This is a genomic window from Phytobacter sp. SCO41 (assembly GCF_003073275.1).
In the GTDB taxonomy this organism is placed as follows: domain Bacteria; phylum Pseudomonadota; class Gammaproteobacteria; order Enterobacterales; family Enterobacteriaceae; genus Phytobacter; species Phytobacter diazotrophicus.
Genome location: NZ_CP027225.1, coordinates 4,657,918 through 4,715,588, shown reverse-complemented (window position 1 = coordinate 4,715,588; position 57,671 = coordinate 4,657,918). Strand labels below are relative to the sequence as shown.

At 53.3% G+C, this 57,671-nt stretch carries 50 protein-coding genes (2 of these 50 only partly in view); 33 read left to right on the top strand and 17 right to left on the bottom strand.

Translation table 11 applies throughout. The features are described from left to right. The 16 genes from C5523_RS22935 to mutT all read left to right on the top strand — a co-directional run. A protein-coding gene (locus tag C5523_RS22935) for a peptidoglycan glycosyltransferase FtsI (protein ID WP_039078361.1) crosses the window boundary here: on the top strand, positions 1–343 show its 3' end. Its footprint begins 1,427 nt before the window's first position; only the last 343 of its 1,770 coding nucleotides appear in the window; the start codon falls outside the window, past its left edge; it ends in the stop codon at positions 341–343. Continuing rightward, complete coding sequence (gene murE, locus C5523_RS22930; RefSeq protein WP_079497256.1) at positions 330–1,817, top strand: UDP-N-acetylmuramoyl-L-alanyl-D-glutamate--2,6-diaminopimelate ligase; 1,488 nt, start codon at positions 330–332, stop codon at positions 1,815–1,817. The genes C5523_RS22935 and murE overlap by 14 nt, the downstream gene beginning before the upstream one ends. Beyond that, on the top strand, positions 1,814–3,172 hold the full coding sequence (murF, locus tag C5523_RS22925; RefSeq protein WP_108702039.1) for a UDP-N-acetylmuramoyl-tripeptide--D-alanyl-D-alanine ligase: 1,359 nt from the start codon (positions 1,814–1,816) through the stop codon (positions 3,170–3,172). Before murE ends, murF begins: the two co-directional genes overlap by 4 nt. Next, positions 3,166–4,248, top strand: coding sequence for a phospho-N-acetylmuramoyl-pentapeptide-transferase (gene mraY, locus C5523_RS22920; protein WP_108702038.1), 1,083 nt, complete (start codon positions 3,166–3,168; stop codon positions 4,246–4,248). Before murF ends, mraY begins: the two co-directional genes overlap by 7 nt. 2 nt (positions 4,249–4,250) lie before the next feature. Continuing rightward, positions 4,251–5,567, top strand: a complete 1,317-nt coding sequence (gene murD, locus C5523_RS22915) for a UDP-N-acetylmuramoyl-L-alanine--D-glutamate ligase (protein ID WP_071193646.1) — start codon at positions 4,251–4,253, stop codon at positions 5,565–5,567. Then, positions 5,567–6,811 (top strand): cell division protein FtsW, encoded by a 1,245-nt coding sequence (gene ftsW, locus C5523_RS22910; protein WP_047371825.1) that lies wholly within the window; start codon positions 5,567–5,569, stop codon positions 6,809–6,811. Before murD ends, ftsW begins: the two co-directional genes overlap by 1 nt. After that, positions 6,808–7,875 carry an undecaprenyldiphospho-muramoylpentapeptide beta-N-acetylglucosaminyltransferase gene (murG, locus tag C5523_RS22905; RefSeq protein WP_108702037.1) on the top strand — a complete coding sequence of 356 codons (1,068 nt, stop codon included), beginning with the start codon at positions 6,808–6,810 and terminating at the stop codon, positions 7,873–7,875. The genes ftsW and murG overlap by 4 nt, the downstream gene beginning before the upstream one ends. 56 nt (positions 7,876–7,931) lie before the next feature. Beyond that, the gene (gene murC / locus C5523_RS22900) at positions 7,932–9,404 is read left to right on the top strand and encodes a UDP-N-acetylmuramate--L-alanine ligase (protein WP_039078368.1); all 1,473 of its coding nucleotides are present in this window, start codon (positions 7,932–7,934) and stop codon (positions 9,402–9,404) included. Further along, positions 9,397–10,317 (top strand): D-alanine--D-alanine ligase, encoded by a 921-nt coding sequence (locus C5523_RS22895; RefSeq protein ID WP_108702036.1) that lies wholly within the window; start codon positions 9,397–9,399, stop codon positions 10,315–10,317. Before murC ends, C5523_RS22895 begins: the two co-directional genes overlap by 8 nt. 1 nt (position 10,318) lies before the next feature. Further along, on the top strand, positions 10,319–11,149 hold the full coding sequence (gene ftsQ / locus C5523_RS22890) for a cell division protein FtsQ (RefSeq protein WP_039078370.1): 831 nt from the start codon (positions 10,319–10,321) through the stop codon (positions 11,147–11,149). After that, positions 11,149–12,405, top strand: coding sequence for a cell division protein FtsA (gene ftsA / locus C5523_RS22885; protein ID WP_039078371.1), 1,257 nt, complete (start codon positions 11,149–11,151; stop codon positions 12,403–12,405). The genes ftsQ and ftsA overlap by 1 nt, the downstream gene beginning before the upstream one ends. Before the next feature lie 58 nt (positions 12,406–12,463). Beyond that, positions 12,464–13,615, top strand: coding sequence for a cell division protein FtsZ (gene ftsZ / locus C5523_RS22880; protein ID WP_039078372.1), 1,152 nt, complete (start codon positions 12,464–12,466; stop codon positions 13,613–13,615). Positions 13,616–13,715: 100 nt separating this feature from the next. Further along, positions 13,716–14,633, top strand: coding sequence for a UDP-3-O-acyl-N-acetylglucosamine deacetylase (gene lpxC, locus C5523_RS22875; RefSeq protein WP_039078373.1), 918 nt, complete (start codon positions 13,716–13,718; stop codon positions 14,631–14,633). Positions 14,634–14,920: 287 nt separating this feature from the next. Further along, positions 14,921–15,421 (top strand): secA translation cis-regulator SecM, encoded by a 501-nt coding sequence (secM, locus tag C5523_RS22870; RefSeq protein WP_039078374.1) that lies wholly within the window; start codon positions 14,921–14,923, stop codon positions 15,419–15,421. Positions 15,422–15,480: 59 nt separating this feature from the next. Continuing rightward, positions 15,481–18,186 (top strand): preprotein translocase subunit SecA, encoded by a 2,706-nt coding sequence (gene secA / locus C5523_RS22865; protein ID WP_039078375.1) that lies wholly within the window; start codon positions 15,481–15,483, stop codon positions 18,184–18,186. Between the two features lie 58 nt (positions 18,187–18,244). Beyond that, a complete protein-coding gene (mutT, locus tag C5523_RS22860; protein WP_039078376.1) occupies positions 18,245–18,634 on the top strand; it encodes an 8-oxo-dGTP diphosphatase MutT in 390 nt (129 codons plus the stop codon). A 39-nt stretch (positions 18,635–18,673) separates the two neighbouring features. Here mutT and yacG read toward each other — a convergent pair whose 3' ends face one another. The 3 genes from yacG to coaE are packed head-to-tail and all read right to left on the bottom strand — an operon-like array spanning position 18,674 to position 20,241. After that, positions 18,674–18,868, bottom strand: a complete 195-nt coding sequence (yacG, locus tag C5523_RS22855) for a DNA gyrase inhibitor YacG (protein WP_108702035.1) — start codon at positions 18,866–18,868, stop codon at positions 18,674–18,676. Between the two features lie 9 nt (positions 18,869–18,877). Beyond that, complete coding sequence (gene zapD, locus C5523_RS22850) at positions 18,878–19,621, bottom strand: cell division protein ZapD (RefSeq protein WP_071193651.1); 744 nt, start codon at positions 19,619–19,621, stop codon at positions 18,878–18,880. Then, positions 19,621–20,241: a dephospho-CoA kinase gene (gene coaE, locus C5523_RS22845; RefSeq protein WP_108702034.1), complete on the bottom strand. Its 621-nt coding sequence runs from the start codon at positions 20,239–20,241 to the stop codon at positions 19,621–19,623. The genes zapD and coaE overlap by 1 nt, the downstream gene beginning before the upstream one ends. A 329-nt stretch (positions 20,242–20,570) precedes the next feature. Here coaE and C5523_RS22840 point away from each other — a divergent pair, with 329 nt between their 5' ends. Further along, entirely contained in the window at positions 20,571–21,614 is a 1,044-nt protein-coding gene (locus C5523_RS22840) for a GMP reductase (protein ID WP_108702033.1), read from the top strand. 32 nt (positions 21,615–21,646) lie between these two features. Here the strand turns inward: C5523_RS22840 and hofC are convergent, their stop codons facing one another. The 4 genes from hofC to nadC form a co-directional block, all read right to left on the bottom strand. Continuing rightward, positions 21,647–22,849 (bottom strand): protein transport protein HofC, encoded by a 1,203-nt coding sequence (gene hofC, locus C5523_RS22835; RefSeq protein WP_108702032.1) that lies wholly within the window; start codon positions 22,847–22,849, stop codon positions 21,647–21,649. Beyond that, positions 22,839–24,224 carry a type II secretion system protein GspE gene (gene gspE / locus C5523_RS22830; protein ID WP_108702031.1) on the bottom strand — a complete coding sequence of 462 codons (1,386 nt, stop codon included), beginning with the start codon at positions 24,222–24,224 and terminating at the stop codon, positions 22,839–22,841. Before gspE ends, hofC begins: the two co-directional genes overlap by 11 nt. A gap of 10 nt (positions 24,225–24,234) precedes the next feature. Further along, entirely contained in the window at positions 24,235–24,672 is a 438-nt protein-coding gene (gene ppdD / locus C5523_RS22825; protein ID WP_079497247.1) for a prepilin peptidase-dependent pilin, read from the bottom strand. Between the two features lie 235 nt (positions 24,673–24,907). Further along, positions 24,908–25,801, bottom strand: a complete 894-nt coding sequence (gene nadC / locus C5523_RS22820) for a carboxylating nicotinate-nucleotide diphosphorylase (RefSeq protein ID WP_108702030.1) — start codon at positions 25,799–25,801, stop codon at positions 24,908–24,910. Between the two features lie 142 nt (positions 25,802–25,943). Here nadC and ampD point away from each other — a divergent pair, with 142 nt between their 5' ends. Further along, a complete protein-coding gene (ampD, locus tag C5523_RS22815; protein WP_108702029.1) occupies positions 25,944–26,507 on the top strand; it encodes a 1,6-anhydro-N-acetylmuramyl-L-alanine amidase AmpD in 564 nt (187 codons plus the stop codon). Then, a complete protein-coding gene (gene ampE / locus C5523_RS22810; protein WP_108702028.1) occupies positions 26,504–27,358 on the top strand; it encodes a beta-lactamase regulator AmpE in 855 nt (284 codons plus the stop codon). The genes ampD and ampE overlap by 4 nt, the downstream gene beginning before the upstream one ends. 141 nt (positions 27,359–27,499) lie before the next feature. Here ampE and C5523_RS22805 read toward each other — a convergent pair whose 3' ends face one another. The 3 genes from C5523_RS22805 to aroP form a co-directional block, all read right to left on the bottom strand. Next, positions 27,500–28,450: a family 43 glycosylhydrolase gene (locus C5523_RS22805; RefSeq protein ID WP_108702027.1), complete on the bottom strand. Its 951-nt coding sequence runs from the start codon at positions 28,448–28,450 to the stop codon at positions 27,500–27,502. Further along, complete coding sequence (locus C5523_RS22800) at positions 28,447–29,853, bottom strand: glycoside-pentoside-hexuronide (GPH):cation symporter (protein WP_108702026.1); 1,407 nt, start codon at positions 29,851–29,853, stop codon at positions 28,447–28,449. The genes C5523_RS22805 and C5523_RS22800 overlap by 4 nt, the downstream gene beginning before the upstream one ends. A gap of 169 nt (positions 29,854–30,022) precedes the next feature. Continuing rightward, the gene (aroP, locus tag C5523_RS22795) at positions 30,023–31,396 is read right to left on the bottom strand and encodes an aromatic amino acid transporter AroP (RefSeq protein ID WP_107224044.1); all 1,374 of its coding nucleotides are present in this window, start codon (positions 31,394–31,396) and stop codon (positions 30,023–30,025) included. Between the two features lie 534 nt (positions 31,397–31,930). Here aroP and pdhR point away from each other — a divergent pair. The 8 genes from pdhR (at position 31,931) to C5523_RS27510 (ending at position 44,561) form a co-directional block, all read left to right on the top strand. Continuing rightward, positions 31,931–32,695, top strand: a complete 765-nt coding sequence (gene pdhR, locus C5523_RS22790) for a pyruvate dehydrogenase complex transcriptional repressor PdhR (protein WP_039078390.1) — start codon at positions 31,931–31,933, stop codon at positions 32,693–32,695. A 285-nt stretch (positions 32,696–32,980) separates the two neighbouring features. Further along, positions 32,981–35,644, top strand: coding sequence for a pyruvate dehydrogenase (acetyl-transferring), homodimeric type (gene aceE, locus C5523_RS22780; protein ID WP_039078391.1), 2,664 nt, complete (start codon positions 32,981–32,983; stop codon positions 35,642–35,644). Positions 35,645–35,658: 14 nt separating this feature from the next. After that, entirely contained in the window at positions 35,659–37,554 is a 1,896-nt protein-coding gene (gene aceF, locus C5523_RS22775; RefSeq protein WP_108702024.1) for a pyruvate dehydrogenase complex dihydrolipoyllysine-residue acetyltransferase, read from the top strand. Between the two features lie 195 nt (positions 37,555–37,749). Further along, complete coding sequence (lpdA, locus tag C5523_RS22770) at positions 37,750–39,174, top strand: dihydrolipoyl dehydrogenase (RefSeq protein ID WP_039078471.1); 1,425 nt, start codon at positions 37,750–37,752, stop codon at positions 39,172–39,174. 154 nt (positions 39,175–39,328) lie between these two features. Further along, the gene (locus tag C5523_RS22765; protein ID WP_082027069.1) at positions 39,329–40,765 is read left to right on the top strand and encodes a hypothetical protein; all 1,437 of its coding nucleotides are present in this window, start codon (positions 39,329–39,331) and stop codon (positions 40,763–40,765) included. A 271-nt stretch (positions 40,766–41,036) separates the two neighbouring features. Continuing rightward, a complete protein-coding gene (gene acnB / locus C5523_RS22755) occupies positions 41,037–43,634 on the top strand; it encodes a bifunctional aconitate hydratase 2/2-methylisocitrate dehydratase (protein ID WP_107224042.1) in 2,598 nt (865 codons plus the stop codon). A 230-nt stretch (positions 43,635–43,864) separates the two neighbouring features. Continuing rightward, positions 43,865–44,227 (top strand): protein YacL, encoded by a 363-nt coding sequence (yacL, locus tag C5523_RS22750; RefSeq protein ID WP_039078394.1) that lies wholly within the window; start codon positions 43,865–43,867, stop codon positions 44,225–44,227. A 160-nt stretch (positions 44,228–44,387) separates the two neighbouring features. Then, on the top strand, positions 44,388–44,561 hold the full coding sequence (locus C5523_RS27510) for a hypothetical protein (protein WP_165159226.1): 174 nt from the start codon (positions 44,388–44,390) through the stop codon (positions 44,559–44,561). Between the two features lie 81 nt (positions 44,562–44,642). Here the strand turns inward: C5523_RS27510 and speD are convergent, their stop codons facing one another. The 3 genes from speD to C5523_RS22735 all read right to left on the bottom strand — a co-directional run bounded on the left by speD (position 44,643) and on the right by C5523_RS22735 (position 46,762). Continuing rightward, positions 44,643–45,437 carry an adenosylmethionine decarboxylase gene (speD, locus tag C5523_RS22745; RefSeq protein WP_039078395.1) on the bottom strand — a complete coding sequence of 265 codons (795 nt, stop codon included), beginning with the start codon at positions 45,435–45,437 and terminating at the stop codon, positions 44,643–44,645. 14 nt (positions 45,438–45,451) lie between these two features. Continuing rightward, on the bottom strand, positions 45,452–46,318 hold the full coding sequence (gene speE / locus C5523_RS22740) for a polyamine aminopropyltransferase (protein ID WP_071193662.1): 867 nt from the start codon (positions 46,316–46,318) through the stop codon (positions 45,452–45,454). Between the two features lie 96 nt (positions 46,319–46,414). Beyond that, complete coding sequence (locus tag C5523_RS22735) at positions 46,415–46,762, bottom strand: YacC family pilotin-like protein (protein ID WP_039078397.1); 348 nt, start codon at positions 46,760–46,762, stop codon at positions 46,415–46,417. 155 nt (positions 46,763–46,917) lie between these two features. Between C5523_RS22735 and cueO the strand changes: the two genes are divergently transcribed. After that, a complete protein-coding gene (cueO, locus tag C5523_RS22730; RefSeq protein ID WP_108702023.1) occupies positions 46,918–48,516 on the top strand; it encodes a multicopper oxidase CueO in 1,599 nt (532 codons plus the stop codon). A 115-nt stretch (positions 48,517–48,631) separates the two neighbouring features. On the opposite strand, the gene C5523_RS22725 is transcribed toward cueO, so the two are convergent. After that, positions 48,632–51,019, bottom strand: coding sequence for a glucose/quinate/shikimate family membrane-bound PQQ-dependent dehydrogenase (locus tag C5523_RS22725; RefSeq protein ID WP_039078399.1), 2,388 nt, complete (start codon positions 51,017–51,019; stop codon positions 48,632–48,634). Between the two features lie 207 nt (positions 51,020–51,226). Here C5523_RS22725 and hpt point away from each other — a divergent pair, with 207 nt between their 5' ends. Continuing rightward, a complete protein-coding gene (gene hpt, locus C5523_RS22720; protein WP_039078400.1) occupies positions 51,227–51,763 on the top strand; it encodes a hypoxanthine phosphoribosyltransferase in 537 nt (178 codons plus the stop codon). A 74-nt stretch (positions 51,764–51,837) separates the two neighbouring features. Here the strand turns inward: hpt and can are convergent, their stop codons facing one another. Beyond that, complete coding sequence (can, locus tag C5523_RS22715; protein ID WP_039078401.1) at positions 51,838–52,500, bottom strand: carbonate dehydratase; 663 nt, start codon at positions 52,498–52,500, stop codon at positions 51,838–51,840. 106 nt (positions 52,501–52,606) lie between these two features. Here can and C5523_RS22710 point away from each other — a divergent pair, with 106 nt between their 5' ends. The 4 genes from C5523_RS22710 to C5523_RS22695 all read left to right on the top strand — a co-directional run bounded on the left by C5523_RS22710 (position 52,607) and on the right by C5523_RS22695 (position 56,167). Further along, on the top strand, positions 52,607–53,533 hold the full coding sequence (locus C5523_RS22710) for an ABC transporter ATP-binding protein (RefSeq protein WP_039078402.1): 927 nt from the start codon (positions 52,607–52,609) through the stop codon (positions 53,531–53,533). Then, complete coding sequence (locus tag C5523_RS22705) at positions 53,530–54,300, top strand: ABC transporter permease (RefSeq protein ID WP_039078403.1); 771 nt, start codon at positions 53,530–53,532, stop codon at positions 54,298–54,300. The genes C5523_RS22710 and C5523_RS22705 overlap by 4 nt, the downstream gene beginning before the upstream one ends. 118 nt (positions 54,301–54,418) lie before the next feature. Continuing rightward, positions 54,419–54,859, top strand: coding sequence for a PTS sugar transporter subunit IIA (locus C5523_RS22700; RefSeq protein ID WP_039078404.1), 441 nt, complete (start codon positions 54,419–54,421; stop codon positions 54,857–54,859). 63 nt (positions 54,860–54,922) lie between these two features. Further along, entirely contained in the window at positions 54,923–56,167 is a 1,245-nt protein-coding gene (locus C5523_RS22695) for a polysaccharide deacetylase family protein (RefSeq protein WP_108702022.1), read from the top strand. A gap of 160 nt (positions 56,168–56,327) precedes the next feature. Here the strand turns inward: C5523_RS22695 and panD are convergent, their stop codons facing one another. After that, positions 56,328–56,708, bottom strand: coding sequence for an aspartate 1-decarboxylase (panD, locus tag C5523_RS22685; protein ID WP_039078406.1), 381 nt, complete (start codon positions 56,706–56,708; stop codon positions 56,328–56,330). Positions 56,709–56,848: 140 nt separating this feature from the next. Beyond that, positions 56,849–57,671, bottom strand: the 3' portion of a protein-coding gene (gene panC, locus C5523_RS22680; RefSeq protein ID WP_108702020.1) for a pantoate--beta-alanine ligase. Its footprint extends 32 nt past the window's final position; the window shows 823 of its 855 coding nt (coding positions 33–855); the start codon falls outside the window, past its right edge — the gene reads right to left on this strand; its stop codon occupies positions 56,849–56,851.

The window sequence follows — 57,671 nt, the reverse complement described above, 5'->3', positions numbered from 1 at the left end:
CCTGCCGGGCGGCGGCGGTGTGAAAGCGGCGATTAAAGGCTACCGCATCGCAATTAAGACCGGTACGGCGAAGAAGGTGGGGCCGGATGGCCGCTACATCAACAAATACATTGCTTATACCGCGGGTGTTGCGCCCGCCAGTAATCCACGCTTTGCGCTGGTGGTCGTTATTAACGATCCACAAGCAGGTAAATACTACGGTGGCGCCGTTTCTGCGCCGGTGTTTGGTGCCATCATGGGCGGTGTTTTACGCACCATGAACATCGAGCCGGATGCACTGACAACGGGCGATAAGAATGAATTCGTAATTAATCAAGGCGAGGGGACAGGTGGCAGATCGTAATTTGCGCGACCTTCTTGCTCCGTGGGTGCCAGGTGCGCCGGAGCGAGCACTGCGAGAAATGACACTCGACAGCCGGGTAGCGGCGTCGGGTGATCTTTTTGTGGCAGTAGTGGGTCATCAGGCGGACGGGCGTCGATATATCCCGCAGGCGATTGCGCAAGGTGTGGCTGCCATTATTGCCGAGGCGAAAGATGAGGCTACTGACGGCGAAATTCGCGAGATGCACGGCGTTCCGGTTATCTATCTGAGCCAGTTAAATGAGCGTCTTTCTGCGCTGGCGGGGCGTTTTTATAACGAGCCTTCTGAGCAACTGCGTCTGATTGGTGTGACCGGCACTAACGGTAAAACCACGACTACGCAATTGCTGGCGCAATGGAGCCAATTGCTTGGCGAAACCAGCGCGGTAATGGGCACGGTGGGGAATGGTCTGTTGGGCAAAGTTATCCCATCGGAAAATACCACCGGTTCCGCCGTTGACGTACAGCATGTGATTGCAAGCCTTGCTCAGCAAGGCGCAACTTTCGCCGCGATGGAAGTCTCCTCTCATGGGCTGGTTCAACACCGCGTGGCGGCGTTGAAATTCGCCGCGTCTGTCTTCACGAACCTGAGCCGCGATCATCTGGACTATCACGGTGACATGGCCAATTACGAAGCGGCTAAATGGCTGCTGTTTTCTGCTCACCATTTCGGCCAGGCCATCGTCAATGCGGATGATGAAGTCGGACGCCGTTGGTTAGCAAAACTGCCTGATGCAGTCGCCGTGTCGATGGAAGACCATATCAACCCGAATTGCCATGGCCGCTGGCTGAAAGCAACCGAGGTGGTGTACCACGACAGCGGTGCGACTATCCGCTTTGCCTCCTCCTGGGGCGAGGGCGAGATTGAAAGCCGTCTGATGGGCGCCTTTAACGTCAGCAACCTGCTGCTGGCGCTCTCGACACTGCTGGCGCTGGGCTATCCGCTGGCCGATTTAATCAATACTGGCGCACGTCTGCAGCCGGTATGCGGGCGTATGGAAGTGTTCAGCGCGCCGGGCAAACCGACCGTGGTGGTGGATTATGCCCACACGCCGGATGCGCTGGAAAAAGCGCTGCAGGCAGCACGACTGCACTGCACCGGAAATCTGTGGTGCGTATTTGGCTGCGGTGGCGATCGCGATAAAGGCAAACGTCCGTTGATGGGCGCAATTGCTGAACAGTTCGCCGATATTCCGGTCGTGACGGATGACAATCCGCGTACCGAAGAGCCGCGCGCCATCATCGACGATATTCTGGCGGGCATGCTCGATCCGGGTCGTGCACATGTGATGGAAGGCCGCGCAGAAGCGGTTACAAACACCATCATGCAAGCGAAAGAAAATGACGTTGTCCTGCTCGCAGGTAAAGGACACGAAGATTATCAGATTGTCGGTAGCCACCGTCTCGATTATTCAGACCGTGTAACCGCGGCGCGTCTGTTGGGAGTCCTCGCATGATTAGCGTAACGCTTAGCCAGCTCAGCGGCATTTTGCATGGCGAACTGCATGGTGCAGACGCAACCATTGAGGCGGTCACTACGGACACCCGCAAGCTGACCTCTGGTTGCCTGTTTGTGGCGCTGAAAGGCGAACGTTTCGATGCCCACGATTTCGCTGATAAAGCAAAAGAGGGCGGTGCTGGCGCGCTGTTAGTCAGTCGCAAACTGGATATCGACCTGCCGCAACTGGTGGTGAAGGATACCCGTCTCGCCTTTGGCGAACTGGCAGCCTGGGTTCGCCAGCAGGTTCCTGCTCGCGTTGTGGCGCTGACCGGCTCGTCTGGCAAAACCTCGGTGAAAGAGATGACGGCCGCCATCCTCAGCGAATGTGGCAATACGCTCTATACCGCCGGGAACCTGAACAATGACATCGGTGTGCCGATGACCCTGCTGCGCCTGACAAATGAACATCAGTATGCAGTGATTGAACTTGGCGCTAATCACCAGGGTGAAATCGCCTGGACTGTGTCGCTGACCCGCCCGGAAGCGGCGCTGGTTAACAATCTTGCGGCAGCGCATCTTGAAGGGTTTGGCTCTCTGGCCGGGGTGGCAAAAGCTAAAGGCGAGATTTATACCGGCCTGCCTGCCAACGGCATCGCCATTATGAATGGCGATAACAATGACTGGCTGAACTGGCAAAACATCATTGGCGATCGCAAAGTCTGGCGTTTCTCGCCAAATGCCGCCAACAGCGATTTTACCGCGACCAATATTCATGTGACCTCCCACGGTACTGAATTTACGCTGCAAACCCCAACGGGCGGTATTGATGTCACGTTGCCATTACCTGGGCGCCACAATATCGCGAATGCGCTGGCCGCAACCGCGCTGGCGATGGCGGTAGGGGCACCGCATGACGCTGTGAAAAAAGGTCTGGCAAATCTGAAAGCTGTTCCGGGGCGTCTTTTCCCGGTGCAACTTGGAGAAAACCAATTACTGCTGGACGACAGCTACAACGCGAACGTGGGGTCGATGACGGCGGCAGCGCATGTGCTAGCTGAAATGCCAGGCTATCGGGTCATGGTGGTCGGCGACATGGCGGAATTGGGTGATGAAAGCGAGGCGTGTCACATTCAGGTGGGTGAAACGGCAAAAGCTGTTGGTATCGACCGTGTGTTAAGCGTCGGCAAGCTCAGTAAAGCCATCAGTGATGCCAGTGGCGTTGGCGAGCATTTTGATGATAAGGCGGCAATGATTGCGCGTTTAGAGGCGCTGATTGCCGAGAAGCAAATTATTACCATTTTGGTGAAAGGTTCACGTAGTGCCGCCATGGAAGAGGTCGCACGCGCATTACAGGAGAAAAGGGCATGTTAGTTTGGCTGGCCGAACATTTGGTCAAATATTATTCTGGCTTTAACGTCTTCTCCTATTTGACGTTTCGCGCCATCGTCAGCCTGCTGACTGCGCTCTTCATCTCTTTATGGATGGGGCCGCGCATGATTGCCCGTCTGCAAAAACTCTCTTTTGGCCAGGTCGTGCGTAACGATGGTCCGGAGTCGCATTTCAGTAAACGCGGTACGCCGACCATGGGCGGCCTCATGATTCTGACAGCGATCGTGGTTTCTGTGCTGCTGTGGGCTTACCCGTCCAATCCATACGTCTGGTGCGTTCTGGTTGTCCTGGTTGGCTACGGCATTATTGGTTTTGTCGATGACTACCGCAAAGTGGTGCGCAAAGACACGAAAGGCCTGATTGCGCGCTGGAAATATTTCTGGATGTCGGTGATTGCCCTGGGCGTCGCCTTTGCATTGTACCTTGCGGGCAACGATACGCCCGCTACGCAACTGGTAGTGCCGTTCTTTAAAGATGTTATGCCGCAATTGGGCATTTTCTACATCCTGCTGGCTTATTTCGTGATTGTGGGAACAGGTAACGCGGTCAACCTGACTGATGGCCTGGATGGTCTGGCGATTATGCCCACCGTGTTTGTGGCGGCGGGTTTTGCGTTAGTGGCCTGGGCGACAGGTAACATGAACTTTGCCAGTTATCTGCACATTCCGTATCTGCGTCATGCGGGCGAGCTGGTTATCGTCTGTACGGCAATTGTCGGCGCGGGGCTGGGATTTCTGTGGTTTAACACCTATCCGGCTCAGGTCTTTATGGGGGATGTGGGCTCGCTGGCGTTAGGCGGCGCACTGGGCATTATCGCCGTGCTGCTGCGTCAGGAATTCCTGTTGGTCATTATGGGCGGCGTCTTCGTCGTCGAAACCCTGTCTGTCATTTTGCAGGTTGGGTCGTTCAAATTGCGTGGTCAGCGTATTTTCCGTATGGCGCCGATTCACCATCACTATGAACTGAAAGGCTGGCCGGAGCCGCGCGTTATTGTGCGCTTCTGGATTATTTCGCTGATGCTGGTCCTGATTGGCCTGGCAACGCTCAAGGTACGTTAATCATGGCAGATTACCAGGGTAAAAAAGTCGTCATTATTGGTCTTGGTCTGACGGGACTCTCGTGCGTGGAATTTTTCCGCGCGCGCGGCGTAACGCCGAAAGTGATGGATACCCGCGTTTCGCCTCCGGGGTTGGATAAGCTCCCGGAAGAGGTGGAGCGCTATCTTGGTGGTCTGAATGATGACTGGCTGCTGGCGGCCGATCTGATCGTCGCGAGCCCTGGGATCGCTCTGGCGCATCCGTCGCTGAGCGCAGCGGCAGATGCGGGCGTAGAGATCGTTGGTGATATTGAGCTTTTTTGCCGTGAAGCGCAGGCGCCGATCGTGGCGATCACCGGGTCGAATGGCAAAAGCACAGTCACCACGCTGGTTGGCGAAATGGCGAAATCCGCCGGCAAGAACGTCGGCGTTGGCGGCAATATTGGCCTGCCCGCGCTGATGCTGCTGGAATCTGCCTGCGATCTTTACGTGTTGGAACTTTCGAGCTTCCAGCTTGAAACCACATCCAGCCTGCATGCGGCGGCGGCGACCATCCTCAACGTTACCGAAGATCATATGGACAGGTATCCGTTTGGTCTCCAGCAGTACCGTGCGGCGAAACTGCGTGTTTATGAAAATGCGAAGGTTTGCGTGGTGAATGCAGATGACGCGCTGACCATGCCAGTGCGTGGTGCGGATGAGCGCTGCGTCAGCTTTGGCGTGGATGTCGGTGATTACCATCTCAATCGCCAGCAGGGGGAAACCTGGCTGCGCGTGAAAGGTGAGAAGGTGCTGAACGTTAAAGAAATGAAGCTTAGCGGCCAGCACAATTATACGAACGCGCTGGCGGCGCTGGCCCTGGCCGATGCCGTGGGGTTACCGCGCGCCAGCAGCCTGAAAGCGTTGACCACGTTTACTGGTCTGGCGCACCGCTTCCAGTTGGCGCTGGAGCACAACGGCGTGCGCTGGATTAACGATTCCAAAGCGACCAATGTCGGCAGTACTGAGGCGGCACTGAACGGCCTGCATGTAGATGGCACTCTGCACCTGCTGCTCGGTGGCGACGGTAAATCGGCAGATTTCTCTCCGCTGAAACGTTATCTCGAAGGCAGTAATGTTCGCTTGTATTGCTTTGGCCGTGACGGCGCAGAACTGGCTACGTTGCGTCCGGAAATTACCGATCAAACACAGGATATGGAACAGGCGATGCGCCTGATTGCGACGCGTGTGCAACCGGGCGATATGGTGTTGTTATCACCCGCCTGCGCCAGCCTTGATCAATTTAAGAATTTTGAACAGCGTGGCGATGTCTTTACCCGCCTGGCGCAGGAGTTAGGTTGATGCGTTTAAGTCTCCCCCGCCCGAGAATGCCGCACCTGCCAGGATTTGGGATCCTGAGCTGGTTATTTGGGGCATTAAAAGGTTGGGTGATGGGCTCACGCCAGAAGGACAACGACAGCCTGGTCATGTACGACCGCACGCTGTTCTGGCTGACGCTGGGCCTGGCGGCGATCGGATTCATCATGGTGACTTCGGCATCCATGCCGGTAGGGCAGCGACTGACGGCGGACCCGTTTTTCTTTGCCAAACGCCATGCGCTGTATCTGTTTCTGGCGTTTTGTCTGGGGCTGGTAACGCTGCGATTGCCGATGGAGTTCTGGCAGCGCTGGAGCTCGGTAATGCTGGTGGCCGCCATTGTCATGCTGCTGGTAGTTCTGGTGGTGGGTAGCTCAATCAACGGGGCATCGCGCTGGATTGACCTTGGGGTGATGCGTTTCCAGCCTGCGGAATTTACCAAGCTGTCGCTGTTTTGTTATCTGGCGAACTACCTGGTGCGTAAGGTTGATGAGGTGCGCAATAACTTGCGCGGCTTCCTTAAACCGATGGGCGTCATTATGGTGCTCGCCGTGCTGCTGCTGGCACAGCCTGACCTCGGGACCGTGGTTGTGCTCTTTATTACCACGCTGGCGATGTTATTCCTGGCGGGGGCAAAACTGTGGCAGTTCATCGCCATTATCGGCTCTGGTATTGCAGCGGTGATTCTGCTGATTTTGGCTGAGCCATACCGTATTCGTCGTGTGACATCGTTCTGGAACCCCTGGGATGATCCGTTTGGTAGCGGCTACCAGCTAACGCAGTCGCTGATGGCATTTGGTCGCGGTGAGCTGTGGGGCCAGGGGCTTGGGAACTCGGTACAAAAGCTGGAATATCTGCCCGAAGCACATACCGACTTCATCTTCGCCATTATCGGCGAAGAACTGGGTTATATCGGTGTGGTACTGGCACTTTTAATGGTATTCTTCGTCGCTTTCCGCGCCATGTCCATCGGACGCAAGGCGCTGGAAATCGATCAGCGGTTTTCGGGTTTTCTGGCCTGCTCGATCGGCATTTGGTTCAGCTTCCAGGCATTAGTAAACGTTGGCGCAGCCGCAGGTATGCTGCCGACTAAAGGGCTGACTCTGCCGCTCATCAGTTATGGCGGCTCCAGTTTATTGATTATGTCGACGGCCATCATGCTGTTGTTACGTATTGATTATGAAACGCGTCTGGAAAAAGCCCAGGCGTTTACACGAGGTTCACGATGAGCGGTCAACCGAAGCGGTTAATGGTGATGGCAGGCGGTACCGGCGGGCATGTGTTCCCCGGGCTTGCGGTTGCGCACCATTTAATGGATCAGGGCTGGCAAGTGCGCTGGCTCGGAACCGCCGATCGCATGGAAGCCGACCTGGTACCGAAACACGGTATCGAGATTGACTTCATCCGTATCTCCGGCCTTCGCGGCAAAGGGGTGAAAGCCCTGCTGCTTGCGCCGTTGAGAATTTTTAACGCCTGGCGTCAGGCGCGCGCCATTATGCAGCGCTTCAAGCCGGACGTAGTGCTGGGCATGGGCGGTTATGTCTCTGGCCCTGGCGGGTTAGCCGCATGGTCGCTAGGTATTCCCGTCGTGCTGCATGAGCAAAACGGTATCGCAGGGCTGACTAACAAATGGCTGGCGAAGATCGCCACCAAAGTTATGCAGGCCTTCCCGGGCGCATTCCCGAAAGCCGAGGTAGTAGGTAACCCGGTACGCGTGGATGTACTGGCGCTGCCATTGCCGCAAGAACGATTGCCGGGCCGTGAAGGGCCGGTGCGGGTTCTGGTGGTGGGTGGTTCGCAGGGGGCGCGCGTACTGAATCAGACGATACCGCAGGTCGCGGCAAAACTGGGCAGCGCGGTGACTATCTGGCATCAGAGTGGAAAGGGGGCTCAGCAAACCGTTGAGCAGGCCTACGCCGATGCTGGTCAGCCTCAGCATAAAGTGACCGAGTTTATTGATGATATGGCGCAGGCCTATGCCTGGGCGGACGTTGTGGTATGCCGCTCTGGCGCACTGACGGTCAGTGAGATTGCTGCCGCAGGCCTGCCTGCGTTATTTGTTCCATTCCAGCATAAGGATAGACAGCAGTACTGGAATGCGCTGCCGCTGGAAAAAGCGGGTGCGGCGAAGATTCTGGAGCAGCCGCAATTTACGGTCGATGCCGTGGCAGAGACACTTGCAGGCTGGAACCGGGAAGCATTACTGGAAATGGCCGAGCGCGCACGCGCCGCCGCCATTCCCGATGCCACTGAACGAGTGGCAAAAGAAGTGAGTCTTGCAGCACAGGCTTAATACTGGCGACGCCTTTTGCGTCGCGCGAATTTGAAGTGGTAGATGGCGTTTAGAGAATGAATACACAACAACTGGCGAAACTGCGTTCAATCGTGCCCGAGATGCGTCGCGTCCGGCACATTCACTTTGTCGGCATTGGCGGTGCTGGCATGGGCGGTATTGCCGAAGTTTTGGCTAACGAAGGTTATCAAATCAGCGGTTCTGATTTGGCGCCGAATCCGGTAACGCAGCAGTTGGCGTCGCTTGGCGCGACAATCTATTTCAACCATCGCCCGGAGAACGTTAGCGATGCGAGTGTTGTCGTTGTGTCCAGCGCGATTGCAGCGGATAACCCGGAAATCGTAGCCGCGAATGAAGCGCGCATCCCGGTGATTCGCCGTGCCGAAATGCTGGCAGAGCTGATGCGCTTTCGCCACGGTATCGCTATCGCCGGTACGCATGGCAAAACGACAACCACGGCTATGGTTGCCAGTATTTACGCCGAAGGTGGGCTTGATCCTACCTTCGTGAATGGCGGTCTGGTGAAAGCGGCAGGCGTACATGCGCGTCTGGGCAACAGCCGTTATCTGATTGCGGAAGCAGACGAGAGTGATGCGTCATTCCTCCATCTGCAACCGATGGTGGCGATTGTCACCAATATCGAAGCTGACCATATGGACACCTACCAGGGTGACTTCGAGAATTTAAAAACGACGTTTATCAACTTCCTGCACAACCTGCCGTTCTATGGTCGCGCGGTGATGTGCGTGGACGATCCGGTTATTCGCGAATTATTACCGCGAGTGGGTCGTCAGCTCACCACATACGGCTTTAGCCAGGATGCGGATGTACGCATTGAAAACTATCAACAGAAAGGCGCGCAAGGGCATTTCACCCTGATTCGCCAGGATAAGCCGGAACTGCATGTCACGCTCAATGCGCCGGGCCGCCATAATGCGCTTAATGCAGCGGCTGCGGTCGCGGTGGCGACTGAGGAAGGCATCGATGACGAAGATATTCTGAGCGCGCTGGAGAGCTTCCAGGGCACCGGTCGTCGTTTTGATTTCCTCGGTGAGTTTCCGCTGGAACCCGTTAACGGTAAACCAGGGACTGCCATGCTGGTGGATGATTACGGTCATCACCCGACGGAAGTGGATGCCACCATTAAAGCGGCACGCGCGGGCTGGCCGGATAAAAATCTGGTGATGGTCTTCCAGCCGCATCGCTTTACCCGTACGCGCGATCTGTATGACGATTTTGCCAATGTTCTGACCCAGGTCGATTCGCTGCTGATGCTGGATGTTTACTCTGCGGGCGAAACGCCGATTCCGGGAGCGGACAGCCGTTCCCTGTGCCGTACCATTCGCGGCCGTGGAAAAATCGACCCGATTCTGGTGTCCGATCCGGCTCAAACCGCGGCAATGCTGGCTCCGGTTCTGACCGGTAATGATTTGATACTGATTCAGGGCGCAGGCAATGTCGGTAAGATTGCGCGTCAACTGGCGGAAGTGAAACTCAAGCCGCAACAGGAGGACGAGCGCAATGGCTGATAAAGTCGCGGTCCTGCTGGGCGGGGTTTCTGCTGAGCGTGAGGTGTCATTAAACTCCGGCGCTGCGGTGCTTGCGGGTTTACGTGAGGGGGGCGTTGATGCCCACCCGATTGACCCGCGTGATGTGGATGTCACTCGCCTGAAAGCGATGGGCTTCGATAAGGCATTCATTGCGCTGCACGGGCGTGGCGGCGAAGACGGTACGCTGCAAGGATTGCTGGAGATAACAGGGGTGCCCTATACCGGCAGCGGTGTTATGGCGTCGGCAATCTCAATGGATAAATTGCGCAGTAAATTGCTCTGGCAAGGTGCAGGGTTACCGGTCGCCCCGTGGGTTGCATTAACACGCAGCGAATTTGAATCGGGACTCAATAACGACGTTATTCAGCGCATTGATGCGTTAGGTTTACCGGTTATCGTTAAACCGAGCCGTGAAGGCTCAAGTGTCGGGATGTCAAAAGTTGAAGAATCTGGTGCGTTAACGGCTGCGTTAGCGCTTGCCTTTCAACATGATGATGAAGTTCTTATCGAAAAATGGCTAAGTGGACCCGAATTTACAGTTGCCATGCTCGGAAAAGAAATTTTACCGTCAATTCGCATTCAGCCCGCTGGAACCTTCTATGATTATGAGGCGAAGTATCTCTCTGATGAGACAAAATATTTCTGTCCGTCAGGTCTGGAAGCAGAAGATGAGGCCAATTTACAAAACCTGGTACTGAAAGCCTGGCGTGCGCTGGGATGTCGGGGCTGGGGAAGAATTGACGCTATGTTAGACAGTGATGGGCAGTTTTATCTGCTGGAAGCCAATACCGCGCCGGGTATGACGAGTCATAGCCTGGTCCCGATGGCAGCGCGACAGGCGGGGTTAACCTTCTCGCAGTTGGTCGTGCGAATTCTGGAACTGGCGGAGTGATATGTCTCAGGCTGCGCTGAACACGAGAAATCGCGATGTCGAGGAAATGCCTTCCTCCCGTCGTAATAATGGAACGCGTCTTGCAGGAATCCTGTTCCTGCTGACGGTGTTGTGTACCGTGTTGGCTAGCGGCTGGGTAGTCCTGGGCTGGATGGAAGATGCGCAACGTTTACCGTTGTCGAAGCTGGTGCTGACAGGCGATCGTCATTACACCCGCAACGACGACATTCGCCAGTCAATTCTGGCGCTTGGCGCACCCGGCACGTTTATGACGCAGGATGTCAATATTATCCAGAGCCAGATTGAACGTCTGCCCTGGATAAAGCAGGCGAGTGTCAGAAAGCAATGGCCTGATGAATTGAAGATTCATCTGGTTGAATATGTGCCCATAGCACGTTGGAATGATCAGCATATGGTGGACATGGACGGTAATTCGTTCAGCGTTCCTGCGGATCGTACCAGCAAGCAGGTTTTACCCATGCTGTATGGCCCGGAAGGGAGTGAGAGCGAAGTTTTACAGGGCTTCCATGACATGGGGCAGGTGCTGGCGAAGGATAAATTCACGTTGAAAGAGGCGGCGATGACTGCCCGGCGGTCGTGGCAGGTGACGCTAAATAACGATATTAAGCTCAACCTCGGCCGTGGCGATACGATGAAACGCCTGGCGCGCTTTGTCGAACTGTATCCGGTTCTGCAACAGCAGGCGCAAGCGGATCACAAAGAAATCAGTTACGTGGATTTACGCTATGACTCTGGCGCGGCGGTAGGTTGGAAGCCGGCCCCAGTTCAGGACCCTAATCAGCAACAGAATCAGGCACAGGCAGAACAATAATGATCAAGGCGACGGACAGAAAACTGGTAGTAGGACTGGAGATTGGTACCGCGAAGGTAGCCGCTTTGGTAGGGGAAGTTCTGCCCGACGGTATGATCAATATCATCGGAGTGGGAAGCTGCCCGTCCCGTGGTATGGATAAAGGTGGCGTTAACGACCTGGAATCTGTGGTGAAATGCGTTCAGCGCGCCATCGATCAGGCCGAATTGATGGCAGATTGCCAGATTTCCTCTGTTTATCTGGCGTTATCGGGTAAACATATTAGCTGCCAGAATGAAATTGGTATGGTGCCGATTTCAGAAGAGGAAGTGACGCAGGAAGATGTAGAAAATGTGGTGCACACGGCGAAATCGGTGCGTGTGCGTGATGAACACCGCGTTCTGCATGTCATTCCTCAGGAATATGCCATTGATTACCAGGAAGGTATCAAAAACCCGGTAGGTCTTTCGGGTGTGCGTATGCAGGCGAAAGTACATCTGATCACTTGCCATAACGATATGGCGAAAAACATTGTTAAAGCCGTGGAACGTTGTGGTCTGAAAGTTGACCAACTTATTTTCGCCGGACTGGCGTCCAGTTATTCCGTATTGACGGAAGATGAACGTGAGCTGGGTGTCTGCGTTGTAGACATCGGTGGTGGTACAATGGACATGGCCGTTTATACAGGCGGAGCGCTGCGCCATACGAAAGTGATCCCGTATGCGGGGAATGTCGTGACCAGCGATATCGCTTATGCGTTCGGTACGCCACCCAGCGATGCTGAAGCCATTAAAGTTCGCCATGGTTGCGCACTGGGCTCCATTGTAGGTAAAGACGAAAGCGTCGAAGTACCGAGTGTAGGTGGGCGTCCACCGCGCAGTTTGCAGCGCCAGACGCTGGCCGACGTGATTGAGCCGCGTTATACCGAGTTGCTCAATCTGGTGAATGATGAGATTTTGCAGTTACAAGAGCAGCTTCGTCAGCAAGGGGTGAAACATCATCTGGCGGCGGGGATTGTGTTAACGGGCGGAGCAGCGCAAATTGAAGGTCTTGCGGCCTGTGCTCAGCGCGTATTCCATACGCAGGTGCGTATTGGTGCGCCGCTCAATATTACAGGTTTAACGGATTACGCCCAGGAGCCGTACTACTCAACGGCGGTGGGATTGCTGCACTACGGGAAAGAAACCCATCTCAGTGGTGAAGCAGAAGTGGAAAAACGTGCATCAGTCGGCTCGTGGTTTAAACGAATCAACAGCTGGCTGCGTAAAGAATTTTAATTTTCAGAGACCGAAACATTAGCGGTCTCAGGCGACAGGCACAAAACGGAGAGAAATTATGTTTGAACCTATGGAACTGACCAACGACGCGGTGATTAAAGTCATCGGCGTCGGTGGCGGCGGCGGTAATGCCGTTGAACACATGGTGCGCGAGCGCATTGAGGGTGTTGAATTCTTCGCAGTGAATACCGACGCGCAAGCGTTGCGTAAGACTGCGGTGGGTCAGACCATTCAGATCGGTGGTGGTATCACCAAAGGTCTGGGCGCTGGGGCTAACCCGGAAGTTGGTCGTAATGCGGCTGAAGAAGACCGTGAAGCACTGCGCGCTGCGCTTGATGGTGCAGACATGGTCTTTATCGCAGCGGGTATGGGCGGCGGCACCGGCACGGGTGCGGCACCGGTCGTTGCAGAAGTGGCTAAAGATTTGGGTATCCTGACGGTTGCTGTCGTGACCAAGCCTTTCAATTTTGAAGGCAAGAAGCGTATGGCATTTGCTGAACAGGGTATCGCCGAGCTGTCCAAACATGTGGACTCGCTGATTACAATCCCGAACGATAAGCTGCTGAAAGTTCTCGGTCGTGGTATCTCTCTGTTGGATGCATTCGGTGCGGCTAACGACGTACTGAAAGGCGCGGTGCAGGGTATCGCCGAACTGATTACCCGTCCGGGTCTGATGAACGTCGACTTTGCTGACGTGCGTACCGTGATGTCCGAAATGGGCTATGCCATGATGGGTTCTGGTGTCGCGAGAGGCGAAGACCGCGCTGAAGAAGCTGCGGAAATGGCGATCTCCTCTCCGCTGCTGGAAGATATCGATCTGTCTGGTGCGCGCGGCGTGCTGGTTAACATCACCGCGGGCTTCGACCTGCGTCTCGATGAGTTCGAAACGGTGGGTAACACTATTCGTGCATTCGCTTCTGACAATGCTACTGTTGTTATTGGTACATCGTTGGATCCGGATATGAATGATGAGCTGCGTGTGACTGTTGTTGCAACCGGTATTGGTATGGACAAACGTCCGGAAATTACTCTGGTGACCAACAAACAGCAGCAGCAACCGGTGATGGACCGCTACCAGCAGCATGGTATGTCGACGATGCAGCAGGAGCAGAAACCTCAGTCTAAAGTGGTCAACGACAATACGCCGCAGACGACTAAAGAACCGGATTACCTGGATATTCCAGCGTTTTTGCGTAAGCAAGCTGATTAAGAATACGCTGGAAGTTGGGCATCTTCGCTCTTTGTGCTAAACTGCCCCACCGATTGTGTAGTACACTTCGGTTGGATAGTTAATTAGGCGAGATTATACGATGATCAAACAAAGGACACTTAAACGTATCGTTCAGGCGACTGGTGTCGGTTTACATACCGGCAAGAAAGTCACACTGACGTTGCGCCCTGCGCCGGCCAACACCGGGGTCATCTATCGTCGCACTGACTTGAATCCACCGGTAGATTTCCCGGCTGATGCTAAATCTGTGCGTGATACAATGCTCTGTACGTGTCTGGTGAACGAGCATGACGTGCGGATTTCAACCGTAGAGCACCTTAATGCTGCTCTGGCCGGACTGGGTATCGACAACATTATTGTTGAAGTCGATGCGCCGGAAATCCCGATTATGGATGGTAGTGCTGCACCGTTCGTTTATCTTCTGCTGGACGCAGGCATCGAAGAGCTGCGCAGTGCGAAGAAATTCGTGCGAATCAAAGAGACGGTCCGCGTTGAAGACGGTGATAAATGGGCAGAGTTTAAACCGTTTAACGGTTTCTCTCTCGATTTCACCATCGACTTTAACCACCCGGCCATTGATGCCAGCACCCAGCGTTACGCGATGAACTTTTCTGCCGACGCGTTTATGCGCCAGATTAGCCGCGCGCGTACCTTCGGTTTCATGCGTGATATCGAATATCTGCAGTCCCGTGGTTTGTGCCTGGGCGGTAGCTTCGATTGTGCCATCGTTGTTGACGATTATCGCGTATTGAACGAAGACGGCCTGCGTTTTGAAGACGAATTCGTTCGTCACAAAATGCTCGACGCGATTGGTGACTTGTTCATGTGTGGTCACAATATCATCGGTGCGTTTACCGCATATAAATCTGGTCACGCGCTGAACAACAAACTGTTGCAGGCGGTCCTGGCGAAACAGGAAGCCTGGGAATTTGTGACCTTCGAAGACGATGCGGAACTGCCATTGGCGTTCAAAGCACCGACGATGGTTCTGGCGTAATACCAGACAATAAGTAAGACCTGAATTCGACTGGTCCGCCTGGCACACTCTCTCCTGCCAGGAGTGCCAGTCGTTTTTTATTTTAAAATCTGTACTTTTGCCTCGCTTTGGTTCATGAAGATTGTTTTTACCATTCAATGAGCGCGATCGCTGCTTTCCTGGCCGTTTTTATCCCTCAGAGCGCCTTATAATCGCTGTCCTCCCGCTGCATTAATGGTAATATCTTTGCGCAAAATAACGCGTACCGAAGTAAAAAACAGGCAACAGTGATTTTTTTGGTGGAGTGAGTGAGCGGAATTCTGACGCGCTGGCGACAATTTGGCAGACGTTATTTCTGGCCGCATCTCTTATTAGGGATGGTCGCGGCAAGCTTTGGCATGCCTGCGCTCAGCAACAGCAACCACACTGAACCGGCCAAAGCGACGACGCGTAATCATGAAGGCGCTGGCAGCGTCAACTTCACCAACCTCGCGTTGCTTGAAGGAACTCGTCGCCCAAGCTTCACTGTTGATTACTGGCATCAGCATGCTATCCGTACCGTTATTCGACATCTCTCTTTTGCGATGGCGCCGCAGGCATTACCCGTCGTGGAAGAACCGCTGCCTTTGCAGGCGCATCATCTCGCTCTGCTGGATACGCTCAGTGCACTGCTGACCCAGGAGCAGAGGCCGGCAGCAAGTGTTAGCCAGACATTTGATACTGATTTCCCCACCCATTCCGCGTTTAGCGTCCGGGCCTGGATTAGCCAGGTACAGGGCATCCGTGCGGGACCTCAACGCCTTAGCTGAAAAATTTATCCTTCAACTAATTTTGTGACTCCGCAGAGCGGGGCGTTTGAGATTTTATTATGCTTATCAAATTATTAACAAAAGTATTCGGTAGTCGTAACGATCGTACACTGCGTCGTATGCGCAAAGCAGTCGGCATCATCAATGCGATGGAGCCGGAAATGGAAAAGCTGTCAGACGACGAACTGAAAGCAAAAACAGCGGAATTTCGTGGCCGTCTGGAAAAAGGCGAAACGGTTGAAAGCCTGATCCCGGAAGCGTTTGCCGTCGTGCGCGAAGCCAGTAAACGTGTCTTCGGTATGCGCCACTTCGACGTCCAGTTACTCGGCGGCATGGTATTGAATGAACGCTGCATCGCAGAGATGCGTACCGGTGAAGGTAAAACGCTGACCGCGACGCTGCCTGCTTATGTGAACGCGCTGAGCGGCAAAGGTGTCCACGTGGTCACCGTGAACGACTATCTGGCGCAACGTGACGCCGAAAACAACCGTCCGTTGTTCGAATTCCTGGGCATGACCGTCGGTATCAACCTGCCGGGGATGCCGTCTGTGGCGAAGCGTGAAGCGTATGCCGCAGATATCACCTACGGTACTAACAACGAATACGGTTTTGACTACCTGCGCGACAACATGGCGTTCAGCCCTGAAGAACGCGTACAGCGCAAACTGCACTATGCACTGGTGGATGAGGTGGACTCCATCCTCATTGATGAAGCACGTACACCGCTGATCATTTCCGGCCCGGCTGAAGACAGCTCGGAAATGTACAAAAAAGTGAACAAAATCATCCCGCATCTGATTCGTCAGGAGAAGGAAGATTCCGATACTTTCCAGGGCGAAGGCCACTTCTCCGTTGATGAGAAGGCGCGTCAGGTTAACCTGACCGAACGTGGTCTGGTGCTGATTGAAGAACTGCTGGTTAAAGAAGGCATCATGGATGAGGGTGAGTCACTGTACTCGCCGGGTAACATTATGCTGATGCACCATGTTACCGCAGCGCTGCGCGCGCACGCTTTGTTCACCCGTGACGTGGATTACATTGTTAAAGACGGCGAAGTTATTATCGTCGATGAACACACCGGTCGTACCATGCAGGGTCGCCGCTGGTCCGATGGCCTGCACCAGGCTGTGGAAGCCAAAGAAGGTGTGGATATTCAGAACGAAAACCAGACGCTGGCTTCTATTACCTTCCAGAACTACTTCCGTCTGTACGAGAAACTGGCGGGGATGACCGGTACTGCGGATACCGAAGCATTCGAGTTCAGTTCTATTTATAAACTCGACACCGTGGTGGTGCCGACCAACCGTCCGATGATCCGTAAAGATATGCCGGATCTGGTCTACATGACCGAGGCGGAAAAAATTCAGGCGATTATCGAAGATATTCGTGAGCGTACCGCCGCAGGCCAGCCGGTGCTGGTGGGTACGATCTCCATTGAGAAATCCGAAGTGGTTTCAAATGAGCTGACGAAAGCGGGTATCAAACACAACGTACTGAACGCGAAATTCCACGCCAAAGAAGCAGATATCGTTGCTCAGGCGGGTTATACCGCAGCGGTAACGATCGCAACTAACATGGCTGGTCGTGGTACCGATATTGTGTTGGGTGGTAGCTGGCAGGCAGAAGTCGCCGAGCTGACCGACCCGACGCCGGAGCAGATCGCGAAGATCAAAGCGGACTGGCAGGTGCGTCATGATGCCGTTCTGGCTGCGGGCGGCCTGCATATCATTGGTACCGAGCGTCACGAATCACGCCGTATCGATAACCAGTTGCGTGGCCGTTCTGGTCGTCAGGGTGACCCGGGCTCATCCCGCTTCTACCTGTCGATGGAAGATGCGCTGATGCGTATTTTTGCCTCCGATCGTGTTTCGAGCATGATGCGTAAACTGGGTATGAAACCGGGCGAAGCGATTGAACACCCATGGGTGACCAAGGCGATTGCTAACGCGCAACGTAAAGTGGAAAGCCGCAACTTCGATATCCGTAAACAGCTGCTGGAATATGATGACGTGGCGAACGATCAGCGTCGCGCAATCTACACCCAGCGTAACGAACTGTTGGATGTCTCTGATGTGAGCGAGACCATTAACAGCATTCGTGAGGATGTGTTCAAAGCGACTATCGACGCTCACATTCCACCGCAGTCGCTGGAAGAAATGTGGGATATTCCTGGCTTGCAGGAACGCCTGAAAAATGATTTCGACCTCGATCTGCCGATTGCTGAGTGGCTGGATAAAGAGCCGGAATTGCATGAAGAGACCCTGCGTGAGCGTATCCTTGCTCAGGCAGTTGAAGTCTATGCTCGCAAAGAAGAGGTTGTTGGCGCGGAGATGATGCGCCACTTCGAAAAAGGCGTCATGCTGCAAACGCTGGACTCACTGTGGAAAGAGCACCTGGCGGCGATGGACTATCTGCGTCAGGGGATCCATTTACGTGGCTATGCGCAAAAAGATCCGAAGCAGGAGTACAAGCGCGAATCTTTCTCTATGTTCGCCGCGATGCTGGAGTCGCTGAAATATGAAGTGATCAGCACCCTGAGTAAAGTTCAGGTACGTATGCCGGAAGAAGTTGAAGCAATGGAGCAGCAGCGCCGCGAAGAAGCAGAGCGTCTGGCGCAGATGCAGCAACTTAGCCACCGTGATGATGAATCTGAGGCGGCGGCAGCACTGGCTGCACAGACTGGCGATCGTAAAGTCGGTCGCAACGACCCTTGTCCTTGCGGGTCAGGTAAAAAATACAAACAGTGCCATGGCCGTCTGAGCTAAGACACGAATAAATAAAGAAAGGCGCAGATATCTGCGCCTTTTTTATGGAGTAACGACAATGAAAATACTGCAAATCGCCGTCGGAATTATTCGCAATCCACAGGGAGAAATCTTTATTACCCAGCGCGCAGCCGATGCGCATATGGCGAATAAATGGGAATTTCCTGGCGGCAAGATCGAAGAAGGTGAAACACCTGAACAAGCGGTTATCCGTGAGCTGCACGAAGAAGTGGGTATCAAAGCTGGTGCGGCCAGCCTGTTCGATAAACTGGAATATCGTTTCCCGGATCGCCACATTACGCTCTGGTTTTATCTTGTTGAGCAGTGGGAAGGGGAACCGTGGGGAAAAGAAGGGCAGCCTGGGCGTTGGGTCCATCAGACTCAACTGCTGGCAGATGAGTTCCCACCCGCTAATGAGCCAGTCATCTCAAAACTGGCAAACGCCTGATGGCGCAAAGTGTGGCGGGGCTTCCCGCCACCTTGTCATTTACTGCTGTTCTTCACTCCAGTCGTCACTGTCGGAAAGATCCCCTGCACTCGGGATGCGCTTTTCTTCCGCAGCCCATTCACCCAGGTCTATTAACTGGCAGCGTTTTGAACAGAACGGGCGAAACGGGCTGGTTTCGCTCCATATCACGCTTTTGCCGCAGGTCGGGCAATTAACACGCGTTGCGTCTGACATCATTTCTCCTTAACAACAAGCCAGTTCGAAATCCAGGCGTTCCGGGATGATGCCATTTTCACTATCGAGCGGCAGGAAACGAATGGCGAAACGACTTTTATGCCCCGAAATCTGTGGGAATAACTGGCTGTCTAAATCCAGGTGCAGGCGAAGCAGATCGGCATCTTCACCATTATCCTGGTAAAAACCGTTCAGACTGGTTTGCTTACGGAACGGAGCTGAGTTGCGGATCAAATCCAGAATCAGTGACAACGTATGATTGAGTGGCGTCAGGCTGGACAGCCAGATATTCACCTGCTCGTCACGCTGAGCCTGTGGCAAATGCAACCAGACATGCAGGGTGGGCAAATCAAAGCTGCAACAGCCGCCCGGTATACTCAGACGCTGGCGGACCAGGCCGATGAGACGGTCTTCACGCAGCAACTGCCCAATCCGGGGGGCTGCCATCAGCATGGTGCTGGTCTCTTTTAACTGTTGGCGAATGGCATCGATACGTCCCTGATCAACACCAGGCACTTCGGCCCAGGCTTTTAATTTACGTTGCTGGCGTTCCAGCTCTTTAAGCAATTCGGTACGTGTGTCACCACGCTCGAAAATATCTAATAACTCACCGGCATTGCGGAAGAAATGCAGCGCATCTGCATGATCGGCAAGAGGAAGGCGGGCAGTGAGTTGCTGGAGCAGGAATTCGATACGCAGCCAGGTGCGCATCTTTTCATTGAGCGGGTGTTCAAATAGGACGTGGGTCTGCATTAAGGGTTTTCCTGTGAAACTGCCTGTGATGCATAGCTCAGATAAGCCGCATGCAGGCGGGCAACATCCGATGCAATTGCATCTGGTGCGCCATTATTGTCAATAATATCATCCGCAACGGCAAGGCGTGCTTCACGTGTCGCTTGCGCCGCCAGAATATGCTCAGCATTTTCACGGCTTACGCCGTCACGCTGCATCGTTCGCAAAATTTGCGTCTCTGGTGAGACGTCGATAACCAATACCCGGTCGGCTTTGCTCTGTAAGTGGTTTTCAACCAACAAAGGAACAACCCACAACACATAGGGTGAAGTAGCCCCGGCAATTTGTCGCTGGGTTTGCTGATGTATTAATGGGTGCAGCAAACCATTGAGCCAGTTTTTCTCGGCTGGGGAAGCAAAAATGCGTTCGCGTAATAAGCGACGGTTCAGTGAACCCTCAGGTGTGAGGATGTCTGAACCAAAATGTTCGGCGATGGCTTGTAATGCAACAGAGCCCGGTTCAACAACCTGGCGGGCAATAATATCTGCATCGACAACATCAACGCCCAAACGGGCGAAGGCATCAGCGACCGTGCTTTTGCCGCTACCAATACCTCCGGTTAACGCGACCGTATACCCCATAGCGCCTGATCTCAAAATAGTCGGTAAAAAAAATCATAACCCACACATTTTTAATTTTGCCAGTTTGCTTTACGAAGGTCGTCAGTAAGCGAAACGCGGAAAAATAATAATGCATTTATCATGTGAATCAGTAGGTTATAATTTGAGCAAGATGAACTTTCGCAAATGCGGCTAATCTTGCCCTTTCACCAGGTAAATTTATAGGATTGTAGCGTAAAAAAAGAGAATTTCGCAGTCTTGCGGAGTCCTGATTAGTGCGTATGATAGCGTCACTGGAGTTGTGTGTTTGCAAGTCTGCGTTGTTCGCCATTAACCCCAGGAATCCGCACATGCGTATTGAAGAAGATCTGAAATTAGGCTTTAAAGACGTTCTTATCCGCCCTAAACGCTCTACCCTAAAAAGCCGTTCCGATGTTGAGCTGGAACGCGAGTTTACCTTTAAGCATTCAGGACAGAACTGGTCTGGCGTACCGGTAATTGCAGCCAATATGGATACCGTTGGCACCTTTGCTATGGCGAAAGCGCTGGCTTCGTTCGATATTCTGACCGCAGTACATAAACATTATTCTGTCGAAGACTGGAAAGCATTTGTTCAGCGCGAATCTGACGATGTATTGCGTCATGTAATGGTATCAACAGGTACCTCAGATGCTGACTTTGAAAAAACCAAACAAATTCTGGCGCTGCACTCCCAGTTGAATTTCGTTTGCATTGATGTCGCGAATGGTTATTCCGAGCACTTCGTACAATTTGTGTCGAAAGCGCGTGAAGCCTGGCCGAGCAAAACGATCTGCGCAGGTAACGTAGTAACAGGTGAAATGTGTGAAGAGCTGATTCTCTCCGGTGCGGATATTGTCAAAGTCGGTATCGGCCCGGGTTCTGTTTGCACCACACGTGTGAAAACCGGTGTCGGTTATCCTCAGCTTTCCGCTGTGATTGAGTGTGCCGATGCAGCACATGGCTTGGGCGGTCAAATCGTTAGCGATGGCGGCTGTACCGTGCCTGGCGATGTGGCGAAAGCCTTTGGCGGCGGCGCTGATTTTGTCATGCTCGGTGGGATGTTAGCAGGGCACGAAGAAAGCGGCGGTACCGTGGTTGACGAAAACGGTGAAAAATTCATGCTGTTCTATGGCATGAGTTCTGAGTCGGCGATGACCCGTCACGTTGGTGGGGTTGCTCAGTACCGTGCGGCAGAAGGTAAAACCGTTAAGTTGAAACTACGCGGCCCGGTCGAAAATACCGCGCGCGATATCCTTGGTGGCTTGCGTTCCGCCTGTACTTATGTGGGCGCATCTCGCCTGAAAGAACTGACCAAACGCACTACCTTTATCCGCGTTCAGGAGCAAGAAAACCGCGTTTTCAATAGCCTTTAATCGGTTTACAGGCGCAGTTTACTGCGCCTGTTTCATCCCATTCCACTCATCGCATCTCCCAGATGGAAAATCGGCAGATACATGGCCACGATCAGTGTGCCGACAATAATTCCTGTCACAACCAGCAGTAAAGGCTCCAGCATGGAGGTCAGCCCGTCGGCCTGATGTTGCGTCTGTTCACTATGATGCATCGCCAGATTAAATAACATTGCGTCCAGCGCGCCTGAGGCTTCCCCCGTACTGACCAGTTGAATGCAAAGTGGCGTAAAAACCCCTCTGGCGCTGAATGCCGCTGAAATCGACTGACCCTGTGTAATGTCCTGATGTATAGCATCAACAATATCTCGCCACCATGGGCATGTGAGCGTTTCTTTGACGCTCTCCAGACCTTGTAAGAAGGCGATGCCAGCACGCTGCGTCAGCGATAGCACGGTAAAGATCTGGCTGAGCTTCTGCCCAAGAACAAGTTGCCCTATCAGCGGGCACGCCAGCAGAATACGCTGCTGATAACGCAGCCAGCCTGACTGTTTCTGTAAACGCCCCAACAGAATTGCCAGAAGCAGGCTGATAATGGCTAACGGAAGGCTGGCTTGCTGCAGGATATCCGCACACGCAAGCACCCCACGCGTGAGGGCAGGCAACGGCGTGTTAAATGTCTGGTAAATGGTGGCAAATTCCGGGAGTAAGAAATAGATCATCGCCAGTACTACGATGAAGGCTAATGTCAGCACAATAAGTGGATAACGCAGCGCTTTTTTCACTTTCCGCGCCAGGACAAGCTGTGTTTTTTGCTGCGCAGCGAGTTTAAAGCAGCACTCATCGAGCTTCCCCGTAAGCTCACCTGTTCGTATCATTGCCTGGTAAAGGGGCGGAAAGACCTCCGGCCAGCGCGACAGCGCACCAGAGAATGTCTCGCCCTGTGCCAGGTTTTCGGCCAGTGTCTGTAATAGCGCCTGCCACTGAACAGAAGGCTGCTGTTTGGCCAGCAACTGCAGGCCATCCGGCAGCGTCAGACCAGCCTGCAGCAATGTGGCAAGCTGGTGGATGACCTCGCTACTGTGTTCACCGCGCCACTGTGCCTGGCGTACAGGGCGACGGCGTAGAGAGAGGGGATGAAGGCATTGCTGTTGCAAAGCGAACAGTGCATCGCTGCGCTGTTCTGCCCAGTAAGCGCCTTCGTGCCGTTCACCGTTATCGTCAAGCCCGGCCCACTGCCAGAGTTGTTTAGTCGCCATCGGGCATACCCAGTACGCGAACCAGCTCTTCAAAAGTAGTGATCCCGTTTTCTACCGCCATACAGCCGTTCTGGAACAACGTCATCATGCCCGCCGAACGAGATTGCCTTTCAATGTCGCTGGCAGGGAGCCCACTGGCAATAGCCTGACGCAGTTCCCCGTCTACTTCCAGAACCTCAAAAAGCGCGACTCGCCCATAAAATCCGTGATAACAACGCTCACAGCCCTTTGATACCCAGCGCGGTAAGGGGCGCGGCCAGAGTGATGTCGGCAGGTTAATATTCTCGTGCTCCCGGCTGTGGCAGTGGGGGCACAACTTTCGCACCAGCCGCTGTGCGACAACCAACGAGAGCGCGGAGGAGATCATCCAGCGGGCAACCCCCATTTGCTGGATGCGTACCAGTGTTTCGGCTGTTGAGTTGGTGTGAAGTGTTGAGAGGACCAGATGCCCGGTTTGCGCGGCCTTGATGGCGATTTCAGCCGTTTCGCCATCGCGGATCTCACCGACCATAATGACATCCGGATCCTGTCGCAAAAGCGCCCGTAATACACTCTGGAAGGTCAACCCGGCGCGTGGGTTAATCTGTGTCTGATTCAGGCCAGTAAGCGGGATCTCAATCGGATCTTCCACGCTGCAGAGATTGATCTCAGGCTTATTGCGAGCCTGCAACGCACTGTAGAGGGTGACGGTTTTTCCACTGCCCGTGGGGCCGGTGACCAGTAGCAATCCCTGGGGTTTGTTCAAAGCCTGCTGGAATTGCGCCAGTTGGGAGTGGGTCATTCCTAGCTGATGAAGGTCGAGTGCCTGACTTACCTGATGTAACAACCTCAGTACCACTTTTTCACCGTGTCGGCACGGCAGGGTGGCAATGCGAAACGAGACATTCTGTCCGTTAAGCGTGGTGCTGAATTGCCCGTCTTGCGGCAGCCTGCGTTCGGCAATATCCAGATTACCTAATACTTTCAGTCGTGCGGTCAGCGTGTTGGCGAGCGCGCCGGGAATCAGAGGCAACGCATGCAGTACGCCATCAACGCGCAGCCGGATGCGATAGGTATGTTCCGCGGGTTCAAAATGGATATCGGATGCCCTCTGGCTAAGCGCCTGTTGCAGCGTCTGGTCAAGTAATTCGACCGCTGAACCTGAATCCTCTACGGGGACGAGAGATTGCGCTTCTACAGACTGTTGATGATGGCTGTCCATCTGCTCCTGCGTCCAGCATTCGATATCAATGCGTTTTTGTGTCGCGAAACGTAGTGCTTCAAGTAATTCCGATGAGGGATCGCCCACGACGGCAATGGTCAGTATCTTTTCATCACAGTTAAGCAGGCAGGCATGGTGGCGTTTGCACAGCGTGGTGAGTTTATCCTGGCGCATGGGCTGTCCCTTAGTTACTGTTTCCACGGAAGACATCTTCACAGGCCTGTTTCAGCGCGCCGTTATCGGCCACCGTGCAGCTACGTGCCCAGCCCGACATACCGTTGCCCGCATTCCACTGCGGCGTCATGACTACGCTCAGGCCCGTCAGGCTCTCCTGGCCGGTGAGGGTAATCACTCCTTTGCTGATGGTCATGGCTGAAACATAGCGGGTGGTGGTGGGGGCAGGGATACCGTTAGTGCCACCCTCGCAACCTGTGACGCCGCCACGCTCCAGTGCGCATAGCTCAACGGCCGTACGATAGGGGATAAAGGTTTGCAGCATGTCGGTGAGTGCGGCTTTACGCAGGTAGTTCTGATACGCCGGAATGCCGATTGCGCTCAAAATAGCAATAATGCCAATGACCACCATCAGTTCGATAAGGGTGAAGCCTCGTTGCTTGTCCATTGTTCGCTCCTTGAGTTAGGTGGCGCTACTTTGGCAAACATAAGGGATGGCCTGCGAGGGTCGAAAAACGAAACGGGAACGGAGCTTCAGCCGTTTTTGAGCAGATTGCAGCATTGAACAACAGGTTTGCGAGGTTTTACGAAAAACGAGTCATAACGTGGCGTAAGGGCTTTACCTTGCAGGGGAAAAAGAGAAGGATAAGCCCGACAGAGAGACGCCATCGGGCTATGGGGTATCAGCGAAAACGCATCGACAGGTCCAGCGCGTGGACATGCTTGGTTAATGCACCAACAGAGATAAAATCGACGCCCGTTTCGGCAAATTCACGGATAGTCTCGAACGTGACGTTGCCGGAAACTTCCAGACGCGCCTGGCCATTGGTGCGTTTTACCGCTTCGCGCATCATCGGCGTATCGAAGTTGTCCAGCATGACGATATCGGCACCGGCTTTCAGGGCATCATCCAGCTCTTCCAGCGTTTCCACTTCCACTTCAACCGGAACGTCAGGATGCAGCCAGAAGGCTTTCTCGACGGCCTGTCGAACGGAACCAGCAGCGATAATGTGGTTTTCTTTAATCAGGAACGCGTCGGAGAGCCCCAGACGATGATTCGCGCCGCCGCCGCACAGAACCGCATATTTCAGCGCGGTACGCAGGCCGGGCAGAGTTTTACGCGTATCCAGCAACTGTGTTTTGGTTCCGTCCAGCAAGGCGACATAGCGGCTTACTTCGCTGGCAACACCCGACAGTGTTTGCACGAAGTTAAGCGCCGTGCGCTCTCCGGTGAGCAGAACGCGTGAGGGGCCTTCCAGTTCAAACAACGGCTGGTTTGGCGTCACCGCATCGCCATCGGCGACATGCCAGGTGACACGAACATCGTCGCCAGCTAGCTGAATAAAGACCTCTTCGACCCAACGCTTACCGCAGAACACGCCTTTTTCGCGGGTAATGATCACCGCATGAGAGCGGTTATCCGGCGGCAATAATTGCGCGGTAATATCGTTGTTCGCATCCACTTCTCCACCCAAATCTTCGCGCAGGGCCTGCGCGACGGCAGCGGGGATGTCCAGTTCAATGCGTTGCAAAAGCGCGTCACGTCGAAGATCGGGGTTGTAACGGCGAGGCGGCATGATAAAACTCCAAAAAGGGTAACGAATCAGAAAGTTAGACAGTGTCCTGTCATTGCACGTTTCGTCAACATACAATGACCGGACAGCGTCTGAACATGCTACTCTAGAGCGTGTTTGAGCACCATAATTAAGGAGATCCTGCATGCAGTTAAATGAGGGCTGGCTGGCGGATGCGCGTCGCGTACCTTCTCCGCATTTTGATTGCCGCCCGGACGGTGAAACCCCTTCGTTGCTCGTGGTCCACAATATCAGCCTGCCTCCCGGTGAATTTGGCGGACCGTGGATCGATGCGCTGTTTACCGGTACGTTGGATCCTGACGCTCATCCTTTTTTTGCTGAGATCGTTCATCTGCGCGTCTCCGCTCATTGCCTGATTCGTCGTGACGGTGAAGTCGTTCAATATGTGCCGTTTGATAAGCGAGCCTGGCATGCGGGAGTGTCGCGTTATCAGGGGCGGGAACGCTGCAATGATTTTTCCATCGGCATTGAGCTGGAAGGCACCGACGATCAGCCCTATACCGACGCCCAATACCAGCAACTGGCGAACGTTACCCACGCTTTGATTTCGCTTTATCCCTCGATTGCCAGCAACATGACCGGGCACAGCGATATCGCCCCTGAGCGCAAAACCGATCCCGGTCCGGCGTTTGACTGGCCACGATTTCGCGGGCTGGTGGCGGGAGAATCAGATAAGGAGATGTCATGACACTGTTTACCATGCTGCTGGTTCTTATTGCCGAGCGGCTTTTTAAACTCGGAGAACACTGGCAACTGGATCATCGCCTGGAAGTGTTGTTCCGCCGGGTCAAACACTACTCTATGTTGAGAACGCTCCTGATGGCGGTGGTCGCCATGCTGGTGGCCTTCCTCATTTTGCAGGCGCTGGAGGGGCTCTTTTTCAATGTGCCACTGCTGGTGGTGTGGATCCTGCTGGGGCTTTTGTGTATCGGTGCTGGAAAAGTGCGTCTGCATTACCATGCTTACCTCAAAGCGGCCGCGCGCAATGACAGCCACGCCCATAATGCCATGGCGAATGAGCTCACGTTGATTCATGGTATACCGCCGGGCTGTAATGAACGGGAGTACCTGTGCGAGCTGCAAAATGCGCTTTTGTGGATCAACTTTCGTTATTATCTGGCACCGCTGTTCTGGTTTATCGTCGGTGGAATATGGGGGCCTGTGACGCTGGTTGGCTACGGTTTTTTGCGTGCATGGCAATCCTGGCTGGCTCGCTATCAGACGCCGAATGAACGCCAGCAGTCCGGAATCGACGCGATTTTACACGTGCTGGACTGGATCCCGGTGCGCCTGGCGGGCGTGGTTTATGCGTTGATCGGCCATGGTGAAAAGGCGCTGCCAGCATGGTTTGCCTCGCTGACCGACCGGCATTCTTCGCAATATCATGTACTAACGTGTCTTGCGCAGTTCTCGCTGGCCCGCGAGCCGCATATGGATAAAGTCGAGACACCAAAAGCCGCCGTCTCAATGGCCAAAAAAACCTCGTTCGTGATGGTGGTGGTGGTGGCGCTGTTAACCATTTACGGCACGCTGATGTAACCACGTGCCGTTATACTCGTCATACTTCAGGCTGCATGTGCGTTGGCTACTTCAGCGCACCCCAGTCACAAAGTTATCTATGCTCCTGGGGATTTACTGACTTGCCGCCTTCCTGCAACCAGAATAATTTAGAGTATAAATTTATTGCGTGTCCGCAGGCGGGATGCCGAAGTCTGGCATCCCGTTTTCTTGCCAGCGAATCAGCTTCAGGCGGGTATGGCGGTTTGGATCGTAAAGCGGGTCGCCTTCAATCTCCGTATAGTTTCGGGCATGGTAGACCAGCACATCTTTACCGTCCGCGGTTTGGGTAAAGCTGTTATGACCGGGGCCATATTGCCGGTTCTCGTAACTGGTTCGGAATACCGGTTGCGGTGATTTATGCCAGTTGGCCGCCACTAGCGGGTCAGCGTTAACATCAATCCACAACAGTCCCATGCAGTAGTTCTCGTCCGTGGCGCTGGCAGAGTAACTGATAAACAATCTGTCGCCGTGAAACAGCACCGCCGGGCCTTCGTTTACCAGAAAACCCCTGCATTCCCAGTCGTACTCCGGCTTGCTCAGTAAGAGAGGTTCACCTTTTAACGTCCAGGGGTTTTCCATCTCCGCAATATAGAGGTTTGAATTACCGGCAATCTCCGGTGATTTCTGTGCCCACAGGTACCAGCGTTTACCCTGATGAACAAAGGTCGTGGCGTCCAATGCAAAGGTGTCGAACGGGGTTTTCACCTGGCCTTTTTCAAGCCAGACCCCGCTAAGGGGATCGGCATCGGCGCACTCCAGCACAAACATACGGTGCTGGAACATGTTCAGCGCATCCAGTGCCTTCGTCCAGGTGGCGGCAAAGTAGAGATACCATTTACCGTCGATATAATGGAGCTCAGGCGCCCAGATGAGTTCGCTCATTGGTCCGGTAGCCGGTTTACGCCAGACGGTCACGCCTTGCGCTTCGCGCAGCCCCTCCAAAGTACTGGCCTGGCGGATTTCCAGCCGGTCATATTCCGGGACTGAGGCCACAAAATAATAGTTGCCATCATGACGCAAAATATACGGGTCGGCACGCTGCTCAATAAAGGGATTCGGCCAGTTCATTATGCTTTCCTTACATGTTCACCAACGGGAACGCCCTGGTTCTCGCTCAGTTCATGATAATTGACGCGGCGTTTTTCCAGGTCGGCCTGAATGGTTTTCATCAGTTCCCGATCCACTTTCAGCAGGCGTACGACTCCTGCGGTAATCAGATAGCCCACGCCCGGAATAACGGTAAACAGCAGCATGATGCCATTGATAGCGCTGGCACTCTGCGCTTTGGCACCTGCATCATAACCGTACCAGGAGAGTAAGAAGCCCACCATCGCACCAGCAACCGCCAGCCCCACTTTCAGGAAAAACAGGTTGCCAGAGAAGCTGATCCCGGTGATACGTTTGCCGGTTTTCCACTCGCCATAATCGTCCACATCCGCCATTAGCGACCAGTGCAGCGGGGAAGGGATCTGATGGAGAATATTCAACAGGAAGTAGAGCACCACAATCATGACCGTGGCTTTCGGATCGAAGAAGTAGAAGGCGCAGGAGAAAATCGCCAGCGCGATGTTAGTCCAGAAGAAGACTTTCAGCTTGCACCAGCGGTCGGTCAGGACTTTTGCCAGCATACTGCCGATCATCATGCCGACAACGCCCAGGCTGATAAAGAGAGTGGCGAAGTGAGTGCTTTGCCCCATGACCCAGGTCACGTAGTACATGGTGGCGGCCATGCGGATAAAGCCCGGACAGACGTTACACAGCGTGAGCAGCAAAATCCGCACCCACTGGTCGTTTTTCCAGACATCCTTCATGTCCTTTTTCATATCGTCATGGGTTGGGACCGCCGGGCGCACACGCTCGCGAACTGTAGCGAAGCAGAACAAGAACATACACATGCCGATAAACGCCAGAACCGTCATCGCCATTTGATAGCCTTTGGCTTTGTCTTCGCCACCAAACCATTCGGCCATGGGGAGTAACGTCAGCGACAGCAGCAGGGTGGCAATCCCTACCATCACAAAACGATAAGACTGGCAGGCCACACGCTCTTTTGGATCGTTGGTTATCACGCCGCCTAACGAGCAGTAGGGGATGTTGATCGCAGTGTAGGTCAGTGAGAGCAGGAAGTAGGTAATAAAGGCATAGATAACTTTGCTATGGTAGGTCCAGTCCGGTGTGGTAAACATCAGCACGCTGAACACGGCATAGGGCAAGGCTATCCACAAAAGCCATGGACGAAAACGTCCGTACTTGCTTTGGGTGCGGTCGGCTATCGCCCCCATGATCGGGTCAGTGATGGCATCTATCACGCGAATTGAGAGCAATAACACCCCTACCAGTGCAGGTGCCAGACCGAAAATATCCGTGTAAAAGTAATTAACAAACAGCATGATGGCGCCAAAGATGATGTTGCATCCGGCATCGCCCATCCCATAGCCGATTTTCTCTTTAACAGAGAGTTTACTGTTGTCCATCGACGATACTCCCAGTGAGTTGTGGGAATAATTATTCGCCCGCTAAACAAAATTTGCGTTACAGGATGTTGGCGGGAACATGGACAAAACAGCTACATAGGGGAAAGTGTGAGGTTGGTAACAATTGAATAACAACCCTCTCCCGTGCGGGAGAGGGGAGCAGGCAAAATCAGTGCGCTTTCACCGCTTTTGCACTTTTCTCTTTAAACATATAGCCGACGCCAAGGATGACCAGCCATACCGGGATCAGGTAGACGGAGATAGCCATGCCGTCAGTCATCAGCATAATGACCAGTACGGCTGCCATAAACAGCAGGCAAATCCAGTTACCTAACGGGTACAACAGCGCCGGGAAACGCGGCGTCACGCCCTGCTGCTGTTTGGCTTTACGGAACTTCATATGCGCCAGGCTAATCATTGCCCAGTTGATGACCAGGGCAGAAACCACCAGTGCCATCAGCAGGCCAAATGCCGATTCAGGCGCCATATAGTTGATCAGTACGCACAGCGCAGTGACCACAGCGGAAACCAGAATGGTATTAACCGGAACACCACGTTTATCGACGGAGAGCAGCGCTTTTGGCGCGTTCCCCTGCTGTGCGAGGCCGAACAGCATACGGCTGTTACAGTATACGCAACTGTTGTAAACCGACAGCGCGGCAGTCAGCACGACGATGTTCAATGCATTCGCCACGAAGGTGTCACCCAGCTCATGGAAAATCAATACGAACGGGCTGGTATCCGCGGTGACGCGCGTCCACGGCAGCAGAGAAAGCAGGACAGCCAGTGAGCCCACATAGAAGATCAGGATGCGGTAGATAACCTGGTTGGTCGCTTTTGGAATGCTCTGCTCCGGGTTGTCCGCTTCTGCAGCCGTAATCCCTACCAGCTCAAGGCCACCAAAGGAGAACATGATGATAGCCATCATCATTACCAGGCCTGAGATACCGTGTGGCAAGAAACCGCCTTGCTCCCACAGGTTGCGTACTGTCGCCTGTGGACCTGCGCTGCCGCTGAACAGTAACCAGCCGCCGAACAGGATCATCGCCACTACAGCAACCACTTTAATAATGGCGAACCAGAACTCCATCTCACCAAACACTTTAACGTTGGTGAGGTTAATGGCGTTGATAATAACGAAGAAGGCCGCTGCGGAGACCCAGGTTGGGATTTCTGGCCACCAGAACTGGATATATTTACCAACGGCGGTGAGTTCCGCCATCGCAACCAGCACATACAGTACCCAGTAGTTCCAGCCGGAGGCAAAACCCGCGAAATTACCCCAGTATTTGTACGCGAAGTGGCTGAATGAGCCTGCAACCGGCTCCTCAACGACCATCTCGCCCAACTGGCGCATAATCAGAAAAGCAATGAAACCCGCAATGGCATAACCCAGGATAATCCCTGGCCCTGCAGAATTAATGACTGACGCGCTGCCCAGAAACAGGCCAGTCCCGATAGCGCCGCCCAGCGCGATAAGCTGAATATGGCGGTTCTTAAGGCCGCGCTTAAGCTGATCGCCGTGCTGTTGACCTTCCATCATGAAACCTCGTGTGTGGTTATTATGTCTACGCTGTTGTCTGCGTGTAAGGGAGAAATTCCATTTATTGTATTTTTTTATTTACGAAATGCTGACGTGAATTTGCACTCATCCCTTTCGTGAAGCTCAGAATAGTGGTAAGCGCTGGCGTTTGCACCTGCTTTGTGAAGGGGATATGACGACTTGCATAAAAAGAAACCATTTGTAAATCGCCTCGGTTCAGTCTGTTTTTTGCTCAATCGACTATTTATGCATTTATTTGGTTTTGGTATGCAAATCTATTCACACTGAATCGGTTCAAATTTAAATGAGCGCGTTTCAATAAAGTTAAAATTGCCTCTTTGGGAGTAAACGAGTCATTTGTGCAAGGTTACATGTTTGAAATGTTATTTCTGTAACGTTGTTAAAATGTGCAGTGTTTACTGATTTCAATCAAAACCTGTATGGACATAAGGTGAATACTTTGTTACTTTAGCGTCACGAATATGAAATTGGTAAGACCAATTTACTCCGGGCGAATGGTAGAGACAGGGAACAATGGCCTACAGCAAAATCCGCCAGCCAAAACTATCCGATGTGATTGAGCAGCAACTGGAGTTTTTGATTCTTGAGGGGACCTTGCGCCCCGGTGAAAAATTGCCTCCAGAACGCGAACTGGCCAAACAGTTCGATGTTTCACGTCCTTCACTGCGTGAGGCCATCCAGCGCCTCGAAGCGAAAGGGCTTCTGCTGCGTCGTCAGGGTGGCGGTACGTTTGTTCAAAGCAGCCTCTGGCAGAGCTTCAGCGATCCGCTCGTTGAGTTGCTCTCCGACCATCCCGAATCCCAATTTGATTTGCTTGAGACGCGTCACGCACTGGAAGGCATTGCCGCTTATTACGCCGCATTACGCAGCACGGACGAAGACAAGGTACGCATTGGCGAACTGCATCAGGCGATTGAACTGGCGCAGCAGTCCGGCGACCTCGACGCGGAATCGAACGCTGTCGTGCAATATCAAATCGCTGTAACCGAAGCGGCACATAATGTTGTGCTTTTACACCTGCTTCGTTGCATGGAACCTATGTTGGCACAGAATGTTCGTGAGAATTTCGAATTGCTCTACGCGCGCCGCGAGATGCTGCCGCTGGTGAGTAAGCATCGCAGCAGTATCTTTGCAGCCATTATGGCGGGCGAACCTGAAGAAGCGCGTGAAGCCTCTCATCGCCACCTGGCTTTTATCGAAGAGATCCTGCTGGACCGCAGCCGTGAGCAGAGCCGTCGTGAACGCTCGCTCCGTCGGCTGGAACAGAGAAAGAATTAGCATTTTCTGGTGGAGTTTGTGCCGGAAGAGTTGTAACCAGAGCGCCAAAAATTTAGAGCGCGGCAACTAAACGCAGAACCTGTCTTATTGCTCTTTTAGTTGTTCAAAATAATTCGGGTTGTATCGTGGCGGCAAATGCGCGAGGCGCCAGCAGCATAGTGAACTATGTGGCTGGTGCGAGGAAGCGCAGCCAACAACGAGACAACCTGAGGTATGAAGAACAAAGAGGGCAATGGGACAGGTTCCAGATAACTCAACGTATTAGATAGATAAGGAATACCCCCCATGTCAGAACGTTTCCAAAATGACGTGGATCCGATTGAAACTCGCGACTGGCTACAGGCGATCGAATCGGTAATCCGTGAAGAAGGTGTTGAGCGTGCTCAGTATCTGATTGACCAGCTGCTTTCCGAAGCCCGCAAAGGGGGCGTGAAAGTTGCCGCTGGTACCGGAGCTAGCAACTATGTCAACACTATTGCCGTTGAAGACGAACCGGAATACCCGGGTAATCTGGAGCTGGAACGTCGTATTCGCTCGGCAATTCGCTGGAACGCTATCATGACGGTTCTGCGCGCTTCCAAGAAAGACCTCGAACTGGGCGGCCACATGGCGTCCTTCCAGTCTTCCGCAACTGTCTACGAAGTGTGCTTTAACCATTTCTTCCGTGCAGCCAACGAGAAAGACGGCGGCGATCTGGTGTACTTCCAGGGCCACATCTCTCCGGGCATCTATGCACGTGCCTTCCTGGAAGGTCGTCTGACTGAAGAGCAGATGAACAACTTCCGTCAGGAAGTTCATGGCAAAGGCCTGTCTTCTTATCCGCACCCGAAACTGATGCCGGAATTCTGGCAGTTCCCGACCGTATCCATGGGTCTGGGCCCTATCGGTGCGATCTATCAGGCAAAATTCCTGAAATATCTGGAACACCGTGGCCTGAAAGATACCTCTGAGCAGACCGTTTACGCCTTCCTGGGCGACGGTGAAATGGACGAGCCGGAATCTAAAGGCGCGATCACCATCGCTACCCGTGAGAAGCTGGACAACCTGTGCTTCATCATCAACTGTAACCTGCAGCGTCTTGATGGCCCGGTAACCGGTAACGGCAAGATCATCAACGAACTGGAAGGCATCTTCGCAGGTGCTGGCTGGAACGTGATCAAAGTGATGTGGGGCGGTCGTTGGGATGAGCTGCTGCGTAAAGATACCAGCGGTAAACTGATTCAACTGATGAACGAAACCGTTGACGGCGACTATCAGACCTTTAAATCCAAAGATGGCGCCTACGTCCGTGAGCATTTCTTCGGTAAATACCCGGAAACTGCTGCACTGGTTGCCGACTGGACTGACGAGCAGATCTGGGCCCTGAACCGTGGTGGTCACGATCCGAAGAAAGTCTACGCTGCACTGAAAAAAGCGCGTGAAACCAAAGGTAAAGCGACTGTAATCCTGGCCCACACCATCAAAGGTTACGGCATGGGCGATACCGCTGAAGGTAAAAACATCGCGCACCAGGTTAAGAAAATGAACATGGACGGCGTGCGTTATATCCGCGACCGTTTCAACGTTCCAGTAACCGATGAGCAGGTTGAAAACCTGTCTTACCTGACCTTCCCGGAAGGTTCTGAAGAGTATAAGTACCTGCACGAACGTCGTCAGGCGCTGAAAGGCTACCTGCCTGCTCGTCAGCCTAAATTCACCGAGAAGCTGGAACTGCCTGCGCTGGAAGATTTCTCCCAACTGCTGGAAGAGCAGAATAAAGAGATTTCTACCACTATCGCCTTCGTTCGTGCCCTGAACGTGATGCTCAAGAACAAGTCTATCAAAGATCGTCTGGTTCCAATCATCGCTGACGAAGCACGTACCTTCGGTATGGAAGGTCTGTTCCGTCAGATTGGTATCTACAGCCCGAACGGCCAGCAGTACACCCCGCAGGACCGTGAGCAGGTTGCTTACTACAAAGAAGACGAAAAAGGCCAGATTCTGCAGGAAGGTATTAACGAGCTGGGCGCTGGCGCATCCTGGCTGGCTGCTGCGACCTCTTATAGCACCAACAACCTGCCGATGATCCCGTTCTACATCTATTACTCCATGTTCGGGTTCCAGCGTATCGGTGACCTGTGCTGGCAGGCTGGCGACCAACAGGCGCGCGGCTTCCTGGTAGGTGGTACTTCCGGTCGTACGACCCTGAACGGCGAAGGTCTGCAGCACGAAGATGGTCACAGCCACATTCAGTCTCTGACTATCCCGAACTGTATCTCTTACGATCCGTCTTACGCGTACGAAGTGGCGGTCATCATGCATGATGGTCTGACCCGTATGTACGGTGAAGCGCAAGAGAACGTGTACTACTACATCACCACGCTGAACGAAAACTACCATATGCCGGCAATGCCAGCAGGTGCCGAGGAAGGTATCCGTAAAGGTATCTACAAACTCGAAACTCTGGAAGGTAGCAAAGGTAAAGTTCAGCTGTTGGGCTCCGGTTCTATCCTGCGTCACGTGCGTGAAGCGGCACAGATCCTGGCGAAAGACTACGGCGTTGGTTCTGACGTTTATAGCGTCACTTCCTTCACTGAACTGGCGCGTGATGGCCAGGATTGTGAGCGCTGGAACATGCTGCACCCGCTGGAAACCCCGCGCGTTCCGTACATCGCTCAGGTGATGAACGATGCGCCGGCTGTGGCATCTACTGACTATATGAAACTGTTCGCAGAGCAGGTTCGTACTTATGTACCGGCTGATGATTACCGTGTACTGGGTACCGACGGCTTCGGCCGCTCTGACAGCCGTGAAAACCTGCGTCACCACTTCGAAGTTGATGCTTCTTATGTGGTTGTAGCAGCACTGGGCGAACTGGCTAAACGTGGCGAAATCGATAAGAAAGTGGTTGCGGAAGCAATTACCAAATTCAACATCGATGCAGAAAAAGTTAACCCGCGTCTGGCGTAAGAGGTAAAAAGATAATGGCTATCGAAATCAACGTACCGGACATCGGGGCTGATGAAGTTGAAATCACCGAGATCCTGGTCAAAGTGGGCGACAAAGTTGAAGCAGAACAGTCGCTGATCACCGTAGAAGGCGACAAAGCCTCTATGGAAGTCCCGTCTCCGCAGGCTGGCGTCGTCAAAGAAATTAAAGTTTCTGTTGGCGACAAAACCGAGACCGGCAAACTGATTATGATTTTCGATTCCGCCGACGGTGCAGCAGCCGCTGCACCTGCCAAGGCAGAAGAGAAGAAAGAAGCGGCTCCGGCAGCAGCACCTGCAGCCGCGAGTGCGAAAGAAGTTCACGTACCGGATATCGGCGGCGATGAAGTTGAAGTCACTGAAATCATGGTTAAACCAGGCGACACCGTTGCCGCTGAGCAATCTCTGATCACCGTTGAAGGCGATAAAGCCTCTATGGAAGTTCCGGCACCGTTCGCGGGCGTCGTGAAAGAGATCAAAATCAGCACTGGTGACAAAGTGTCTACCGGTTCCCTGATCATGGTCTTCGAAGTGGCGGGTGCTGCACCTGCTGCCGCGCCTGCACAGGCGGCTCCGGCTCAGGCCGCGGCTCCTGCTGCTGCGGCTGGCGCAAAAGACGTTAACGTACCGGATATCGGCGGTGACGAAGTTGAAGTGACCGAAGTGATGGTGAAAGTGGGCGATAAAGTTGCCGCTGAGCAGTCACTGATCACCGTTGAAGGCGACAAGGCTTCCATGGAAGTGCCGGCGCCGTTCGCAGGTACCGTTAAAGAGATCAAAATCAGCACTGGCGACAAAGTGTCTACCGGCTCCCTGATCATGGTCTTCGAAGTGGAAGGCGCTGCGCCTGCGGCGGCTCCGGCTGCTGCACCAGCCGCCGCTGCCCCGGCTCCGGCCGCTCAGGCTGCTAAACCTGTTGCTGCTCCTGCGGCGAAAGCAGAAGGCAAATCTGAGTTTGCTGAAAACGACGCTTATATTCACGCGACTCCGCTGATCCGCCGCCTGGCGCGCGAATTCGGTGTGAACCTGGCGAAAGTGAAGGGGACTGGCCGTAAAGGTCGTATCCTGCGCGAAGACGTTCAGACTTACGTGAAAGAGGCTATCAAGCGCGCAGAAGCTGCTCCTGCTGCTGCGACTGGTGGCGGTCTGCCTGGCATGCTGCCGTGGCCGAAAGTTGATTTCAGCAAGTTTGGTGAAATCGAAGAAGTGGAACTGGGTCGTATCCAGAAAATCTCTGGTGCTAACCTGAGCCGTAACTGGGTGATGATCCCGCACGTTACGCACTTCGACAAAACCGATATCACCGATCTGGAAGCGTTCCGTAAACAGCAGAACGCCGAAGCTGAGAAACGTAAACTGGACGTGAAATTCACCCCGGTTGTCTTCATCATGAAAGCCGTTGCTGCTGCGCTGGAACAGATGCCGCGCTTCAACAGCTCTCTGTCCGAAGACGGTCAGCGTCTGACCCTGAAAAAATATATCAACATCGGTGTTGCGGTTGATACTCCGAACGGTCTGGTTGTTCCGGTCTTTAAAGACGTGAACAAGAAGAGCATCACTGAGCTGTCTCGTGAGCTGACCGTGATCTCCAAAAAAGCGCGTGATGGCAAGCTGACTGCTGGCGAAATGCAGGGCGGTTGCTTCACCATCTCCAGCATCGGTGGCCTGGGTACAACCCACTTCGCCCCGATTGTTAACGCGCCGGAAGTGGCTATTCTGGGTGTCTCCAAGTCTGCGATGGAGCCGGTCTGGAACGGTAAAGAGTTCGTTCCGCGTCTGATGATGCCGATCTCTCTGTCCTTCGACCACCGCGTGATTGACGGTGCTGATGGTGCTCGCTTCATTACCATCATCAACAACATGCTGTCAGACATCCGTCGTCTGGTGATGTAATCGAAAAGCCGGCCTGACGGCCGGCTTTTTCCTTTTAACCTCATAATGTCTGTGAGGTTATTAGCGAAACGAGAATTCGTGAGCCGTTTGTTGTTTCAAAATTGTTAACATTTTTGTAAACTGCGGGCGGATAGAACGTCCCGGTGGATAAAGGGCGACAAGTACCTGACTGCCGGAAATCAATAAGAGGTCATGATGAGTACTGAAATCAAAACTCAGGTCGTGGTACTTGGGGCAGGCCCGGCAGGTTACTCTGCTGCCTTCCGTTGCGCTGATTTAGGTCTGGAAACCGTCATCGTAGAACGTTACAACACCCTCGGCGGTGTTTGTCTGAACGTCGGTTGTATCCCTTCTAAAGCGCTGCTGCACGTAGCGAAAGTTATTGAAGAAGCTAAAGCGCTGGCGACTCACGGTATCGTATTTGGTGAGCCGCAGACTGATATCGATAAAATCCGTACCTGGAAAGAGAAAGTTATCACTCAACTGACCGGCGGCCTGGCAGGCATGGCGAAAGGTCGTAAAGTTAAAGTGGTCAACGGTCTGGGTAAATTCACCGGTGCGAACACCCTGGAAGTTGAAGGCGAAAACGGCAAAACCGTGATCAATTTCGACAACGCCATCATCGCAGCGGGTTCCCGTCCGATCGAACTGCCGTTTATTCCGCATGAAGATCCGCGCGTATGGGACTCCACCGATGCACTGGAGCTGAAAACCGTTCCTAAACGTCTGCTGGTTATGGGCGGCGGTATCATCGGCCTGGAAATGGGTACCGTTTACCATGCGCTGGGTTCACAGATTGACGTGGTTGAAATGTTCGACCAGGTTATCCCGGCTGCCGATAAAGACATCGTGAAAGTCTTCACCAAACGCATCAGCCAGAAATTCAACCTGATGCTGGAAACCAAAGTGACTGCCGTTGAAGCGAAAGAAGACGGTATTTACGTTTCCATGGAAGGCAAAAAAGCGCCTGCCGAAGCACAGCGTTATGATGCAGTGCTGGTCGCTATCGGTCGTGTACCGAACGGTAAACTGCTGGACGCAGGCCAGGCGGGTGTTGAAGTTGACGAGCGTGGCTTTATCCGCGTTGACAAACAACTGCGTACCAACGTACCGCACATCTATGCTATCGGCGATATCGTCGGTCAGCCGATGCTGGCGCACAAAGGTGTTCATGAAGGTCACGTTGCTGCCGAAGTTATCGCTGGCAAAAAACACTACTTCGATCCGAAAGTTATCCCGTCTATCGCATACACCGAGCCAGAAGTTGCATGGGTTGGTCTGACTGAGAAAGAAGCGAAAGAGAAAGGCATCAGCTACGAAACCGCCACCTTCCCGTGGGCTGCTTCTGGCCGTGCTATTGCTTCTGACTGCGCAGACGGTATGACCAAACTGATTTTCGACAAAGAGACTCACCGCGTCATCGGTGGTGCGATTGTCGGTACCAACGGCGGCGAGCTGCTGGGTGAAATCGGTCTGGCTATCGAAATGGGCTGTGACGCAGAGGACATCGCGCTGACTATCCACGCGCACCCGACGCTGCACGAGTCTGTTGGTCTGGCTGCCGAAGTGTTCGAAGGTAGCATCACCGACCTGCCGAACCCGAAAGCGAAGAAAAAATAATTTCGCTTCATACTAAGCGCCTCTTCGGAGGCGTTTTTTTTGCCTGTCTTTCGCGAATAAATTCATAATTTCTCCATTTTGGTATAAATAATGCGCGCGATCTGCCGATGTATATAGTCCACACCTTATCGATGGGAGAGGGAGTTTCATCGTCATGATCACTGGCATCAACAACAAGACGTTTCTGACCACGCTGTCGCATCTGGCTTCCTCTGTCGGGAACTCCTCACCGACAGTAAAATCCAACGGCACGGCGCTGCCCGCTGCGGCATCTGCCTCTGCGAAGGTGATTTTTGGCAGTCAGACGGCAGAAATTGCCGCCGTGTACTCCATGTCGCCAACCAAAATCAGCGATGCTGCGAAAGCATCAACGCAAGCGGATAGTGCGCTTTCGGGCCTGATGCAACTTGGGTTGAGCAGTGAAGGCGTATCCTCGCTAAGCGGGCTGGGGGGGTTACTCCTCAGTAACTACGCCGATAATCAGGGCGATGTGAGTCAGGCGCTGACCAGCCTCGGGCTGGACACCAACACGAATTTCCCAACCAAATCTGCCGTGTCGCTGAATATCACGACGCAATCGGGTTCTGTTGTACATCTGAATCTGACGCGTCAGAGTGATGGTATTGCGGTAGAGCTCACGACCGAAGGCGGCAAAGCCAGCGATGACGAAGCGGCAGAAATCGCAAAATTGGGAAATGCCTTCCAGTCTGCGCTTAACGGTCTGAGCGAGAAGCCCCCGAGAATGGACGTTTCCGGCCTGACGCAGTTTGACAGCTCACTCATCAAATCCGTCGATCTGAAAACTGACCTCAGCCGTGGCGATCTGTCGCAGCAATCCCTTAACTTCCATGCTGACGATAAAGAACGCTGGATTGGTTATCAGGACAATAATTTCTCGCTGAAAATGACCAGCGATACGTCTAATCCGTCTCTGGTGGGCACTGCGGCTGAACAACAGGCGGCATTAAACGCCTGGGATAGCAAGTTTGATAAAGCGCGTCGTGATGGTCATGGCGATAGCGATCAAATGGCGATGCTTAAGACTGCGTTCCATGCGCTGAATAAGACGCAGCCAAAAGAGAGCAGCAAGGCGAGCTCACCGAGCGCTATCCAGATGGGCGGTGACGGCAAGGTACAGGTCCGTGGTCTGAATGATTTCTCTCTGTCGCTGACAGAAACGGAGAAAGCCATCAACCCGTATCGTATGGATGAGAAAGAGAGCTTCGCGTACCAGGCATCGCAATCGACACAAGAAAGTACGTCGCATGATGGTTCGCTAAGCGTTAAGCAGACGCTGCATACGCATCTGACCGCGTCCTGGTATCAGGCGCTGGATCCGGCCACGCCGCTTTCACTTAACTCGAGCAAAAATTCACAGAATTATCTGTACCATACGGTAGATAATGAAGAAACCAACGCCACCACCTTCAATTACAATGCGAAAGGCCTCCTCACCAGTATTGGTAACCATACGCAGGTGAATAATGTCGAAACGGTGCGTAAGTATGTTTTGGGCGAACTGGTGGATAAAACCATCACCCCAGAAAAGTATGAGCGCAACAACTTACTCGCTATGCCCAAAGACAAGTAACGTTTCTTCTGATACGGCCCTGCGGGGCCGTATTGCGTGGTTTCTACCGTTTTTTCTCTGTCTTTAAAAGACGATTTCCTCTGCTTTATCCTGCCCTTAACGATTCAGCCAATTTTTAATGTTGCTTTTTTGTAAACAGATTAACACCCCCTGAAAATCCTGCTATCCTGCCCGTTGCGGTATTGCGGATTTACCCTACAAACTGCTGTCTCACAGGAGCGTGAAGAGAATCGCCTGCCGCATTATGACAATGAGAGCGAGGAGAACCGTCGTGCTAGTAGAATACCGTAAGCACGTAGCCGAACGTGCCGCTGAGGGAATTGCGCCAAAACCGCTAGATGCAACCCAGATGGCAGCACTTGTTGAGCTGCTGAAAAACCCGCCTGCTGGCGAAGAAGATTTCCTGTTAGACCTCCTGACCAACCGTGTCCCGCCGGGCGTTGATGAAGCTGCCTATGTAAAAGCGGGTTTCCTTGCTGCGATTACCAAAGGTGAAGCCACTTCTCCGCTGGTTACCCCGGAAAAAGCCATCGAATTGCTGGGTACCATGCAGGGTGGTTACAACATTCATCCGCTGATTGACGCGCTGGATAACGATAAACTGGCGCCCGGTGCTGCGAAAGCGCTCTCCCACACCCTGCTGATGTTCGATAATTTCTACGACGTAGAAGAAAAAGCGAAGGCGGGCAATGCATACGCGCAGCAGGTACTGAAATCCTGGGCCGATGCTGAGTGGTTCCTGAGCCGTCCGGCGCTGGCGGAAAAAATTACCGTTACCGTCTTCAAAGTGACCGGTGAAACCAACACCGATGACCTGTCTCCGGCACCGGATGCCTGGTCGCGCCCGGATATCCCGCTGCATGCACTGGCGATGCTGAAAAACGCCCGTGAAGGTATCGAGCCGGATCAGCCAGGCGCTGTCGGCCCGATCAAACAGATCGAAGCCCTGCAACAGAAAGGTTTCCCGCTGGCCTATGTCGGTGACGTTGTGGGTACCGGTTCTTCCCGTAAGTCCGCCACCAACTCCGTGCTGTGGTTTATGGGGGATGACATCCCTCATGTGCCGAACAAACGCGGCGGTGGCCTGGTGCTGGGCGGTAAAATTGCGCCGATCTTCTTCAACACGATGGAAGATGCGGGCGCACTGCCGATTGAAGTGGACGTGAATAACCTGAATATGGGCGACGTGATCGACGTTTACCCGTTCAAAGGTGAAGTACGCAACCACGACACCAACGAACTGCTGGCCACTTTCGAACTGAAAACCGACGTGCTGATCGACGAAGTGCGTGCCGGTGGCCGTATTCCGCTGATTATCGGCCGTGGTTTGACGACCAAAGCGCGTGAAGCGCTGGGTCTGCCGCACAGCGATGTCTTCCGTCAGGCGAAAGACGTGGCGGAAAGCAGCCGCGGTTATTCACTGGCACAGAAAATGGTCGGTCGCGCCTGCGGCGTTGCGGGTATCCGTCCGGGTGCTTACTGCGAGCCGAAGATGACCTCTGTAGGTTCTCAGGATACCACCGGTCCGATGACCCGTGATGAACTGAAAGACCTGGCGTGCCTGGGCTTCTCTGCCGACCTGGTGATGCAGTCCTTCTGCCACACGGCGGCCTATCCGAAGCCGGTTGACGTGACCACGCACCACACGCTGCCGGACTTCATTATGAACCGTGGCGGTGTATCGCTGCGTCCGGGCGATGGCGTTATTCACTCCTGGCTGAACCGTATGCTGCTGCCCGATACCGTAGGTACCGGTGGTGACTCCCATACCCGTTTCCCGATCGGCATCTCCTTCCCGGCAGGTTCTGGCCTGGTGGCGTTTGCTGCGGCGACCGGCGTGATGCCGCTCGACATGCCGGAATCTGTTCTGGTGCGCTTTAAAGGCAAAATGCAGCCGGGCATCACCCTGCGTGACCTCGTGCATGCGATTCCGCTGTACGCCATCAAACAGGGCCTGCTGACCGTTGAGAAGAAAGGCAAGAAAAACATCTTCTCTGGCCGTATCCTGGAGATTGAAGGTCTGCCGGATCTGAAAGTTGAGCAGGCATTTGAGCTGACCGATGCCTCTGCTGAACGTTCTGCTGCGGGCTGTACCATCAAGCTGAACAAAGACCCGATCATCGAGTACCTGAACTCCAACATCGTTCTGCTCAAGTGGATGATCGCAGAAGGCTACGGCGATCGTCGTACGCTGGAACGTCGCATTCAGGGCATGGAAAAATGGCTGGCGGATCCGCAACTGCTCGAAGCCGATGCGGATGCAGAATACGCGGCCGTGATCGACATCGATCTGGCAGAAATCAAAGAGCCGATTCTCTGTGCGCCTAACGATCCGGATGACGCACGTCTGCTTTCTGATGTTCAGGGCGCGCAGATCGATGAAGTTTTCATCGGTTCCTGCATGACCAACATCGGCCACTTCCGTGCTGCCGGTAAACTGCTGGATGCCCACAAAGGCCAGTTGCCGACCCGCCTGTGGGTTGCGCCGCCGACCCGTATGGATGCCGCGCAGTTGACCGAAGAGGGCTACTACAGCGTGTTTGGTAAGAGCGGTGCGCGTATTGAGATCCCGGGTTGCTCCCTGTGTATGGGTAACCAGGCGCGCGTAGCGGACGGTGCGACGGTGGTCTCCACCTCGACCCGTAACTTCCCGAACCGTTTAGGTACCGGTGCAAATGTTTATCTGGCGTCTGCTGAACTGGCGGCGGTGGCTTCTCTGCTCGGCAAACTGCCGACGCCGGAAGAGTACCAGACCTATATTGCTCAGGTTGATAAGACGGCGGTGGATACCTACCGTTATCTGAACTTCGACCAGTTGAACCAGTATACGGACAAAGCTGACGGCGTGATTTTCCAGACAGCGGTGTAAGGGGTTCCCCTCACCCTAACTCTCTTCCTAAAAAGTGAAGGGACTATCCAGACCACCCTTTCCCTGTAGGAGAGGGGCTGGGGGTGAGGGCATCAGACCGCACCATATTCCAAAGCGGAGATCTTCTCCGCTTTTTTATTGCTTCCTTCCCGCCGTTATGCTTTTTTTCTTCCGTTGTGCTGCGATAATTACCTTATGGGCTGACGATAAGCCTGCATGAGGAAGAGATTATGGATTACGAATTTTTGCGTGATATTACCGGTGGGGTAAAAGTACGCATGTCGATGGGCCACGAAGCTGTCGGGCACTGGTTTAATGAAGAAGTGAAAGATAACCTGGCCCTGCTTGATGAAGTGGAACAGGCGGCGCATACCGTGAAAGGCAGCGAGCGTTCCTGGCAGCGCGCCGGGCATGAATATACGCTGTGGATGGATGGCGAAGAGGTCATGGTGCGCGCCAACCAACTGGAATTCTCAGGTGATGAGATGGAAGAAGGGATGAGCTATTACGACGAAGAGAGTCTGTCGATGTGCGGCGTGGAAGACTTTCTCAATGTGGTAGCGGCATACCGCGAATTCCTTAAACAGCGTTAATTTTCCCCCTTGTTTCACCGGGGCCGGTCTTCCGCAATGTCGGGAACCGGCGCTCTGTCCTTACAAATGCGCGTAGTGAAAAACCTCAGCTGTTTTTCATATTTCCCTTTGTCGAATTTTTACGCTGGAATGGTCTTCCGGACACCTTACGGAGACTGAGATGAAAGCGTTTATTTCCCGTTATTTTTTGCGCAGTTCAGCGCGCGCTCAGCGCCATGATGCGGAACATAACAGCAGACGAATGATGGAATCGCTGCTCGCCGTTGCCAGCCTGTACGGTGTTGATGTCGCCAACGTGGACGTGGAGTGGTTCCATGACCAAACAACACGCTGAACATCGCGCGACCCGCGAAACCTACTGGAATGAGCGATGCGCTCTGGCAAACAGACCGGAGCATCCTTGCTCCGTTGTAGATCACACGGCCGGAATGTTGCGACCGTAGTAAATCTCACGCATCTCTTTCCATAAGGCTTCTGTAATCTCTTTGCGTTCCTGCGCGGTCAGCTCTTCTGGCCTGGTATGGAACATGTAGTGCTTAAGATCGAATTCTTTTAGCAACATCTTGGTGTGGAAAATGTTTTCCTGGTAAACATTCACATCCACCATGTCATACAGCGACTTCATATCCTCTGACAGAAAATTCTGAATAGAATTGATCTCGTGATCGATAAAGTGCTTCATGCCGTTCACGTCACGGGTAAAGCCACGCACGCGATAATCGATCGTCACAATGTCCGACTCAAGCTGGTGAATCAGATAATTCAGCGCTTTCAGCGGCGAAATCACCCCGCAGGTCGACACTTCTATATCCGCGCGGAAAGTGCACAGCCCGCCTTCCGGATGGCTTTCCGGATAGGTATGCACACAGATATGGCTCTTATCGAGATGGGCGACCACGGCTTCCGGTAGCGGGCCGGGGTGCTCGGTTTTATCTATAAGCTGCGGGTCGACCGGTTCTTCGCTGACCAGAATAGTCACGCTCGCACCCTGCGGCTCATAATCCTGACGGGCGATATTAAGAATATTGGCGCCAATGATATTGCAGGTTTCCGTCAGGATTTCTGTCAGACGATTGGCGTTATAGAGTTCATCGATATAAGCGATATACCCGTCACGCTCTGCTTCCGTCTTGGCATAGCAGATATCGTAAATACAAAAACTCAGGCTCTTGGTCAGGTTGTTAAAGCCATGCAGTTTGAGTTTTTTCAATTTCGTATCTCTCCTTAGGACGACTGTGAAGAGAGTGCGTCTTGCAGATATTGTGGCAGAGCAAATGCCGCCGTATGAATGGCCGGATTGTAATAACGGCACGTCAGGTCTGCATTGTGGAAACGCGCCTGAATAATTTCGCTGGAAAGGTGACGTAGCGCTTCATTATCCGTCGCCCAGGCAAAAGTCATAATGCCACCGTAATAGGTGGGAATGGCAGCCTGGTAAAAACCGACATCGGCAAAGTAATGACCGAGCTTACGGTGGCTGTCCAGCGCTTCATCCTGTTGCAGGAAGCAGACGCCATTCTGTGCCACAAAGATCCCGCCCGGATTCAGGCAACGTTTGCAGCCTTCGTAAAACGCCGAGGTAAACAGACTTTCGCCGGGACCGACCGGATCGGTACAGTCGGAAATGATCACGTCAAACGTATGTGTGGTTTGCGTTACAAAGTTTACGCCATCATCGATAACCAACTGGAAACGGGGATCATCGTAAGCGCCAGCGTTGTGTTTTGGCAGGTACTGACGGCAGAAAGAGACGACGCCGGCATCAATTTCGACCATGGTAATGGTCTCGATGTTTTTATGGCGGCTGACTTCACGCAGCATAGCGCCATCACCGCCGCCGATAATCAACACATGTTTCGCGCGGCCATGGGCGAGCAGCGGAACGTGAGTCATCATTTCATGATAGATAAATTCGTCGCGTTCGGTGGTTTGCACCACGCCATCGAGCGCCATTACGCGGCCAAAAGCGGCGTTTTCGAAAATGATGAGGTCCTGGTGCCCGGTTTTCTCGTGGTACAGCACCTTATCAACGGCAAAGTATTGCCCAAACTGATCGTGCAGCGTTTCGTGCCACAACGTGTTATCGGCCATAGGTTGCTCCTTTGTTAACACCTGCTCAAAACAGGCGCAACATCATAGCTAACTCTGACCGTGGATGCACGGTCAGCGTCCCCCGCTGGAAATAACTTATTTCACGTAGGCGAGCAGGCTGAGCGAATCTCGTGCCAGCGCTTTGCATTTTTTGGCGGTAGGAATGCGGATGCCGCTCAGGTCGCGATAGCTTGCTTCACCGAGCGATTTCATATCCCAGGAGTCGTAATTGCTCAGATCCCACTTGTTCTGCTGTGCGAAGAAAACCAGCGCCCGGCGAATCTGACCATTAGGTAAGTTATTATAACCGCAGTCATTTTTCAGAAAAACAAACACAGCCGTAAGGTCGGCCATATCTTCCGCTTCGGATTCATTCAGGGCGTAGCTATTAGCGGAGACAGCCAGCAGGCTGCCGAATAAAATTGTTCTGAAAAGCGTCTTCATTATTTCTACCACGGCATAACGGAAATTAAACGTTAGCACACTGTTGGCGAGGCGACGATATTTATTATTGTCCGATTACAGCCACTTTTCTTGACCTTCCGGCAAGGGGAGGGTTTATGCTCAAATTTCGGGCTGATAACCGTAAGGAAAGGGACATGCAACGTCGTGATTTTTTGAAATACTCTGCTGCGCTGAGCGTGGCGAGTGCACTGCCGCTCTGGAGTCGTTCTTTGCTGGCGGCGGAAAGGCCTGCGCTACCGATACCCCCGTTAGTGAGCGCCGATGCACAAAACCATATTCAACTTACGGTTCAGGCAGGGTCATCAATGTTTGCGGGCAAACAGGCGACAACCTGGGGTTATAACGGCAGCCTGCTGGGGCCGGCGATTCAATTGCGTCAGGGGAAAACCGTTAACGTATCCATTCGCAATGCGCTGGCGGAAGAGACAACCGTACACTGGCACGGTCTGGAAGTGCCGGGCGACGTTGACGGCGGGCCGCAGGGCGTGATTAAGCCCGGCGATAGCCGTACGGTCACGTTTACCCCGAATCAGCCTGCATCAACCTGCTGGTTTCACCCCCATCAACATGGGAAAACCGGCCATCAGGTGGCGATGGGGCTGGCCGGGCTGTTACTGATTGAAGATGATAACAGCCGAAAGCTACGTCTACCGCAACAGTGGGGCATTGATGATATTCCGGTCATCATGCAGGACAAACGTTTTACCGCTGACGGGCAGATTGACTATCAACTGGATGTGATGAGCGCGGCGGTAGGGTGGTTTGGCGATACGTTACTGACGAACGGTGCGGTTTACCCACAGCACGCGGCACCCCGTGGCTGGCTGCGTTTACGCTTACTCAATGGTTGTAACGCTCGCTCGCTCAACGTGGCTGCCAGCGATAATCGCCCGTTGTACGTTATTGCCAGCGACGGTGGCTTGTTGAATGCGCCAGTGAAAGTCAGCGAGCTGGCCATGTTGCCGGGTGAGCGCTTTGAGGTGCTGGTGGAGACCCGGGATAATAAAGTCTTCGATCTGGTCACGTTGCCCGTTCAGCAAATGGGTATGACGGTGGCGCCTTTTGATAAGCCCTATCCGCTGTTGCGTATTCAACCGGTGGTGGTAACGGCATCTGGCATTTTACCCGATACACTGGCGACACTGCCCGGACTGCCAGCGCTGGATGGATTAACACAGCGGACTTTGCAACTTTCCATGGATCCCATGCTGGACATGATGGGGATGCAGGCTCTACAGCAAAAATACGGTGATGCCGCAATGGCGGGGATGGGAATGCAACATGGCAATATGAACCATGGTCAGATGCAGATGAACCATGGCGGAATGAATCATGGCGGAATGAACCATGGCGACATGGGGCAGATGAATCACGGCGATGGCGGGATGGCGTTCCATAGCGCCAATCGAATCAACGGCAAGGCGTTCGATATGCAAGTGCCTGCGTTTGCCGCGCAGAAAGATACCTGGGAGCGCTGGGTCATTTCTGGGGAAGGCGACATGATGCTGCATCCGTTCCATATTCACGGCACACAGTTCCGCATTCTGTCAGAAAACGGTAAGCCGCCTGCCGCGCATCGCGCAGGCTGGAAAGATATTGTCAGCGTTGAAGGGATGAAAAGCGAAGTGTTGGTCCGCTTTGCGCATGATGCGCCGAAGGAGTATGCCTATATGGCACACTGCCATCTGCTTGAGCATGAAGATACGGGCATGATGCTTGGATTTACGGTGTAGGTTTACGGTAAAAAGTGTTACCCATGTTCCCGGTTCATACCGGGAGCAGACATTAAAAAAGGCAACTTGCGTTGCCTTTTTGCTTTTACCTTGTGCAGTCTGAGGGGACGGTGCCTTACTTCTCGTCCGGCAGGGCGTAGGCAACGATATAGTCACCCATCTTCGTACCAAACGAACCGTGACCACCCGCAGAGATGACAACGTACTGCTTGCCATTCACTTCATAGGTCATCGGCGTTGCCTGGCCACCTGCTGGCAAACGGCCCTGCCACAGTTTCTCGCCGTTGCTCATATTGTACGCGCGCAGGTAATTATCTGCGGTTGCAGCAATGAACAGCACATTACCGGCAGTAGAGATTGGGCCGCCTAGCATCGGCATCCCCATATTGAACGGCACCGGAACGGGCATCGGGAACGGCATGCTGTCCTGCGGCGTACCAATACGTTTTTTCCACACTACCTGGTTGGTTTTCAAATCCAGCGCGGAAATATAACCCCATGCTGGCTGCTTACACGGCAGGCCAAACGGAGAGAGGAACGGATTCAAGGTTACGCCGAACGGCACGCCATACTGCGGCTGAATCCCCGCCTCTGTACCGCTACCTTTCGCATCTTTCGGCTGCTCCATCGGGTTGCCCGGACCGCGTGGGATCAGTTTAGAGACAAACGGCAGGGCCATCGGGTTGGCGATCGCGACCTGGCGGTTCGGATCAACGGAGATACCCCCCCATTCGAACATCCCCAGGTTACCCGGGAACACCAGTGTGCCTTGCTCAGATGGCGGAGTGAAGATGCCTTCATAGCGCAACTGATGGAACATCACGCGGCAGACCAGTTGGTCGAACATGGTCGCGCCCCACATATCCGCCCCGCTGAGATCTTTCTTCGGACGGAAGCTCAGATCGGAGAACGGCTGAGTTTTGGTGACGTAATCGCCTTTGGCCGCACCCTGCGGAACCGGTTTTTCCGGTGCCGGGACAACCAGCTTACCGTTGCTGCGATCCAGCACGAAGATGTTGCCGGTTTTCGCTGGAGCGTAAATCACCGGAACTGTTTTGCCGTTAACCGTGATGTCTGCCAGCGTCGGCTGGGACGGCATATCCATATCCCACAGATCGTGGTGAACGGTCTGGTAACTCCACGCCAGTTTACCGGTAGTAGCGTTCAGCGCCACGATAGAGCTGGCATAGCGTTCCTGCTCCGGCGTGCGGTAGCCGCCCCAGATATCCGGGGTAGTCACACCCATTGGCAGATAGACCAGGTCCAGCTTCGCATCATAGGCGGCTGGCGCCCACGAGTTGGGCGAGTTGAACGTAAAGCTGTGTTGGTCAGACGGAATAGCGTTGGGATCTTTCGCGCCTGGATCAAAAGCCCAGAGCAATTTGCCGGTATTCACGTCAAAACCACGAATAACACCGGAGGTTTCACGGGTAGAGAAGTTGTCCGTTACCGAACCGGCAATCACAATCACCTTATCGGTGATGATCGGCGGTGAGGTAGGCTCATACAGACCTGGCGTGGTGTCCGGCATATTGGTCTGCAGATTCAGAATACCTTTGTTGGCAAAGGTTTCGCACAGTTTGCCGTTGTCGGCGTTGATGGCAAACAGGCGGCCATCGTTAACCGGCAGCATAATGCGACGCGGGCAATCCGCCACAACATCCGGGCTGGCGTTTTCTGCACGTGCTTCATGATAAGAAACACCGCGACAAGTGACATGCTGGAAGGACTGGTTGGCATTTAACTGCGGGTCAAAGTGCCATTTCTCTTTACCGGTCGAGGCGTCCAGAGCGAACAGGCGCTGGTGAGCGGTACACAGATAAAGCGTGTCACCCACTTTAATCGGCGTCACTTCGTTGGTCAGTTCACCCGGGTCTGTTGGCAGTTTCAGGTCTCCGGTACGAAACACCCAGGCTTCTTTCAGGTTCTTAACGTTATCCGCATTGATCTGTTTGAGCGGTGAAAAACGCTGACCTTCCTGGTTGCGGCCATAAGCTGGCCAGTCGCCGTCAGCAACCTGAGAAATCGGGGCAGCCGGCGTGGCATCCGCATTCAGCGTACCGTTCACTTCTTGCGGGTCATTAAAGCCCGCCCAGGTGAGAATGCCGCCGCTAATCAGCAGCGCAACCACCAGTGCGGCAACCGCACCACCGGAAGGGAAAATCAGTCTGCGCCAGACAAAAGGCAGAATAAGCCAGATACCGAAGAAGACCAGGATATCGCTGCGAGGCGTGAGCGCCCAAAAGTCGAAGCCCACTTCCCACACGCCCCAGATCATGGTCGCCAGCAGCAACGCGGCATACAGCCATAATGCTGACTGCTTACGCCGCCAGAGCAGTGCAGTGACGCCAAGCATTACCACCCCGGCAATAGGGTAGTACCAGGAACCACCAAGAGAGACCAGCCATACTCCGCCGATCAGTAAGTACAGTCCGCAGAATGCTGCGAACAGCGCGGTCAGTATCACAAGGATACCTGAGCGTTGCGTTTTTGTTTCAGCCATAAAAAGACACTCATCAAATTCATTAATGTTTTAGTAGCAACTAATTATAGGATTTAACAAGTGTGATCGTCATCACAAAATGAGCTTTATCGACAGATAAGCATCGGAAATGCGTTTGCTGGTATACTGCACGCCTTGCGCTTCAATAACCAAAGCAAAACACGGGTTATTGAGTGATTTAGTATTTAAATCATATGGTTATTTAAAATGAAACATATTGTTGAAGTGATGATCCCGGAAGCGGAGATCAAAGCGCGTATCGCCGAATTGGGTCGTCAAATCACAGAACGTTATCAGGACAGTGGCAGTGAAATGGTGCTGGTGGGCCTGCTGCGCGGCTCATTTATGTTCATGGCGGACCTTTGCCGTGAAGTGCAGGTACCGCACGAAGTCGATTTTATGACCGCCTCCAGCTATGGCAGCGGCATGTCTTCGACCCGCGATGTTAAAATCCTCAAAGATCTGGATGAAGATATTCGCGGTAAAGACGTTCTGATCGTTGAAGATATTATCGATTCCGGCAATACGCTCTCTAAAGTGCGCGAAATTCTCAGCCTGCGCGAGCCGAAGTCTCTCTCTATTTGCACCCTGCTCGATAAACCGTCGCGCCGGGAAGTGCCGGTTGATGTGGAATTTGTCGGCTTCTCGATCCCTGATGAATTCGTGGTGGGCTACGGTATCGATTATGCGCAACGTTATCGCCACCTGCCGTATGTCGGCAAAGTGGTGATGCTGGACGAGTAAGCATAAAAAAAGCCGGGCTTTAGCCCGGCCTGATGCGTTATCCCGGCTGGCATCATGCTGCCGGGAAGGCAAGATTATCTGTGGTTGATGTGTTTCTTGCTGAGGTTCGAGACGCCCTGACGGTAGCGCTGTTCCAGGCTTTCGCGGTTCGTTGCGGTGACTTCCAGGTCACGCAGTAAACCATCGTGGATGCCATACGCCCAACCGTGAATCGTGACTTTTTGTCCACGTTTCCAGGCAGATTGCATAATGGTGGAGTGACCCAGGTTATACACCTGCTCCATCACGTTCAGCTCGCAAAGGGTATCAAGGCGGCGCTCCTGCGGCATCTCGCCAAGCAACGAACTATGCTTGAACCAGATATCACGAATGTGCAGCAGCCAGTTGTTAATCAGCCCCAGTTCCGGGTTTTCCACCGCCGCCTGCACACCACCACAGCCGTAGTGGCCGCAGATGATGATATGCTCAACTTCCAGTACATCGACCGCGTACTGAACCACAGAAAGGCAGTTCAGGTCGGTATGAATAACCAGGTTGGCAACGTTACGGTGAACAAACAGTTCGCCTGGCTCAAGGCCGGTAAGGCGTTCTGCGGGAACGCGACTGTCAGAACATCCAATCCATAGAAAACGCGGTTTCTGCGCTTGCGCCAGTTTTTCGAAAAAGCCGGGATCCTCTTCCACCAGCATTTTTGACCATAGTGCATTGTTGCTGATGAGTGTATCTATGTCTTTCATGGAAGTTAACGACCTGTAACCAAATAAGTGCGTTGCGCTAATATAGGTCAACTCCCACGTTTTTTAAACCACACATCGAGTGTAAGAATAAGGTAAGTGAAAATTCATGACCATTGCACTGGAGCTTGAGCAGCTTAAAAAAACCTACCCGGGCGGCGTTCATGCGCTACGTGGTATTGATCTTAAAGTAGAAGCTGGGGATTTTTACGCGTTACTGGGACCAAACGGCGCAGGAAAATCGACCACCATAGGTATCATCAGTTCTCTGGTAAATAAAACGTCCGGACGCGTGAGTGTCTTCGGCTACGACCTGCAAAAAGATATCGTTAACGCCAAACGGCAGCTCGGTCTTGTGCCGCAGGAGTTCAATTTTAACCCGTTTGAAACCGTACAGCAGATTGTGGTTAACCAGGCAGGTTACTACGGCGTTGAACGTAAAGAGGCGCTGGAGCGTAGCGAAAAATACCTGAACCAGCTCGATCTGTGGGAAAAACGCAACGAACGTGCGCGTATGTTATCGGGCGGGATGAAGCGTCGTTTGATGATTGCCCGCGCCCTGATGCATGAGCCGAAGCTGCTGATCCTTGATGAACCTACGGCCGGGGTGGATATCGAACTGCGTCGTTCTATGTGGGGCTTTCTGAAAGATCTCAACGACAAAGGCACCACCATCATTCTGACTACCCATTATCTGGAAGAAGCCGAGATGCTGTGTCGCAACATTGGCATTATTCAGAGCGGCGAGCTGATTGAAAACACCTCCATGAAGTCATTGTTGGCGAAGCTAAAATCAGAAACCTTTATCCTCGATCTGGCAACGAAAAGCCCGTTACCGAAGCTGGAAGGTTACCAGTATCGGCTGGTGGATACGTCGACCCTGGAGGTCGAAGTGTTGCGTGAACAGGGGATAAATAGCGTGTTCAGCCAGCTTAGCGCGCAGGGCGTACAGGTCTTGAGTATGCGCAACAAGGCTAACCGTCTGGAAGAGCTGTTCGTCACGCTGGTGCATGAGAAAAAAGGAGAGCACGCATGATGCAGCTTTATTGGGTGGCATTGAAAAGTATCTGGCATAAAGAAATTCAACGCTTTATGCGTATTTGGGTACAGACGCTGGTGCCGCCGGTGATTACCATGACCCTCTATTTTATTATCTTTGGTAATTTGATTGGCTCACGTATCGGTGAAATGCACGGCTTTACCTATATGCAATTCATCGTGCCAGGCCTGATCATGATGGCAGTGATCACTAATGCCTATGCAAACGTGGCGTCATCATTTTTCAGCGCCAAGTTTCAACGCAATATTGAAGAGCTGCTGGTCGCCCCGGTGCCCACGCATGTGATTATCGCAGGGTATGTGGGGGGCGGCGTGGCGCGTGGTTTATGTGTCGGGGTGCTGGTGACGGCCGTGTCGCTGTTTTTCGTGCCTTTTCAGGTCCACTCGTGGGTTTTTGTTGCGTTAACGCTGCTGTTGACCGCGGTATTGTTCTCGCTGGCGGGTCTGCTGAATGCCGTTTTTGCGACAACCTTTGATGACATCAGCCTGATCCCGACATTTGTCCTGACACCGCTGACCTATCTCGGCGGGGTGTTCTATTCGCTGACGTTGCTACCGCCGTTCTGGCAGGCGCTGTCTCATCTCAACCCCATTGTTTACATGATTAGCGGTTTCCGCTTTGGTTTCCTCGGTATTACCGATGTGCCGCTTTTCACCACTGTGGCGGTTTTGGCGGTGTTTATCATCGCTTTTTATATATTGTGCTGGTATTTAATTCAGCGCGGACGCGGTCTGCGCAGTTAATCGCCACTTACCCGGCGGCGTTCGTCGCCGGGTTCTCATTGCCCTTTTAATCTATGATATCTGTCACCGACGGCTGATGGTCACCTGGCTAAACTGCAAGTCTGCTAAGGAGATAGGTATGCTGGGATGGGTCATTACGTGCCATGGTGAACTGGCGCAGGAGATGCTGGACAGTCTGGAGAGCCGGTTTGGTCCGCTTAAACAATGTAGAGCGGTCAACTTTCGCCACGGGCTTAGCACCAATATGCTCAGCCGCATGATTTGTGATGCGTTGCATGAAACGGATTCCGGTGATGGCGTGGTTTTTTTGACCGATATTTCCGGGGCAGCGCCTTACCGCGCCGCCTCGCTCATGAGCCACAAGCATGAGCATTGTGAAGTGATATCCGGCGTTGATGCTGAGTTGTTGGAAGCAATGTATCCGCTGCGTGAAGTATGTAGCAGTGCCGATTTTCGTGAGCAGATTGTGGGCGCTGGCGCGCCGGTGGTCAGCAGTCTCTGGCATCAGCAACAGAAAAATCCGCCGTTTGTGTTGTTACATGATTTGTATGAAAAATAAACGTTGGTATTCATTTTTCTTTTTCCTACAATAACCTAAATTATTTTTAGCCTGGTTAGGTGCATGCCTCGTTTTCTCCTCATTTTGTTCTTGCTGGTGTCATGTAGCGTTTCTGCACGTCTCGTTAGTCAAAATCCCGACCCTGCTCGCTATATGCAAATTACGGAAGATGCCGACATATGGGCGCAGATTGACAACAATGTTATGACTGTTGGCAATATCCGCGCCGGACAAATTCTGGCGGTTGTGCCAGGGGCGGAAGACTATTACGAATTTCGCTTCGGCTTCGGTAAAGCGTGGATAGATAAAGGGCATCTGGGAACGGTTCGTGGCAGTGAGAAGGTTCAGGATAGCCTTGGCGACCTCAATAAGCCCCTGAGTAATCAAAATTTGATCACCTGGCGTGATACACCGATGTATAACGAGGCGGACAATACCAGTGAACAATTGGGTATGCTGGCCGGGAATCTGCGCTACCCCATCATCAGCAAGCTAAAAGACAGACTCAACCAGACCTGGTATCAGATTCGCATTGGCGAACGTCTGGCGTGGATCAGTAGCCTGGATGCGCAGGAAGATAACGGTATTCCGGTGCTCACCTACCATCATATTCTGGAAGACGAGGAGAACACGCGGTTTCGTCATACCTCGACGACCACCTCTCTTCGCGCTTTCACCAACCAGATGAGCTGGCTGCATGACCAGGGCTATACCACGTTAAGCATGTATCAACTGGAAGGTTATATACGTAACGCGATGAACCTTCCTGCCCGTTCAGTGGTGATCACCTTTGATGACGGACTGAAATCGGTCAGTCGTTATGCGTATCCGGTGTTAAAGCAGAACGGTTTCAGGGCGACCGCTTTTATTATTTCGTCGCGTATTAAGCGCAAACCGCAGCTCTGGGATCCAAAATCTCTGCAGTTCATGAGCATCTCTGAACTGGAGCAAATTTCGCATGTCTTTGATTTTCAGTCACATACTCATTTCCTGCATCGCACCGATGATGCTGGGCATCCGATCCTGCTAAGTCGCAGTTATGACAATATCCTGATGGATTTTAAGCATTCACGCCGCGCGCTTTCGCAGTTCAACCAGCACATATGGTATCTGGCGTACCCGTTCGGCGGCTATGATGACAAAGCGTTGGCTGCGGCGAAGGATGCAGGATTCCATCTTGCGCTGACCACGGTGCGAGGGAAGGTAAAGCCTGGGGATAATCCGTACTTACTGAAACGGTTGTATATCTTAAAGACGGATTCGCTGGAGGATATGTCGAGGTTAATAAGTAATCAACCTCAGGGATAAATCAGGCAAAATGGGCTATTTTATTTGCCGTTTTGAACCAGGGCAGTGCTCGTCATCCTCACGTACTGCGTGTACGCTCCTGTGACTGCGCGCTGTCCGTGTTCAAACTGTCTGCATCAATAACGCCCATTATGCCTGATTAATGAGTCGGCTATGCCATTCAGGCAACTTGTACCGGAACCGCTTTTGCCGTGCGTTTCATCTCGTTGTCGCCGTCAAAGTAGGCGACTTTCGGCTGCCAGCTACGCGCCTGCTCATCCGGCATGGTGACGTAGCTTGCGATAATCAGGATGTCGCCAACGTCAGCACAGTGCGCCGCCGCACCGTTAACTGAAATGATGCGGGAGCCACGTTCACCGGCAATGGCATAGGTGGAAAAGCGCTTACCGTTAGTGACGTTGTAAATATCGATGGCTTCGTATTCCAGGATACCAGCCGCCTCAAGGAAATCCTGGTCAATCGCGCAGGAACCTTCATAGTGCAGGTCGGCCTGTGTCACTTTGACGCGGTGGAGCTTGCCTTGCAGCATCGTGCGAATCATAACTTCTACCTTTAATGGCGTAACGAAATACAGGTATATCGCCGGGTGGCATTTGGCTGCCCGGCCAGACTTTCCCGGCCCGGCGACAGCGCCAGACCAGGCCGATAACAGGCCAGTATTGCCCGTTTTTTAACCCCTGTCTACAGGGGGAGATCAACCACTTTATTGTCGATGAGACGCGCCTGACCCAGCCAGGCGGCCATCAAAATCACCGCGCGTTTGCTGGTCTGCGCCAGCTCCAGAAGCGTGTCTGCATCGCGGATCTGGATGTCATCTGCGTGAAAGCCGCTGTCGTTAAGTTCCTGTTCCGCCAGGGCAATGATCTCTTCAAGATTGCGATCGCCTGCGCTCAGTTTTGCGGCCATCGCGTTCATGGTTTTGCTCAGAGCCGGTGCGATTTTGCGTTGATCGGCGGTGAGATAGCCGTTACGGGAACTGAGCGCCAGACCGTCTTTAGCACGCACGGTCGGAACCCCGACAATCTCAATGTCATAGCCCATATCGGCAACCATTTTGCGAATGAGCTGCAACTGCTGGTAGTCCTTTTCGCCAAAGCAGGCGATATCTGGCTGGACCAGGTTAAAGAGCTTGCTGACGATGGTGGAAACACCACGGAAATGCCCCGGGCGGCTTGCGCCTTCAAGCATGGTGGAGATACCTGGCACATCCACATAGGTTTGCGTGTCCGTGCCCTGCGGATAAATATCATTTGGCACAGGGGCGAAAACAAAATCCACTTTCCGTTTATTGAGTTTTTCGCAATCTTCCTGCAGGGTGCGCGGGTAGCGAGCCAGATCGTCGGCGCGGTCAAACTGCATGGGGTTGACGAAAATGCTCACCACGACCACATCCGCGCGGGCTTTGGCTTCCTCAACCAGCGTCATATGACCATCGTGCAGGTTGCCCATCGTTGGCACCAGCGCAATGCGTTTTCCTTCCTGACGCGCTCTTCGAATATGCTGG

Coding starts and splice junctions, on each gene's coding strand:
- murF (WP_108702039.1), top strand. CDS start 1,814: ATGATTAGCGTAACGCTTAGCCAGCTCAGCGGCATTTTGCATGGCGAA.
- mraY (WP_108702038.1), top strand. CDS start 3,166: ATGTTAGTTTGGCTGGCCGAACATTTGGTCAAATATTATTCTGGCTTT.
- murD (WP_071193646.1), top strand. CDS start 4,251: ATGGCAGATTACCAGGGTAAAAAAGTCGTCATTATTGGTCTTGGTCTG.
- ftsW (WP_047371825.1), top strand. CDS start 5,567: ATGCGTTTAAGTCTCCCCCGCCCGAGAATGCCGCACCTGCCAGGATTT.
- murG (WP_108702037.1), top strand. CDS start 6,808: ATGAGCGGTCAACCGAAGCGGTTAATGGTGATGGCAGGCGGTACCGGC.
- murC (WP_039078368.1), top strand. CDS start 7,932: ATGAATACACAACAACTGGCGAAACTGCGTTCAATCGTGCCCGAGATG.
- C5523_RS22895 (WP_108702036.1), top strand. CDS start 9,397: ATGGCTGATAAAGTCGCGGTCCTGCTGGGCGGGGTTTCTGCTGAGCGT.
- ftsQ (WP_039078370.1), top strand. CDS start 10,319: ATGTCTCAGGCTGCGCTGAACACGAGAAATCGCGATGTCGAGGAAATG.
- ftsA (WP_039078371.1), top strand. CDS start 11,149: ATGATCAAGGCGACGGACAGAAAACTGGTAGTAGGACTGGAGATTGGT.
- ftsZ (WP_039078372.1), top strand. CDS start 12,464: ATGTTTGAACCTATGGAACTGACCAACGACGCGGTGATTAAAGTCATC.
- lpxC (WP_039078373.1), top strand. CDS start 13,716: ATGATCAAACAAAGGACACTTAAACGTATCGTTCAGGCGACTGGTGTC.
- secA (WP_039078375.1), top strand. CDS start 15,481: ATGCTTATCAAATTATTAACAAAAGTATTCGGTAGTCGTAACGATCGT.
- mutT (WP_039078376.1), top strand. CDS start 18,245: ATGAAAATACTGCAAATCGCCGTCGGAATTATTCGCAATCCACAGGGA.
- yacG (WP_108702035.1), bottom strand. CDS start 18,868: ATGTCAGACGCAACGCGTGTTAATTGCCCGACCTGCGGCAAAAGCGTG.
- zapD (WP_071193651.1), bottom strand. CDS start 19,621: ATGCAGACCCACGTCCTATTTGAACACCCGCTCAATGAAAAGATGCGC.
- coaE (WP_108702034.1), bottom strand. CDS start 20,241: ATGGGGTATACGGTCGCGTTAACCGGAGGTATTGGTAGCGGCAAAAGC.
- C5523_RS22840 (WP_108702033.1), top strand. CDS start 20,571: ATGCGTATTGAAGAAGATCTGAAATTAGGCTTTAAAGACGTTCTTATC.
- hofC (WP_108702032.1), bottom strand. CDS start 22,849: ATGGCGACTAAACAACTCTGGCAGTGGGCCGGGCTTGACGATAACGGT.
- gspE (WP_108702031.1), bottom strand. CDS start 24,224: ATGCGCCAGGATAAACTCACCACGCTGTGCAAACGCCACCATGCCTGC.
- ppdD (WP_079497247.1), bottom strand. CDS start 24,672: ATGGACAAGCAACGAGGCTTCACCCTTATCGAACTGATGGTGGTCATT.
- nadC (WP_108702030.1), bottom strand. CDS start 25,801: ATGCCGCCTCGCCGTTACAACCCCGATCTTCGACGTGACGCGCTTTTG.
- ampD (WP_108702029.1), top strand. CDS start 25,944: ATGCAGTTAAATGAGGGCTGGCTGGCGGATGCGCGTCGCGTACCTTCT.
- ampE (WP_108702028.1), top strand. CDS start 26,504: ATGACACTGTTTACCATGCTGCTGGTTCTTATTGCCGAGCGGCTTTTT.
- C5523_RS22800 (WP_108702026.1), bottom strand. CDS start 29,853: ATGGACAACAGTAAACTCTCTGTTAAAGAGAAAATCGGCTATGGGATG.
- aroP (WP_107224044.1), bottom strand. CDS start 31,396: ATGATGGAAGGTCAACAGCACGGCGATCAGCTTAAGCGCGGCCTTAAG.
- pdhR (WP_039078390.1), top strand. CDS start 31,931: ATGGCCTACAGCAAAATCCGCCAGCCAAAACTATCCGATGTGATTGAG.
- aceE (WP_039078391.1), top strand. CDS start 32,981: ATGTCAGAACGTTTCCAAAATGACGTGGATCCGATTGAAACTCGCGAC.
- aceF (WP_108702024.1), top strand. CDS start 35,659: ATGGCTATCGAAATCAACGTACCGGACATCGGGGCTGATGAAGTTGAA.
- lpdA (WP_039078471.1), top strand. CDS start 37,750: ATGAGTACTGAAATCAAAACTCAGGTCGTGGTACTTGGGGCAGGCCCG.
- C5523_RS22765 (WP_082027069.1), top strand. CDS start 39,329: ATGATCACTGGCATCAACAACAAGACGTTTCTGACCACGCTGTCGCAT.
- yacL (WP_039078394.1), top strand. CDS start 43,865: ATGGATTACGAATTTTTGCGTGATATTACCGGTGGGGTAAAAGTACGC.
- C5523_RS27510 (WP_165159226.1), top strand. CDS start 44,388: ATGAAAGCGTTTATTTCCCGTTATTTTTTGCGCAGTTCAGCGCGCGCT.
- speE (WP_071193662.1), bottom strand. CDS start 46,318: ATGGCCGATAACACGTTGTGGCACGAAACGCTGCACGATCAGTTTGGG.
- C5523_RS22735 (WP_039078397.1), bottom strand. CDS start 46,762: ATGAAGACGCTTTTCAGAACAATTTTATTCGGCAGCCTGCTGGCTGTC.
- cueO (WP_108702023.1), top strand. CDS start 46,918: ATGCAACGTCGTGATTTTTTGAAATACTCTGCTGCGCTGAGCGTGGCG.
- C5523_RS22725 (WP_039078399.1), bottom strand. CDS start 51,019: ATGGCTGAAACAAAAACGCAACGCTCAGGTATCCTTGTGATACTGACC.
- hpt (WP_039078400.1), top strand. CDS start 51,227: ATGAAACATATTGTTGAAGTGATGATCCCGGAAGCGGAGATCAAAGCG.
- can (WP_039078401.1), bottom strand. CDS start 52,500: ATGAAAGACATAGATACACTCATCAGCAACAATGCACTATGGTCAAAA.
- C5523_RS22710 (WP_039078402.1), top strand. CDS start 52,607: ATGACCATTGCACTGGAGCTTGAGCAGCTTAAAAAAACCTACCCGGGC.
- C5523_RS22705 (WP_039078403.1), top strand. CDS start 53,530: ATGATGCAGCTTTATTGGGTGGCATTGAAAAGTATCTGGCATAAAGAA.
- C5523_RS22700 (WP_039078404.1), top strand. CDS start 54,419: ATGCTGGGATGGGTCATTACGTGCCATGGTGAACTGGCGCAGGAGATG.
- C5523_RS22695 (WP_108702022.1), top strand. CDS start 54,923: ATGCCTCGTTTTCTCCTCATTTTGTTCTTGCTGGTGTCATGTAGCGTT.
- panD (WP_039078406.1), bottom strand. CDS start 56,708: ATGATTCGCACGATGCTGCAAGGCAAGCTCCACCGCGTCAAAGTGACA.